Origin of the sequence: Actinoplanes awajinensis subsp. mycoplanecinus, assembly GCF_001509495.1 — a bacterium.
GTDB classification, from domain to species: Bacteria; Actinomycetota; Actinomycetes; order Mycobacteriales; family Micromonosporaceae; genus Actinoplanes; species Actinoplanes palleronii.
On the sequence record NZ_LLZH01000097.1, the window covers coordinates 205574 to 255796 of the forward strand.

40 protein-coding genes (1 of these 40 running past the window's edge) are annotated in these 50223 nt (G+C 71.5%); 10 read left to right on the top strand and 30 right to left on the bottom strand.

The window, feature by feature from the left end:
• The 12 genes from ADL15_RS14210 to ADL15_RS14265 form a co-directional block, all read right to left on the bottom strand.
• Nucleotides 1–364, bottom strand: the 5' portion of a protein-coding gene (locus ADL15_RS14210; RefSeq protein ID WP_067689613.1) for a hemolysin family protein. 908 nt of this gene lie to the left of the window's left edge; only the first 364 of its 1272 coding nucleotides appear in the window; the start codon lies at nucleotides 362–364; the stop codon falls past the left edge of the window.
• Nucleotides 365–382: 18 nt separating this feature from the next.
• Nucleotides 383–1306 carry a DNA-3-methyladenine glycosylase family protein gene (locus tag ADL15_RS14215; protein ID WP_067689616.1) on the bottom strand — a complete coding sequence of 308 codons (924 nt, stop codon included), beginning with the start codon at nucleotides 1304–1306 and terminating at the stop codon, nucleotides 383–385.
• Nucleotides 1307–1600: 294 nt separating this feature from the next.
• A complete protein-coding gene (locus tag ADL15_RS14220; protein ID WP_067689619.1) occupies nucleotides 1601–2833 on the bottom strand; it encodes a Pecanex-like protein 1 in 1233 nt (410 codons plus the stop codon).
• Between the two features lie 46 nt (nucleotides 2834–2879).
• Nucleotides 2880–3650, bottom strand: coding sequence for a DUF4142 domain-containing protein (locus ADL15_RS14225; protein WP_067689622.1), 771 nt, complete (start codon nucleotides 3648–3650; stop codon nucleotides 2880–2882).
• Nucleotides 3651–3663: 13 nt separating this feature from the next.
• Nucleotides 3664–4350 (bottom strand): COG4315 family predicted lipoprotein, encoded by a 687-nt coding sequence (locus ADL15_RS14230; RefSeq protein WP_067689625.1) that lies wholly within the window; start codon nucleotides 4348–4350, stop codon nucleotides 3664–3666.
• A 226-nt stretch (nucleotides 4351–4576) separates the two neighbouring features.
• Nucleotides 4577–5359: a zf-HC2 domain-containing protein gene (locus tag ADL15_RS14235; protein ID WP_067689628.1), complete on the bottom strand. Its 783-nt coding sequence runs from the start codon at nucleotides 5357–5359 to the stop codon at nucleotides 4577–4579.
• Nucleotides 5356–6036: a sigma-70 family RNA polymerase sigma factor gene (locus ADL15_RS14240; RefSeq protein WP_067689633.1), complete on the bottom strand. Its 681-nt coding sequence runs from the start codon at nucleotides 6034–6036 to the stop codon at nucleotides 5356–5358. The genes ADL15_RS14235 and ADL15_RS14240 overlap by 4 nt, the downstream gene beginning before the upstream one ends.
• 600 nt (nucleotides 6037–6636) lie before the next feature.
• Nucleotides 6637–7605: a hypothetical protein gene (locus ADL15_RS14245; RefSeq protein WP_067689636.1), complete on the bottom strand. Its 969-nt coding sequence runs from the start codon at nucleotides 7603–7605 to the stop codon at nucleotides 6637–6639.
• Nucleotides 7602–10109 carry an AAA family ATPase gene (locus ADL15_RS14250; RefSeq protein WP_067689640.1) on the bottom strand — a complete coding sequence of 836 codons (2508 nt, stop codon included), beginning with the start codon at nucleotides 10107–10109 and terminating at the stop codon, nucleotides 7602–7604. The genes ADL15_RS14245 and ADL15_RS14250 overlap by 4 nt, the downstream gene beginning before the upstream one ends.
• Complete coding sequence (locus ADL15_RS14255; protein WP_067689643.1) at nucleotides 10106–11257, bottom strand: exonuclease SbcCD subunit D; 1152 nt, start codon at nucleotides 11255–11257, stop codon at nucleotides 10106–10108. Before ADL15_RS14255 ends, ADL15_RS14250 begins: the two co-directional genes overlap by 4 nt.
• Before the next feature lie 22 nt (nucleotides 11258–11279).
• Complete coding sequence (locus ADL15_RS14260) at nucleotides 11280–13028, bottom strand: ATP-binding protein (RefSeq protein WP_067689646.1); 1749 nt, start codon at nucleotides 13026–13028, stop codon at nucleotides 11280–11282.
• Between the two features lie 155 nt (nucleotides 13029–13183).
• Nucleotides 13184–13882 (bottom strand): pyrimidine reductase family protein, encoded by a 699-nt coding sequence (locus ADL15_RS14265; protein WP_067689649.1) that lies wholly within the window; start codon nucleotides 13880–13882, stop codon nucleotides 13184–13186.
• Nucleotides 13883–14230: 348 nt separating this feature from the next.
• Between ADL15_RS14265 and ADL15_RS14270 the strand changes: the two genes are divergently transcribed.
• Together ADL15_RS14270 and ADL15_RS14275 are read left to right on the top strand one after the other, a co-directional pair.
• Nucleotides 14231–14941 carry an ACT domain-containing protein gene (locus ADL15_RS14270; protein WP_067689652.1) on the top strand — a complete coding sequence of 237 codons (711 nt, stop codon included), beginning with the start codon at nucleotides 14231–14233 and terminating at the stop codon, nucleotides 14939–14941.
• An 87-nt stretch (nucleotides 14942–15028) separates the two neighbouring features.
• Nucleotides 15029–16075, top strand: coding sequence for a GNAT family N-acetyltransferase (locus ADL15_RS14275; protein ID WP_067689655.1), 1047 nt, complete (start codon nucleotides 15029–15031; stop codon nucleotides 16073–16075).
• Between the two features lie 78 nt (nucleotides 16076–16153).
• Here the strand turns inward: ADL15_RS14275 and bsaP are convergent, their stop codons facing one another.
• Complete coding sequence (bsaP, locus tag ADL15_RS54150) at nucleotides 16154–16333, bottom strand: biotin synthase auxiliary protein BsaP (protein ID WP_394326935.1); 180 nt, start codon at nucleotides 16331–16333, stop codon at nucleotides 16154–16156.
• Nucleotides 16330–17325, bottom strand: coding sequence for a biotin synthase BioB (gene bioB / locus ADL15_RS14280; RefSeq protein WP_067689658.1), 996 nt, complete (start codon nucleotides 17323–17325; stop codon nucleotides 16330–16332). The genes bsaP and bioB overlap by 4 nt, the downstream gene beginning before the upstream one ends.
• A gap of 84 nt (nucleotides 17326–17409) precedes the next feature.
• Here bioB and ADL15_RS14285 point away from each other — a divergent pair, with 84 nt between their 5' ends.
• The 4 genes from ADL15_RS14285 (at nucleotide 17410) to ADL15_RS14300 (ending at nucleotide 21628) form a co-directional block, all read left to right on the top strand.
• Nucleotides 17410–18546 carry an 8-amino-7-oxononanoate synthase gene (locus ADL15_RS14285; protein ID WP_067689661.1) on the top strand — a complete coding sequence of 379 codons (1137 nt, stop codon included), beginning with the start codon at nucleotides 17410–17412 and terminating at the stop codon, nucleotides 18544–18546.
• A 467-nt stretch (nucleotides 18547–19013) separates the two neighbouring features.
• Entirely contained in the window at nucleotides 19014–19772 is a 759-nt protein-coding gene (gene bioD / locus ADL15_RS14290; RefSeq protein ID WP_067689664.1) for a dethiobiotin synthase, read from the top strand.
• A 378-nt stretch (nucleotides 19773–20150) separates the two neighbouring features.
• Nucleotides 20151–20903 carry an ROK family protein gene (locus tag ADL15_RS14295; RefSeq protein WP_067689667.1) on the top strand — a complete coding sequence of 251 codons (753 nt, stop codon included), beginning with the start codon at nucleotides 20151–20153 and terminating at the stop codon, nucleotides 20901–20903.
• On the top strand, nucleotides 20900–21628 hold the full coding sequence (locus ADL15_RS14300) for an HAD family hydrolase (RefSeq protein ID WP_083971231.1): 729 nt from the start codon (nucleotides 20900–20902) through the stop codon (nucleotides 21626–21628). Before ADL15_RS14295 ends, ADL15_RS14300 begins: the two co-directional genes overlap by 4 nt.
• Before the next feature lie 10 nt (nucleotides 21629–21638).
• On the opposite strand, the gene ADL15_RS14305 is transcribed toward ADL15_RS14300, so the two are convergent.
• The 5 genes from ADL15_RS14305 to ADL15_RS14325 all read right to left on the bottom strand — a co-directional run bounded on the left by ADL15_RS14305 (nucleotide 21639) and on the right by ADL15_RS14325 (nucleotide 26229).
• The gene (locus ADL15_RS14305) at nucleotides 21639–22355 is read right to left on the bottom strand and encodes a hypothetical protein (protein ID WP_067689673.1); all 717 of its coding nucleotides are present in this window, start codon (nucleotides 22353–22355) and stop codon (nucleotides 21639–21641) included.
• 12 nt (nucleotides 22356–22367) lie between these two features.
• Nucleotides 22368–23381, bottom strand: coding sequence for a hypothetical protein (locus ADL15_RS14310; protein ID WP_067689676.1), 1014 nt, complete (start codon nucleotides 23379–23381; stop codon nucleotides 22368–22370).
• 14 nt (nucleotides 23382–23395) lie between these two features.
• Nucleotides 23396–24385, bottom strand: a complete 990-nt coding sequence (locus ADL15_RS14315; protein ID WP_067689679.1) for a zinc metalloprotease — start codon at nucleotides 24383–24385, stop codon at nucleotides 23396–23398.
• Nucleotides 24386–24631: 246 nt separating this feature from the next.
• Nucleotides 24632–25522: a LysR family transcriptional regulator gene (locus ADL15_RS14320; protein WP_083971233.1), complete on the bottom strand. Its 891-nt coding sequence runs from the start codon at nucleotides 25520–25522 to the stop codon at nucleotides 24632–24634.
• Nucleotides 25523–25602: 80 nt separating this feature from the next.
• The gene (locus ADL15_RS14325; RefSeq protein WP_067689685.1) at nucleotides 25603–26229 is read right to left on the bottom strand and encodes a class I SAM-dependent methyltransferase; all 627 of its coding nucleotides are present in this window, start codon (nucleotides 26227–26229) and stop codon (nucleotides 25603–25605) included.
• Nucleotides 26230–26314: 85 nt separating this feature from the next.
• On the opposite strand from ADL15_RS14325, the gene ADL15_RS14330 reads away from it, so the two are divergent.
• Nucleotides 26315–29344 carry a putative bifunctional diguanylate cyclase/phosphodiesterase gene (locus tag ADL15_RS14330; RefSeq protein ID WP_067689688.1) on the top strand — a complete coding sequence of 1010 codons (3030 nt, stop codon included), beginning with the start codon at nucleotides 26315–26317 and terminating at the stop codon, nucleotides 29342–29344.
• A 142-nt stretch (nucleotides 29345–29486) separates the two neighbouring features.
• Here ADL15_RS14330 and ADL15_RS14335 read toward each other — a convergent pair whose 3' ends face one another.
• The 10 genes from ADL15_RS14335 to ADL15_RS14375 form a co-directional block, all read right to left on the bottom strand.
• The gene (locus tag ADL15_RS14335) at nucleotides 29487–30530 is read right to left on the bottom strand and encodes an NAD-dependent epimerase/dehydratase family protein (RefSeq protein ID WP_067689691.1); all 1044 of its coding nucleotides are present in this window, start codon (nucleotides 30528–30530) and stop codon (nucleotides 29487–29489) included.
• Between the two features lie 113 nt (nucleotides 30531–30643).
• Nucleotides 30644–30844 carry a hypothetical protein gene (locus tag ADL15_RS52905; RefSeq protein WP_157441354.1) on the bottom strand — a complete coding sequence of 67 codons (201 nt, stop codon included), beginning with the start codon at nucleotides 30842–30844 and terminating at the stop codon, nucleotides 30644–30646.
• A gap of 360 nt (nucleotides 30845–31204) precedes the next feature.
• Nucleotides 31205–31552: a histone-like nucleoid-structuring protein Lsr2 gene (locus ADL15_RS14340; protein WP_067689694.1), complete on the bottom strand. Its 348-nt coding sequence runs from the start codon at nucleotides 31550–31552 to the stop codon at nucleotides 31205–31207.
• Nucleotides 31553–32083: 531 nt separating this feature from the next.
• Entirely contained in the window at nucleotides 32084–32803 is a 720-nt protein-coding gene (locus ADL15_RS14345; RefSeq protein WP_067689699.1) for an SDR family oxidoreductase, read from the bottom strand.
• Between the two features lie 28 nt (nucleotides 32804–32831).
• Nucleotides 32832–34466: a GMC oxidoreductase gene (locus ADL15_RS14350; RefSeq protein ID WP_067689702.1), complete on the bottom strand. Its 1635-nt coding sequence runs from the start codon at nucleotides 34464–34466 to the stop codon at nucleotides 32832–32834.
• A 46-nt stretch (nucleotides 34467–34512) separates the two neighbouring features.
• On the bottom strand, nucleotides 34513–36195 hold the full coding sequence (locus tag ADL15_RS14355) for a phospholipid carrier-dependent glycosyltransferase (RefSeq protein ID WP_067689705.1): 1683 nt from the start codon (nucleotides 36193–36195) through the stop codon (nucleotides 34513–34515).
• Between the two features lie 21 nt (nucleotides 36196–36216).
• Nucleotides 36217–37896 carry an AMP-binding protein gene (locus tag ADL15_RS14360; protein ID WP_067689711.1) on the bottom strand — a complete coding sequence of 560 codons (1680 nt, stop codon included), beginning with the start codon at nucleotides 37894–37896 and terminating at the stop codon, nucleotides 36217–36219.
• 87 nt (nucleotides 37897–37983) lie between these two features.
• On the bottom strand, nucleotides 37984–38883 hold the full coding sequence (locus tag ADL15_RS14365; RefSeq protein ID WP_067689716.1) for a CDP-alcohol phosphatidyltransferase family protein: 900 nt from the start codon (nucleotides 38881–38883) through the stop codon (nucleotides 37984–37986).
• Between the two features lie 197 nt (nucleotides 38884–39080).
• A complete protein-coding gene (locus tag ADL15_RS14370) occupies nucleotides 39081–41330 on the bottom strand; it encodes an MMPL family transporter (RefSeq protein ID WP_067689719.1) in 2250 nt (749 codons plus the stop codon).
• Between the two features lie 16 nt (nucleotides 41331–41346).
• Nucleotides 41347–45975 (bottom strand): type I polyketide synthase, encoded by a 4629-nt coding sequence (locus ADL15_RS14375; protein WP_067689722.1) that lies wholly within the window; start codon nucleotides 45973–45975, stop codon nucleotides 41347–41349.
• A gap of 367 nt (nucleotides 45976–46342) precedes the next feature.
• Here ADL15_RS14375 and ADL15_RS14380 point away from each other — a divergent pair, with 367 nt between their 5' ends.
• Nucleotides 46343–46759: a hypothetical protein gene (locus ADL15_RS14380; protein ID WP_067689725.1), complete on the top strand. Its 417-nt coding sequence runs from the start codon at nucleotides 46343–46345 to the stop codon at nucleotides 46757–46759.
• A gap of 103 nt (nucleotides 46760–46862) precedes the next feature.
• Here the strand turns inward: ADL15_RS14380 and ADL15_RS14385 are convergent, their stop codons facing one another.
• Nucleotides 46863–47864, bottom strand: coding sequence for a fatty acid desaturase family protein (locus ADL15_RS14385; RefSeq protein ID WP_067689729.1), 1002 nt, complete (start codon nucleotides 47862–47864; stop codon nucleotides 46863–46865).
• A 108-nt stretch (nucleotides 47865–47972) separates the two neighbouring features.
• Between ADL15_RS14385 and ADL15_RS14390 the strand changes: the two genes are divergently transcribed.
• Nucleotides 47973–49256 (top strand): sensor histidine kinase, encoded by a 1284-nt coding sequence (locus tag ADL15_RS14390; protein WP_067689732.1) that lies wholly within the window; start codon nucleotides 47973–47975, stop codon nucleotides 49254–49256.
• A complete protein-coding gene (locus ADL15_RS14395; RefSeq protein ID WP_067689735.1) occupies nucleotides 49208–49846 on the top strand; it encodes a response regulator in 639 nt (212 codons plus the stop codon). The genes ADL15_RS14390 and ADL15_RS14395 overlap by 49 nt, the downstream gene beginning before the upstream one ends.
• Nucleotides 49847–50223: the final 377 nt, after the last annotated feature.

Here is a 50223-nt window from a genome sequence, read left to right on the forward strand (position 1 = left end):
TCGGCGCCAGCTCGCCGAGGACCAGCGTGGCGAACGCCAGCGCCACGGTGACCAGCATGACCGCGACCGGACGGGCGGCCGGGCCGAGGAGGCCGAGCGGCTCGATCAGCGGCGCGGAGAGCGCCACCGCGGCGGTCGCCGAGGCCAGGAACCCGGCCAGGGTGATGCCGATCTGGATGGTGCCGAGGAACCGGTTCGGGTCACGGGCGAGCCGGGCCAGTACCCGGCCGCGGCGGGTCTGCCGCTCCAACCGCTGCACCTGGCTGTCCCGCAGCGAGACCAGGGCCATCTCGCTGCCCGAGAACACGGCGTTGATCAGCACCAGAATCAGGACGAGAAGGATTTCACCGCCCGTACCATCCACCCGGACACGGTAGCGGTTTCAGAAGCGGGCGAAGGACCGCACGGGCATCCGGGGACCGTATTTGGGCGCGGTCAGCCCGCCCATGGCGAGCAGGTCACAGACCCGGCCGCGGTGCCCCGGGAACGGCGCGAGCAGGGTGAGCATCCGCTCGTCGGTGCCGCGGGGCTCGCCGGCCAGGGCGTACGCCACGGTGTTGGGAATGTGAAAATCGCCGACACTCACCGCGTCGGCGTCGCCGTAGGCGACCCGGACCACCTCGGCCGCGGTCCACGGTCCGATCCCGGGCAGCGCGGTCATCCGCCGGACCGCCTCGGCCGAGCCGGCGCACCGCTCCAGACGGGCGGCCACCTGTGCGGCGCGCACCAGGGTCTGGGTGCGGCGCTGCTCCACGCCGAACGGATGGAACTCCCAGTAGGGAGTGGCCGCCACGGCGTCCGGGTCGGGCGGCAGGACCAGACCGGCAGGTCCGGGCGCCGGCTCGCCGAAACGGCGGCAGATCTCCCGGTACGACCGGTGCGCTTCCTTCCCGGTCACCTTCTGCTCGAGGATCGCCCGCAGCAGGCGCGGGAAGACCTGCCCGGTGGCCGGCATCCGCACCCCGGCGAACGTCCTGGCCAGCCGGGCGACCACCGGATGCCCCGCGGCCAGCTCGGCGAACGCGGTGAGGTCGTCGCGGAGCCCGGCGATCGCGTCCGCCCGCTCGGCGACCCAGGCCGCCCCGGGCCCGTGACCGGTGGCCAGCAGCTCCCCGCCGGAGCGGGCCAGATGCAGGGTCGCAGGACCCTCCGGGGTACGCAGGGCCAGCCACAGTTCGTCGTCCCGGAAGTGCCCGCAGGGATCGTGCCCGGGGACCAGCAACGGTCGCACCGAGGCGCCGAACTGATACCGCTCGGGCGGCGTCAGCAGGCGTCTCACCTCGGCAGTCGCCGGTGAAGCGGTCACCGGTGGAACTGTGCCACCTGAACAGGGCGGGGACAAGCCGATGGCCCTGTCCCCGGTGCTGGGGTCAGGGCCATCGGGCGGTGATCGAACACCCGAGAAGGCTCGATCACCCGGGTGCGGAGCAGGTGCCCCGGGTGGAGGCCGGGCAGCCGCGGTTCGCGTCCGGCAGGGGGAAGGACGGACGGCGGGCCCGAAGGGGGGTCCCGGTGAGCTTGCGGCTCTCCGGTTCGGGCCCGCCGAGCGGCTGTGCTCCGCGAGCAGTAGTACTCAGCGCCGTAGGGGCGGTGCTGTCTTTCAGCGCACCCGAATCTTGACCACGTCGAACGCCGGGGTCTGGTTGGCGCGCTCCATCATCGGGATGCGGTGCGAGCCGTCACCGGCCCACGAGGCGCACTGTGCGGTGCCGGCCTGCGGCAGACCCGGCACCTGGATGGCGACGGTGTCCGGGGTGGCGCCGCCCTTGCTGTCCTCGGTCGCCACGAAGAACGCCGGCACCGGCTCCGGGGCCGGAGCCTCGTTGAGGTTGGCGAGCATCCGGCAGGCGGTGTGGAAGTGCCCGCGGACCAGGCCGTTCTGCAGGACGCTGGACTCGACGTAGTACCCGCCCTGGCCGGCCGCGAGGAAGCGGTCCCGGATCAGGTTGCGGGTGCTGATCTGCAGCGTGAACGCCTGGTTCCGGTTGACCTGCCGCGGCGCCGCGGTGATCAGCAGCGACGGGTTGTTGGCGGCCGAACCGACCTCACCGAACTCGGTGGAGACGCAGCGGTCACCCTTCTGGAAGCCGTCGTGCGCCTCCAGGTTGGAGGTGTCGCAGCTGTTCGTCAGGATGCCGAGGCCGGCGCCGGGCGGCGGGGTGGCCGGCGCCGTGGTGGCACCGCCGTTGTCGCCGCCGTTGTTGTTACCGCCGTTGTTGTTGCCACCGTTGTTGTTGCCGCCGCCGTTGTTCTGGTCGTCGGCCGGCGCGCTGGTCTGCTCCTCGGCGGGGGCGCTGCTCTGGTCGCCGGCCGGAGCACTGCTCTGGTCGCCGGACGGAGCGGCGGTCGGCGCGCTGCTCGCGGCACCGCCGTTGTTCCCACCGTTGTTGCCGCCGTTGTTGTTACCGCCGTTGTTGTTGCCACCGTTGTTGTTGCCACCGTTGTTGTTGCCGTTGCCACGGCGACGGGTGGTCTGCGCGTTGGTGGCCGCGACGTTGTTCATCACCCAGTCCCGGCAGCGGGCCCGGACCTGTTCGGTGGTCGCCACTTCCGCCGAACCGTCGTCCGGGTGCTGGGTGACCTGGCCGTTGTTCGTGGTGTACGTGGTGCGCCGGGTGTTCGTGGAGAGCTTGGTCTGCCCGCCGGACTTCAGGTTGTCGCACGCGGCCAGCGCCGACTTGGTGTTGTCGTTGGTGCTGGCGCTCGAGATCTGCGTGACCGTCACGATGCCGCCGAACGCAGCCAGAGTGGCGGCGACAGCGATGATGCGGCGACGCCCGCTGAACCACGGGGAGGTGGAGGTACTAGCGCGCCGGTACTTGGACCTTCGCATTTGGGTGACACCTTTCTTCGTCGCCGTCGGGGCGAGTTCTCTCGGGCTACCGCGCTCGGAAGATGCGCATGGTCGTGATGACACCGACCACCAGCGCGGCGGCAAGGACGAGCAGGATTACGGTGTTGCTGAGTCCCGGGATCCCGCCACCGGTGGACGCGGCGGCAAGCATCTGGTTGTCGATCGGGACGGGGCCCTTCTGACCGGTCGCCGGGGCGGCCGCGGTGGGCAGCGCGGCGTAGTCGACGATCCCGCTGCTCTCCAGCAGCGTCATGTGGGTCATGACGAACTGGTTGGCCTGCTGGGCCAGCTTCCGGACCGTGTCGTTCCGGGTCGTCGCCCGGATCGTGGCGATGGCCGGGAAGATCTTGCCGTGCGCGGCACGGAGCCGGTCGATGAAGATCTGGTCGAACTGGGCGCCCTTGGCGTTCTCCATCTCGTTCAGCCAGCCCTGCTGATCATCATTGGGCTTGGCCGGGAGATCGATACCGAGCTTCTTGGCCGCCGCACGGTCCAGGTTGTCGAGCGCCACGTGCTGCGCCGCGATCGACTTGCCGATCTTGACGACGTTCGGGTCGTCCGACTTCTCCTGGGCCATGTTGCCGGCCGGGATCTCCCAGAGGCCGGCCAGTCGTACCTTGATCACGAAGTCTTGGTCAGCGGCGCTGACCGAGCCCTTCGCGGAGTCGGAGAGCCCGGTGTTCGGGGGTACCGGAACCGCGTCGTCAGCTCGGGCGGCCGAGGCCGGCGTCAGCATGAAGGCCAACGTCACGGCCGCGGCACCCATCAGCCAGCGGGGGATAGGGGCGGACTTCATCTCTACTCCAACCTCAGTAGCTGTAGTCGCTGCCGGAGTCGCCACCGGCGTCGCCGCCGGTCGCGTCCGCGGGCGGAGCCACCGGCTTCGAGATCTTGGGGAGGCAGGTGAGGTTCTTGGTGCCGGTCGGCGTGATCACGAACCACTTGCCGTTGACGTTCTGGCCCTTCCACTGCCCCGGCTTCTTGTCGCCGACGTAGCGGTAGAGCGGCCAGCCCTTGAGGGTGAGCTGCTTCGTGCCGTCCGCGCGGGTGACCGTGCCGACCAGGCTGGCGCTGACGCCCTTGAGGGTCGGCTCGCCGTCGTTCGTGGTCGCGGGCGGCCAGATCTTCGCGCACTCGCCGTTGCAGTTGGACTTCGACGGGTCGTCGCCGTCGCTGTCGAACCGGTAGAGCACGAAGCCGTCCTGGTCCTCGACGACCTTGCCCATCTTCGCCACCGACGTGCCGGTGAGTGACTTGGTCACCAGGTCGTCGCTGACCTCGGCGGCGTTGGCGTCACCCGCCTCGGCCGGGCCGGTGGCCTCGGTGGTCGGTGCGACGTTCGGGTCGACCGCACCGTCGGTCGCTTCCGCACCCGGGGTGGCGGCGACGTCGGCCGCGGCAGGTTCAGCGGCGTTGCCGTAGTCAGCCGGGTCGTATCCGGCGGGAGCGCAGCCGGGCAGTGCAAACACTGCCGCCAGCGCTGCGCTGACGACCATCAACTTACGCTTCTCCGGAACCACGTGGCCCCTCCAGCTGATCGAAACCCTCTGCCATTTCCGCGCAGTAGTACGGGACCCGTGCGGTGGCGGATGAATATTCGGCTCGATCAAATTGGGGAATTTTTGTTTGAACCCTGCGCCCGGCCGCGTACGTATGGGAAAGGCTCACACGGCGAAAAAGGGTCCAGCCGATACCGGCTGGACCCTTTTAGTGTTCGTACGATTACGGAACGCTGATAAGCGTCTCGCCGGTCCCGTTGGCGGTGAGTTCCTGGACCTGCACGTGGGCGATGTCCTCCCGTGCCGTGCCGGTCACCGCCTGCAGCATCAGCGGGGCCGGGTTGGCCGCGGTGCCCCAGCCCTTGTCACCGATCGTCCAGGTGGCCACCCGCTCGGACGTGCCGTCGGTGCGCACCAGGACCAGACCGCAGGTCTTCGGTCCCTTGAGGTTGGAGACCGCGAAGGAGATCTGGGTGCCCCAGTCCTTCTTCTCCAGGCCCACGGCGGCGCTCACTCCGGTCCGGGAGTCGGTGCCGTCGTAGTTCTGGCCGGGCAGCTGGGTGCCGCCGATGCCGACGCCGTCGCTGTCCGGCAGCGGGTCGAGCTGGCGGCTGTCCCGCTGGGCGACCTGGTTGCCGGTGCCCGGAGTGGTGGCGTCGGTGCCGAGCCACTTGCCGCCGGCGAAGAGCGCGCCGATCGACAGCATGGCGAAGACGACCACCGCGGCGGCGAGCGAGTACAGCCGGCGGCTGTTCGCCTTGCGCCGGTCGGTGCGCACCTCGCGGATCATCTTGTTCAGCAGCGCGCCGTCCTGCTCCGCCTTCTCCGCGGCCAGCAGGGCTTCCGCGTCGACGTCGGCGAGGACGTCCGCCACCTGTACGAAGGACTCCAGCTCGAAGGCGCACTGCGGGCACTCGATCAGGTGGTCCTCGAAGCGTGACGCGTCGTGGTCGCCGAGCACGCCCAGCGCGTACGACGCGACGTCGTAGTGATCTTCCTGGGTCATGATGTCACCCCCCGCTGCTGCAGAGCGGTACGCAGCGCACGCAGAGCGTAATACACCCGGGACTTCGCGGTACCCAACGGAAGGTTGAGCTGCTCGGCCGCCTCGGGCACGGTACGGCCCCGGAAGTACGTCTCGATCAGGATCTCCCGGTGGGAATGACTCAGCTGGCGGAGCGCATCCGACACCGTCATGGACTGCAGCACGCGATCGGTGTCGTCCGCGGTGCTGGGGAAGCTCTCCAGCTCGCGGTCGTACGTCTCGGCCGGTCGGGCGTTGGCGCTGCGGTGCTCGTCGATGGCGATCCGCCGGGCCACCGTGACCAGCCACGGGCGCAGCGACTGCTGGCCCTGTGCGCCGAGCCGGTGGGCGTTGCGCCAGGCCCGCAGCAGGGTCTCCTGCACGATGTCCTCGGCCCGCTGGCGGTCACCGCCGGTCAGCCGGAGGACGAACATCAGCAGAGGGCCGGCGTGCTCCTCGTACAGCAGCTTGACGAGAGTGTCCTCGTGGCTCGCACCGGTCTTCGGCGCTTCGTGCCGAGCCGACTGTCGGGGGATCACCGAACCGTCATCCTGGGCATCACCACGGCCTCCGTCGAGTGCTTGCCACCTACTTCCGGAGTGTCGCGCCATCACACGCACCCTCTCCGGCGTGAGCCGCTTCTCGGCCACCGCATGCATCGATACCTCCACCCGGACACTTCCCCGTCGCCTGAGATACGGCTGGGATGCCCGGCTGGGATCAAAGCTGGCTCGAGATTTTCCGGGACACTCGGTCTCAAGGGTCCTCCGCAGGTGGTGACGATCGAGGGCGTGCCGGGCTGCGGATCATGGGGGGATTGATCTACGCCGATTCGGACGCCAGGTAAGGCGGAATGATACTCAGTGACATCGGGCCCGAGACATGCCTCTGGAAATAATTCTCGGGGTCCGGGAGAGCGTGATCTCGCTCCGTGAACAACCGATTCCGCTGGGTGTGCACGGATGAGTAATGTGTGGTGAATGACGGGGTCCGCGGGCCGTTCGGAGGATGCCCGGTTATCTCTTGGACCCTTTCGGGCGACACCCGGTGGGGAGCGCTCCCATTTTCTGATCCCGCTGCTCGCGCGCCTACAGATCTTGTAAGCGGCTGTTTACCTGTTCGCCCGCTGTGTGGTCATTCGAGAAAGACCCGATCGAGTGACCGAAGAATTCGATCAAATTCGCACAACCGGGTCACTTGTTCCGGTATACGGGCACCCGTCCCGATAAGTGAGATGGGTGCCCGCATGCCGGAAAGAGTCAGCGTGTGCGGGCGGTCGCCAGAGCGAGCGCGCGGTGCAGCACCCGCGCGTCACCGAGCATTCCGCGCAACCGGCGCTCCAGGCCGGCGATCGGCACCAGGTTCTGCGGCGCCCGCGGATCCTTGTACGACGCCGACGCGAATCTCGGCAGCGTCGCCGACGACAACCCGGCCAGCTCGACCGCCTGGTCCACGGTCAGATCCGGCGAGCACTCCACCCGGACGATCCCGGACCACGGCGCCCCGGTCGCCCCGGGCAGTCGCAGGTACCACGACCAGCCGCCCCAGACCGTGCCGAGGTGGAAGACCGGGGTCCGCTGGCCGGGCTTCAACGTGGTCACCACAGTGGTCAGCGCGGCCGGCAGGTACTGCTTCTGCTGGGTCTTGATGTACCCGATGGTGCGGGGCAGCTGCCGCCGGTTGCGCAGCGGACCGTCCACGATCAACAGGTCCGCGCCGTCCGAGCCGCCGTCCCGGGCCGCGCTCGAGATGTCGATCTCCAGCGCGGTGAGCGGCGCCTGCACGGCGGGCGGCAGCTTGCTCGCCTCGCCGGTCCCGCTGATCCGGTGGACCTGGTAGCGGACCGTGCCGGCCTGCAGGTCACCGGCGCTCGGGCTGGCGGTGAACAGGCCCCGGCCGACCCGGGCGCCGACCAGCTCGGCGGCGCCCCGGGCCAGGTCGCAGCGGACCACCCCGGCGGCGTACGACGCGGCCAGCCCGGGATAGGAGGTGCCGTCCTCCTCGGCCGTCCACAGTCCGGCGTCGTTGCGCCGCACCCCGTCGACCAGGAACACCACGTCCGGCGGGCGGGCGCCGGGCGGCACCCCGATCGGCGCCCACTCGGCGGCCGGCACCTCGACATCCGTGTCCACCTGGGCGCTCGACGGCGAGGCCGGCCCCTCCGGGTCACCACCCTCGAACGACGTCCCGTAGGAGGGGTCCCACGCGTCGACGAACATCCGTGTCACAAGCCGACCCTCTCCACGTACGCGGTTCGCGCGTCCTTGTGCACCTCGAAGCGGACCGGCACCCGTTCGGCCAGCGCGTGCACGTGGGTGACCAGACCGACCATCCGGTCGCCGCGGGCCGCCAGGTTCTCCAGCGTCGCCGCGACCACGTCGAGCGTCGCCGCGTCCAGGGTGCCGAAGCCCTCGTCCAGCACGATCGACTCCAGGCTGGCCGCGGTGGTGCTCATCCCGGCGAGCTGCTCGGAGAGGGCCAGCGCGAGGGCCAGGGACGCCTGGAACGTCTCGCCGCCGGAGAGCGTGCGCACGCCCCGGCGCAGGCCCGCGTCGTGGTGGTCGACCACGAAGAACTCGCCCTTGTCGTGCATCAGCTCGTACTGCCCGCCGGTGAGCTCGCGCAGGATCCCGGACGCGCCGTCGACCAGCAGGTCCAGGGCCTCCTCGAGCAGCCAGCGCTCGAAGTTGTTGGCCCGCAGGTGCCCGGCGAGCGACTTCGCCACCCGGCTCTCCTGCTGCAAGACCATCCGCTGGTCCTGCTGCTCGCGGGCCTGCTCGAACCGCTCGGTCATCCGCTGCCAGGCGGCCTCGGCGCGTTCCGCGGTGACCGCGGCCGCCCGGATCAGGGTGGCCTCGGCGTCGGCGGTGACCGTCGGTGGCGTGGCCGGCGGCTGCACCTCGGCCGCGGTGAACAGCGCCACGATCGCGGCGTGCGCCCCGGCGGTGGCCTGGTGCGCCGCGGTCACCGAGCCCTCGGCCGCCGCCCGCGCGGTGGCCCGGGAGGCGTGCTCGGCCCGGGCCCAGTCGACCAGGGACGCCCACGCGCCGGCCAGGTCGTCCCGGTCGGCCGGCGGCGGCACGAACCGGGCCAGCCCGTCGCGTACCGCGTCGAACGTGCGCCACGCGGTGCGCTGCTGCTCCTCGGCGGTGCGGACCCCGGTCTGTGCGGCGCGCAGCCGGTCGCGGGCCGAGCGGACCGCGGCGGTGGCGTCCTCCAGCCGGCCCTGCAGCCGGGTGAACTCGGCGAGCCGCTGCTGGATCGCCTCCACCCCGGGCAGCCCCTGCACGGCCTTGCGCACCTCGGCGAGCCGGGTCAGGTGGTGCTCGTACTGGCCGCGTTTGCGCTCCAGGTCGCTCTCCAGGTTGCGGGCCACCGCGTCGCGCTGCTGGAAACGCGCGGTGGCCTGCTCGGCGGCCTCACGGGCGGCGTTGCCGGCCGCCTCGGCCAGCCGCACCGACGACTCGCGCGGCACCTGCGGCACCACCGTCACCTTCTGCTCGCAGACCGGGCAGTCGTGCCCGGCGACCAGGTGCCCGCGCAGGGCGCTGGCCCGGTCCCGCTGCTGCGCGTCCCGGTAGTCCTGCCGGGCCTGCTCCAGCAGCTGCTGGGCGCCGGTGTGCTCGGACTCGGCCAGGTCGGCGGAGGCCCGCGCGTCCCGGCACTCCACCTCGGCGACCGAGACCTTGCCGGCGAACCAGCCCTCCTGCTCGGTGAGCCGGTCCAGCTCGGTGTGCCGGTCCAGGGCCAGACGCAGCGACCCGGCGTCACCGGCCGCGGTCAGCTCGCCGCGGACCTTCTCCTCGGCCTCCTCGGCCTCGTGCACCGCCTCGGCGGCCTGCTCCGCGGTGGTCCGGGCCGCGGTGATCGCACCGGTCGCTTCGGCAAGACCCTTGGGGGTACGCACGGACGACAGCAGACCGAGCTCTGCGTCGAGGGTGTCCCGGGTGCCCCGAGCGGCCTCCTCCTCGGCCCGGGCGGCCCGCAGCCCGGGCACCGCGGCCTCCACCGCTCCGGTCAGCTCGCGCATCCGGGCCAGGTGCTCGGCGGCCGACTCGACCGCCTCGTCGGTGGCGTCCTCCAGGGCGGCCAGCGACTGATCGACAACGGTCAGCTTGGCGTCGGCGGTCTTGCCGCGCTCGGCCGCCCGGACCTGCACCCGCTCGTACATCTGCAGGCCCAGCAGGTTGATCAGGATCTGCTGCCGGGTGGCCGGCTTGGCGTGCAGGAAGTCGGCGAACTGGCCCTGCGGCAAGATCACGCAGCTGGTGAACTGCTCGTACGGCAGGCCGACCGCGGCCTGCACCGCCTCGTCCATCTCGGCCGGGACGCCGGCCAGCACCTCGCCGAGGTCGGCCAGGTCCATCCCGGTGTCCAGCTTCGACACGTCGAAACCGGCCGGCATCAGCTGCAGACCGGCGCCGGACGTCTTGACGTTGCCCCGGCCGTCGCGCCGGACCACCCGGGTCGCCACGTACCGGTCGCCGGCCGACTCGAAGACCAGCCGGACCCGGGCCTCGACCGCGGACGGCGCGAGCGCGTTGACGATGCCCCGGGCGCCGCCCCAGCGCGGGACCTGGCCGTAGAGGACGAAGCAGATCGCGTCCAGCACCGTCGACTTGCCCGAGCCGGTCGGGCCGACCAGCGCGAAGTAGTCGGCGTCGGTGAAGTCCACGGTGGTCTGGTCACGGAACACCGTGAAACCGGACATGTCCAGCCTGATGGGCCTCATTGGGTGCTGCTCACCTCGTCGTACAGCGCGTCGAAGAGTTCGCGGACGCCGTCCTCGGCGTTGCCGCGGCTGTCCAGGTAGTCGCCGAAGAGCTCACGCGGGGAGCGACCGGCGCGTTCCGCCGATCGGGCACCCGAGCGCTCGGGCAGCATGTCGGGGTCGATGCGGACCTCCAGGGCGTTCGGCAGCATCTCCTGCACGTCCTCGCGCAGGCCGGGGCGGGGCGCCTCGCGCACCAGGACACGCAGCCAGGCATCCGGAAGGTTCACCGTGGCGAGCTGTTCGAGGGTGCCGCGGACCGTGCGCAGGGTCAGCGCCGAAGTGACCGGCACGTCCCGGACCTGAGCGGCCTTGTCCACCGATACGTCGACGATCGCCACCGAGCAGACGTTCTCCTCCTCGCCGAAGTCGATCGCGAGCGGGCTGCCGCTGTACCGGGTCGGGCACGGTGCGATCACCCGCTGGGCGCGGTGCAGGTGACCGAGGGCGACGTAGTGCGCGTTCGGCGGGAAGACGGTGGCCGGCACCGCGTACCCCATGATGGTGTGCGCCTCGCGCTCGCCGCCGCCGGCACTCGCGCCGACCATGGTCAGGTGGGCGGTGACCAGGTTGACCACGCCGGGCTCGGCGAACGGCTCGCTGAGCTTGGCGAGCAGCCGGGCCATCAGGTCGGCGTAGGTCTGGTGCGCCTCGGCCTCGGTCAGCTCGTACATCTCGGCGGCCCGGACCGCGAACCGCTGGGAGAGGAACGGCAACGCGACCACGCGCCAGCGTTCGCCGCCCTCGGTCATCCCCTCGATCAGGAGATCGTTGAGGTTGTCCCGGACCGAGCCGCGCAGCTCGATGCCGGCCGCGTCGGCCCACGGCCGCAGCGCGTCCAGGGCCTGGCCGTTGTCGTGGTTGCCGCCGATCGCCACCACCCGCGCGCCGGTCTGCCGGAGCGCGGACAGCGCCCGGGTGACCAGCCGGGTGGCGTCCGCGGTCGGCGCGGCGGTGTCGTAGAGGTCGCCGGCGACGATCACCAGGTCCGGTTTCTCGGCCCGGGCTATCTCGATCACCTGGGCGAGCACCCGGGTGTGCTCCTCGAAGCGGTTCCGGCCCTTGAGAACCTTTCCGACGTGCCAGTCGGAGGTGTGGAGGATGCGCATCGCGAAACCTTAGCCTCGAAGATCAGAACGGAATGTCGTCGTCGTCGCCACCGGCCCGGCCGCCGATGACGGCGAACGGATCGGCGCCCTGGACTATCGAACGCAGCGTCTCGACCGGCGGGGGACCGGACTCGGACTTGCGGGTGGCCCAGGCCGGGAACGGGAACTCGACGCAGAGCGGGACCGGGATGTCCGGCTGGTTGACGAACATCGTGCCGGGCCGGGCCAGCAGGGCGCGCTGGCGCATGGCCGGGGGCAGGAAGCCGTACTCCGGCCTCGACGCCTCGGCCGGGTCGAGCCGGCCGACCACCCGGATCGCCGAGTTCGTGACGATCCGGCGCTCCACCTCGCTGGCGGTCTGCTGCGCGCCGATCAGGATCACGCCCAGGGACCGGCCGCGCTCGGCGATGTCCAGCAGCACCTCCTTGATCGGGGAGGAGCCCTCGCGCGGTGCGTACTTGTTCAGCTCGTCGAGGACGACGAAGAGCAGCGGGCGGCCGGTGCCGGACTTCTCCTTCTCCTCGAACTCGGTCTTGAGCGTCACGCCGACCACGAACCGCTGCGCGCGGTCCGGCAGGTTGTGCAGGTCGACGACGGTCACCTGGGCGCTGTCCGCGGTCTTGATCTGGTGCGGGCGGCGCTGGGCAAGGTCACCGCGGATCAGCCGGGACAGGTCGCGCTTGCTGTTGATCATGCGGCGGGCGAACGCGTTGACGGTGCCCATGTTGACCGCGCTGCCCGCCCAGATCGACCGGGTCTCGTCGTCGGTGAGCTGGTCGACGATGTGGTCGACGAGATCGCCGTACGACCCGATCCGGCGGCCGTCGATGCTGATCCCGCCCTCGGCCGGCACCGCGAACCGGTGCAGGTGGGCGGTGACCGAGTGGACCACCATCGTGTACTGCTGGCGCTCGTCGTCGGAGTCGGCGAACACGTACGGCAGCAGCTTGCCGGAGCAGAACTCCTCGAGCGTCCAGTAGAACGCGTCGACACCGGTCAGCCGGCTGCTCACGTCGGGGGAGCCGGACGAGTCGCCGGCCCGCGGCGGCGCGTAGACGCGCACGTCGGAGAAGGGCTGGGCGGGCAGGTCGAGCAGTTTGTACGCCGCGCGGGTGTTGTCGTCGAGCTTGGTGTTCGGGTGGTCCAGGAAGAGCAGGTCCTCGCCCTTGACATTGAAGATCAGCGCGCGGGCGTTGGCGCCGTCGGCACCCAGCTGCCCGGACCGGAAGACCGAGTAGAGCAGGAACGTCGCGAAGCTGGTCTTGGTGGCCACGCCGGAGATGCCGGAGATCGAGACGTGGGCGCCCCGGGTGCCGTCGAGGAAGTCCGCGTTGAGATAGACCGGCACGCCGTCGCGGCCGGTGCCCATCGGGACCCGCCGCTCCATCCGGTCGAAGTGCAGCGCGGCGTCGCGGGCCGCGCCGGTGGCCCGGTGCACGACCGCGCCCGGGGCGGGCGGCACGTACAGCTCCGGGTCGACGCGGGTCGTGGTGATCTCGGCGGCCTCCTGGACCATGGCCGGCAGCGTGCCGTCGGCGATGGCGAACACGTCCGAGTCGAACTGGGCCCCCTCGTGCCGGGCCCGGACCTGGGTGACCACCCCGGCGATGGTGACCGGTTCGCGGTCCGGCAGGTCACGCTTGGTCACCACGACGTCGTCGAGTTGCAGGTAACTGCCCGGGGCGACAGCCGTCCAGAACTGGAGCGGGGTCGCGTCGGCAGTGCCTAGCACCCGCCCGACAGGGGAAGTTTCGTCAGACACGCCGATCATGGTGCCTCAGAGGTACGACAAAATGCCCGTCGGATCTCCACCCGTTCGGGTTTTCCACAAGTTCTGGTGTTCATCCACAGAGTTATGCACAAGATCTTGATCGAGTCGGACAGGCGCGCCCCCGCGGCCGATCGATTGGCAGAGACCGGCCGGGGCTACCGCCCGTACCGAAGGAAAAGCATGTCGTCCCGGGTCAGTGCGTGCCGCAGCGACATCGGGCGTGGCGGCGTCGGCGGCCCCGCGGAGATCCGGCCGGCCCGGCCGCCGACCAGCAGCGGCGCGACGGTGAGGCACAGCTCGTCGACCAGATCCGCGGCGATCATCGAGCCGAGCAGTGCCGGGCCGCCCTCGCAGAGCAGCTGGGTCGCGCCCCGCTCGTGCAGCAGCCGCACCCCGGCGGCCAGGTCGACCGCGCGGTCGCCCACCGGGATCACCTCGGCCACCCCGGCGATCGGCGAGGCCGGCGCCGCGTGGTGGGTGAGCACGATCGGGCGGATCGGCGCGTCCGAGAAGATCAGTTGGGCCGGGTCCAGCGCGAGCGAGCCGGAGACGATCACCATGAGCGGGAACTCGGGCAGCCCGTGGGCCACCCGCCAGGCGCGGGCACCGGGAGTCAGGCGCAACGCGTCGTAGCGCTCGGCGCGGACCGTGCCGGCCGCGACGATCAGGCCGTCGCAGACCATCCGGAGGGTGTCGAAGACCTCCTTGTCACCCGGGCCCTGCAACCCGGCGGACAGGCCCTCGACCGCGACCGCGCCGTCGGCGCTGGCGATGAAGTTCACCCGCAGGGTCGGGCCCGGGGTGCGCGGATAGCGCTCGACCAGGCCCGTCAGGGTGTCCGGGAGGGTGCTCACTCGCCGGGCGGACCGGTCACCGGCGGGGTCGGCTCGGGGTCGCGGTGCTGGCAGTCGCACCACGACCCGCCCTTGCACTCCCCGTGCTGGTGCTCCCGGCAAGGCTCGCAAATCATGCCTTCGACTCTAGGGGGCCGCTCGGAGGGACGTACCCGGAAAACGGGCTGTCCGACACCCGACAGCGAATCGCCGGGGCGAACCCCAGACTGCTTACTCTGAGTTGTGAAATCTGGCATATCCGGCCCGGCTTGACGGCCGGGACACGGCCGTGCAATCGGTCGGAAACGCCGGATGGGCAGGGTGTCCAGCAGGGCGGCGTCACCGGCCGTCCGCGACGGGAGGAGTTTCATGTTGCTGCGGGTTCGAGTCACCCTGCCGGACCGTCCCGGCGCCCTCGGCCAGGTCGCGCGCACCCTGGGTGTGGCCGGCGCGGACATCGTCCAGGTCGTGGTGCTGGAACGACTCGGCGGCCGGGCCATCGACGACTTCACCGTCGTCTGGCCAGGTGCGGCCCGTGTGGAACGCCTCCTCGCCGGGCTGGCCGCGATCCCCGGGGTCCAGGTCGACGGCGTGTGGAAGGCGATCGGCGCCCCGATCAACGGCGGTCACGACGCCGAGCTGCTCGCCCAGGTGGCGGCGAACCCGGCCGACGGCCTGGCCACCCTGGTCGACGCGATGCCCGGGTTGCTCGCCGCGGACTGGGCCGCCGCCGCGGTGGTCCCGGCCGACTGGGCCTCCCGCAACGGCGCCAACGGCGTGGGCAACGAGCCCGCCGTGGCGTACGCGAGCTGGCGCGCCCCGTCCCCGCTGCACCTGCCGGAGGTCACCCCGCTCCGGGCCCGTCCGATGATCGAGCCGGGTGGCCCGCGGTACGCGGTCGCCCCGTTCGGCCGCGGCGGCCTGGTCCTGGTGGTCGCCCGCACCGACGAGGACGACCTGCAGGCGGCCGCGTTCCACGTCACCGAGGTCGACCGGGTGGCTCAGCTGGTGCGTGCCGCGGCGGTGATCCTCGGCGACCGGCTGGACGCCGTGACGCCCGCCACCGCGTCCCAGGTGTGATCGTCGCAACGACAGAAAGCCCAGCTCAGGCAATATCAACGCAACAACGCTGGGGCACTCTTGAGGTAGAGGAAAGGAGTGCCCCGCATGGCGTTGTGGCGGATCCGGGCGACGGTTGACGACCGTCCCGGCTACCTGTCCGTGCTGACCGCGAGTCTCGCCCTGAAATCAGTCAACATCCTCGCCGTCCAGGTGCACACCACCGAGGGCGGCGCGGTCGACGACTTCCTGGTCGACACTCCGGACACGATGACCGAGTCCGATCTGCTGGCCGCGGTCTACAAGGGCCGCGGCCGGGACGCGTTCGTGGCTCGCGCCGAGGCGCAGGGCCTGGCCGATCAGCCGACCCGCGCGCTGGCCCTGGCCGGTCGGCTGGTGCACGAGCCGGAAGCGCTGGGCGAGACCCTGCGGGCCCTGCTCGACGCGACCGACGTGCGCTGGCGCCCGCGGCCCTCGGTCGACCAGCCCGGTGTGCACGGCGGCCGGATGACCCTGGCCGACCCGGCCGGCGGTTCCTACGAGGTGCTCCGCGCCCTGCCCGCGTTCACTCCCGCGGAGTACGCCCGGGCGCAGGCCCTCGTCGAGCTGGCCGCCTCGGTCACCCGCCACCAGCGGGAGAACGTGGCCCTGATGCTGCCGGACGGCGCCGAGGTGACCGTCCGCCCGGCCGGGGCCGAGGACCTGGCCGGCGTCCGTGAGCTGCACGGGAACTGCTCCGCGTTGACCCTGCGCCGGCGCTACCTCAGCGGCGGGCAGCCCGGCGAGACCCGGCTGCGCCGCCTGCTCGAACCGGCCGGCGGGGTGACCCTGCTCGCGGTCGCGCCGAACGGCCGGGTGGTGGCGATGGCCAGCCTGCTCGCCGAGGGCGACCTCGGCGAGGTGGCGGTGCTGGTCGAGGACGTCTGGCAGCGCCGTGGCCTGGGCACCGCACTGCTGCGCCGGCTGCGCGCGCACGCCGAGCGGGGTGGGTTCGCCGCGCTGGTGGCACACACCGGCGCGGACAACGTGGCGATGCTGCGCACCCTGCGCCGGCTCGGCCACGGCCCGATGGACCGGGACGGCGCGCTGGTCAGCGTGACCCTGCCGGCCGCCGGTCAGCCGGTGAGCGACGAGACTCCCGCAACCTCCGGGTAGCGGGTGATCGGGTGGCGGCGGGTACTGGTTCAGGCCCGCCGTCACCCAGAAGAACTCAGCCCGCCGTCGCCCGGAAACTCAGCCCTTACGGGTGCCGTGCTCGACGCACGACGCCGTCCAGCCGGTCGGCACGACCTGCACCTTCATCCGGCGCCGGCAGTCCGGGCAGTACCGCGGCGGCTCCAGCTCGCGCGCCGCGGCACACGCCGCGTGAGCACCCTCGGCGGCGGGGAGCCCGCACCGATCGCAGAACATCAGAACGTCGCCGACAGGGACTTGACCGGCATCTTCAGGTCCTGCAGCAGCTCCAGGTCGGCGGTCGCCGGGCGGCCCAGCGTGGTCAGGTAATTGCCGACGATCACCGCGTTGATGCCGCCGAGCAGGCCCTCCCGCGTACCCAGGTCGCCGAGCGTGATCTCGCGCCCACCGGCGTACCGAAGAATGGTCTTGGGCATCGCCAGCCGGAAGGCGGCGATCGCGCGCAGCGCGTCCTTGCCCTCCACCACCGGCTGGTCACCGAGCGGCGTGCCGGGCCGGGGGTTGAGGAAGTTCAGCGGGACCTCGTGCGGGTCGAGCTCGGCCAGCTGCGCGGCGAACTCGGCGCGCTGCTCGATCGACTCGCCCAGGCCGAGGATGCCGCCGCAGCAGACCTCCATGCCGGACTCGCGGACCATCTTCAGCGTGGACCAGCGCTCCTCCCACGAATGGGTGGTCACCACGTTCGGGAAGTGCGACTGGCAGGTCTCCAGGTTGTGGTTGTACCGGTGCACGCCCATCTCGACGAGCTCGTCCACCTGCTCCTGGGTGAGCATGCCGAGGCTCGCGGCGACCTGGATGTCGACCGCTTCCTTGATCGCCTTCACCCCGGCGCGCATCTGCTCCATCAGCCGCTTGTCCGGCCCGCGCACCGCGGCCACGATGCAGAACTCGGTGGCGCCGGTCGCCGCGGTCTGTTTCGCGGCCTCCACCAGGGACGGGATGTCCAGCCAGATGGCACGCACCGGTGACGAGAACAGGCCGGACTGCGAGCAGAAGTGGCAGTCCTCCGGGCATCCGCCGGTCTTCAGCGAGATGATCCCCTCGACCTCGACCTCCGGGCCGCACCACTTGATCCGCACGTCGTGGGCCAGCTGCAAGAGCTCGGGGAGGGCCTCGTCGGGAAGACGCAGGATCTCCAGGATCTCGGCCTGGTCTAGGCCGACGCCGTCGGCGAGGACCCGGGCACGGGCCCGGTCGAGGATCTGAGACATGTCCGTACCCTACAGAGTTCCCGGCCCGGCAGAACTGTCGGTGGGGAGTGGTAGTTTCCGGTTCTCGTGATCTCTGGGGGCGTTTTGGCGGACTGGTTGGGGTCGCTCGATCGCCTGGCCCGTGAGCGGGCCAAGGCGGGGCTCACCCGTCAGTTGCGGCCGCGACCGGCCGGCGACCAGGTCGTCGACCTGGCCGGAAACGACTACCTGGGGCTTGCTGATCATCCTGCGGTGGTCGCCGCGGCCAGGCAGGCCCTTGACGCGTACGGGCTGGGAGCCACCGGATCGCGCCTGGTCCGCGGCAGCACCGACGCGCACGCCGCGCTGGAGTCCGCACTGGCCGGTTGGCTCGGCGCGGCCGGCGCCCTGGTCTTCTCCTCGGGCTACCTGGCCAACCTGGCCGTGCTCCGGGCCGCCGCCGCGGTCTGCGACCTGGTGGTGTCCGACGCGTTCAACCACGCGTCGCTGATCGACGGCTGCAAACTCGCCGGCTTGCCGGTGGTGGTCGCCCCGCACAACGACCCGGCCGCCGTCGCCGCCATCCTCGACGCGCATCCGGGCCGGACCGCCGCCGTGGTCACCGAGTCGGTCTTCTCCGTCGACGGCGACCTGGCCCCGCTCGCCGAGCTGCACGCGGTCACCTCGGCCCGCGGCGCGCTGCTGATCGTCGACGACGCGCACGCGCTCGGCCTGCTCGGCCCGTCCGGCGCCGGGGGCGTCGTGGCGGCCGGCCTGGCCGGGCAGCCCGACGTGCTGGTCACCGCGACGCTCTCCAAATCGCTGGGCGGCGCCGGGGGGGTGGTCGCCGGCGCCCAGCCGGTGATCCGGCACCTGATCGACACCGGTCGCACCTTCATCTACGACACCGCCCCGCCGCCGTCCGTGGTGGCCGGGGTGCACGCCGCGATCGGGGTCGCCCGGGCAGCCGGCGACCGCCGGGCGATCCTGTTCGAGCGCGGCGCCCGGATCGCCACCCGTCTGCGCGCGGCCGGCTTCGTGGTCACCGGCCCGGCCGCCGGGGTGCTCTCGGTGCCGGCGCCCGGCCCGGAGGCCGCGCTCGCCTGGGCCGCGGACTGCCGGGACCGGGGCGTGGCGGTCGGCTGCTTCCGCCCGCCGTCGACCCCGGACGGCAGCTCCCGCCTGCGGCTGACCGTCAACGCGGGTGTGCCCGAGGCGGACTTCGCCCGGGCTCTGAACGTGATCGTGGAGTGCGCCCCGTGAACGCCCAACAGCCCCGGACCGTCCCCTCCTACTCGGGTGTGGCGGTGACCCCGCTGCCACGGGGCTGGCGCAGCGGCGGGCACGGGCTGCCCGGCACACCACCGGCGCGAGAGCTCGACCCGGACGACCCGCTGTACGCGCACGGGGGTGGACACCTCGGGGACGCGGGGCGGGGTGTTGGCGTACCGTCGCAGGGTGTGACCGCGCCGCCCGCCGACCCTGAGCCCGCCCCGGCCGACCCCTCCGCCGCCTCCGGTTCGCCGGATTCCGCGGGGTCTGCGCCAGGGGCCGCTGGTTCCGCCGGCACCGCGCCGCCCGCCGCCGGGTCCGACCCGCCGTCCGACTCGCCGGGTGCGGGGTCCGATTCCCCCGGCGCCGAGACTGCCTCGCCGGGTGCCGGGTCTGATTCCCCCGGCGCCGAGCCTGCCTCGCCGGGTGCCGAGCCCGCGGCGGTCGAAGAGTCCCCGATGGAGGGGCCGGCTCCGCGCCGGATCGCCGACCCGATCGAGTGGCACGGGATCGTCCTGGTGACCGGCACCGACACCGAGGTCGGCAAGACCATCACCACTGCCGCGGTGGCCTCCGTGGCACAGTCCGCCGGTCTGCGCGTCGCGGTGATCAAACCCGGTCAGACCGGCACGATCACCGGTGCACCGACCGACGCCGAGGTGATCACCCGGTTGGCCGGCCCGGACACCGTCCGCACCCTTGCCGAATACCCCGAGCCCCTCGCCCCGCTGGCCGCCGCCCGGGTCGCCGAGCTGCCGCCGCTGGAGCTCTACGACGTGGTCGACGCGATCCGTGCCGAAGCCGACAAGCACGACCTGGTCCTGGTCGAGGGCGCGGGCGGCCTGCTGGTGCCGATGGGTCTCCGCCCGTCCGGCGACGCCTGGACCTTCGCCGACCTGGCCACCGCGCTGGGCGCGAACGTCCTGGTGGTCGCCCGGGCCGGCCTCGGCACGCTGAACCACACCGCGCTCACCCTGGAGGCCCTGGCCCGCCGTGGCGTCTCCGCCAAGGTGATCCTCGGCGCCTGGCCCGCCGACCCCGAACTCGTCCACTGGGCCAACCTCAGCGACCTGGTCCCGCACCTGGTCGGCGCCCTGCCGTCCGGCGCCGGAACGATGGACCCGGGCGTCTTCCGCCGCTCCGCCCCGGGCTGGCTCACCCCGGCCCTGCACGGCGTCCTCGACAACTGGCGAGTCTGGGCCGAAGAGTCCAACTGACCCTCCGCCGTAGCGACCCCGCGTGGGGACTTTGGGTGCGCAGCGCACCGCAACTCCCCACGCAAGGCTGCGGCGGTTCGGGCGTGGGGACTTTGGGTGCGGAGCGCACCGCAACTCCCCACGCAAGGCTGCGGCGGTTCGGGCGTGGGGATTTTGGGTGCGGAGCGCACCGCAACTCCCCACGCAAGGGCTGCGGCGGGTCGGGAGGCGCGTGGCGGTCGGGGGTGGCTGCGGTCTCGCGGCGGCCTCACGGGCGGGACTCGGCTTGTAGCCTGCGGACGGGCGCTCCGTATTCGTACGAAAAAATGAAAGGCCGAAGGCGGGTGTGTCCCGGCACAATTGCGGTGCGGGGAGGTGGTTCGCGTGCAGACTGGCCGGGTGGCTTTCACGCTGACGATCGACTGCGGCGGCGGCGGGATCAAGGGTTCGGTGCTGGATGAGGCGGGCACCATGCGGGCCCACCCGATCCGGGTGCCCACGCCCTATCCTCTGCCGCCTGACCTGTTCGTGAAGACGCTCGTCGCGCTCGCCGAGCAGCTGCCGAACGCGGATCGGGTCACGGTCGGGATGCCCGGCATGATCCGGCACGGGGTGGTGGTGGCGACGCCGCACTACGTGACCAGGAGCGGGCCACGCACCAAGGTGGACCCGGAGCTGCTCGAGGCGTGGCGCGGGTTCGACGCGCGGACCGCGCTGGCCGAGGAGTTCGGGCTGCCCACGCTGGTGCTCAACGACGCCGAGGTGCACGGCGCCGGTGTGGTCGCCGGCACCGGCTGCGAGCTGGTGCTGACCCTCGGGACCGGGCTGGGCTGTGCGCTCTTCGACGGCGGCGAGCTGGCCCCGCACCTGGAGATGTCCCAGGCCCCGGTGCGCTGGGGGATGTCCTACGACACCTACATCGGTGAGCACGAGCGCCGCCGGCTCGGTGACGCGCTCTGGTCCCGCCGGGTCCGCAACGTGATCGAGGGGTTCCGGCCGGTCTTCCTCTGGGACCGGGTCTATCTGGGCGGCGGCAACTCCCGGCTGATCACCGCGGCGCAGCTCGCCCGGATGGGTGACGACGTGGTGGTGGTGCCGAACACGGCCGGCATCGTCGGCGGGGTGCGCGCCTGGACGCTGGGGCAGCGGTGATCCCGGCCGCGCTGCTGCTGGACTTCGGCGGGGTGCTCGCGGATGCCCGCGACTCCCGGCGGATCGCCCCGCCCGAGCTGGTGCTGCGGATCTTCAACCTGGTCCGGGGCGCGCTGCAGCCGGGCGAGATCCAGCGGGGCCTCACCGACGGGGCCGAGGCCTACTCCCGGTGGCGGGACGAGGACTGGCCGGACGAGTTGCCGCAGGCCGAGGTCTGGGAACGGTTCGTGATCCGGGGCTGGCCGCCGGCCGCGCAGGTGCCGGTCCGGGGCGCGGTGGCCAAGCTCAGCTACGACTGGGCCTGGCGCGACGACTGGGAGCTGCGGCCGGGCATCCCGGAGGCGCTGGCGGCGTACACCGCGGCCGGGGTTCCGCTGGCCGTGGTCAGCAACACGCTGTGCGGGGCCGCGCACCGGGACTTCCTGGCGAAGGCCGGGGTCGGGCACCTGTTCGCGGTGCAGGTCTACAGCGACGAGGCCGGTGTCCGCAAACCCAACCCGCAGATGATCTGGAACGCCACCGACGCGCTCGGTGTGCCGCCGTCCGGGTGCTGGTTCGTCGGGGACAGCCGGCGCCGGGACGTGGCCTGCGCCCGGCGCGCCGACGTGGGCCGGGCCGTCCTGATGCCGTCCGGCCGGGTCGACCCGGACGACCCGGTGCTCAGCCCGGAACCGGACGTGACCGTCGAGGACGGCCACGCCCTGGCCCAGTTGATCTTGCAATAGGCGGGCGGGTCTAGATGACCGCCACCGACGCGTCGAACCGGCCCGCCAGCTTCTTGTCGATCGCGGCACGCACCTTGCCGAACGTCTGTTCGTTCAACGTGGACGCGGTGTACGACACCTGGATCTTGGCTTGTTCCCCGAAGTCGTGCGTCACCAGGCGCGCGACGTACTCCGGGGTCTCGAAGGTCACGCCCAGCACCTGCAGGCCGACGGTGCCGTTCTCCGCCTCGTCGGCCAGCGCGACCTGGAGGTTGCCGATCCCGCCGGAGTGACTCGGGCACTCGAACACCAGGTTCGCGGCCAGCCCCGGGTTCGCGGCGAAGGACTGGAACGCCCCGGCGACCGCGGCCGTCTCACCCGGCTCGTTGCGTTCCTTGAACGAGTCGGCGGCCACGTCGCCGATGGTGAAGTGCGCGGTGGACGCCCGGAACCGGCTGGACCGGCTGCTCGCCGACACCACCCAGCCGACCTGCTCCAGGGTCTTCTGATACGTGCCGTACCAGGTGGTGGCGTCCCGGTGCCGGTCGGCCTTGGCGTTCGCGGCCAGCTGCGCGAGCAGCAGGCACTGCAGCACGTCCCGCTTGTGCGCGGTGGAGGTGGCGGCGGAGAACACCGCCACGCACCCGGAGACCACCGCGGCCGAAGCCGCGGGGCCGTCCAGGTCGACCGACCCGTCCAGGACCGGGCCGATGTCGAGGTCACGGACGAAGGAGCGCAGGTCGGACATGGGTACGCCGCCTCAGACGTCGGACAGCTCGAGGCCGCCGATGAAGTTCAGGCCGCGGTTGCCGAGCTTGTCGAGGATGGACTGCCGGAGCCGGTCGTACACCTGGTCGTTGAGCACCAGGGTGGTCCGGGTCGCCTGCAACGTGGTGCTGGCGCTGCGGAACTTGAACCAGAGCACGTCGGTGACCTGCTCGTCGGTCTTGAAGAAGAACGCGTTCAGCTTCAGCGACACGATCCCCGCGGAGCTCTCGCCGACCGAGCTGATCTGGAAGTTGCCGGACCGGTTGTCGCTGGAGTTGCGGCGGAAGATCTGCAGCCGCCGGTCGTCCGAGCGCAGGCTCTGCAGGGCGTCGAAGGACGCCTTGGCGAGCTCGACCTGGGTCGGTGTCAGGATCGCCGCGATCACCTTGAGTACGGCCTGGTCCATGCTGAACCGCGCGTCCTTCGAGCGCAGCCCGAAGAACGAGAACTCCGGTACGACGAAGCCGACGTTCTCCAGCACCTTCCCGTAGAACCGGGTCCAGTTGATCGGGTCCTGCTCCCGGTCGAACTTCGCGTTCGCCGCGAGTTGGGCGAGCAGGGTGGCGTTCAGGATGTCGAACAGGTGCTGGCCCCTGATGCCCTCGACGAAGGTGGGCACGCTGTTGCCGTCCACGGCGCCGACCGGTTCGGTGGTCGGCTCGTCGATCTCGATCTCCTCCAGGGGGTCCTCGCCCTCGGTGAGCCCGGCCAGGCCGTACTCGCGGGCCACGTTCACCGGCACCATCCGGTATCCGGGTACGGACATGTCGCCGTAGCTGGGGATCCGCAGGCCGTCGACGTACTGCAGGCCCATGTCGGTGCGCATGTCCAGGTAGCGCTGGTCGTCGAGCTGTTCGCGCAGGGTCGCCTCGGGGTCGGTCACCGGGCGGCGGTCGGTCGACTTGGCCGGCAGGTAGCTGCGGCGCTGGGCCGGGGCGGCCGAGGTTGGCGCCGAGGTCTGGCTGTCGGTGGTCGCCGGAGTGCTGGTCTCGCTGATGGTGGTCATCTCTGATCAACCTTTCAGGGCTTCAGGAGCTGGAAGCGGTTGAGGGGCGGGCCGTAGAGGAACTGCGAACCGGCGCGGTCCACCTCGGTGATCGCCAGGGCCCGCGAGCCGACACCGCCGCAGAAGTAGTGCATGACCGAGTGCGGGTCGTACGCGGTCAGGTCGAACGTGCCGGTCATGTCCTCGTCCGGGCAGACCTGCGGCGCGCCGGACCGGGTGTGCTCGTGCCGGAAGCCGAGCACGTGGCCCAGCTCGTGCCGCAGCACGCCGACGCGGTTGTACCCGGTGGTGCTGAAGTAGGAGGGGTCGATCAGGACCCGGCGCCGGCTGACCGGGTCGTTGGGGAAGAACGCCGCGGCGATGAACGTCCCGCCGGTGTCGATGTGCCGGACCGGGAAGACCACACCCGGCGGGCGCAGGCTGTCGCTGTCGTCGGCCTTCTTCACGTACTCGAAGTCCACCCCGCAGACCGCGGCCCAGTCCTCGGTGGCCCGGAGCATGTTCTCGACGATCTCGGTGTACCACTCGTGCTCGGGGAACGTCTGGCGCAGCACGCAGTAGCGCAGGACCGTGCCGGGCGCCCAGCGCACCAGCTTGCCGCCGTCCACGATGCCGACCAGCGCGCTGGTCGCGGCACCGTACTGGTGGACCTGAGCGGTCTGCAGCCCGGCCTTCTCGAACAGCAGGGTGGTCTCCCGGTGCCCCTGCAGGACCCGCTGCGCCTCCCGGTAGATGTGGAACTGGTCCTCGTCGAGCAGGATGTCGCCCTCGACCCGGTGGAACGCCTCGCCGTCGACCCAGACCGATGGCGGTCCGCTGGTGGCCTTCTGGCGCGCGGGACGCTTGCTCGCCGGTTCCGGAACCGGCATGTCCCGCGGTTTGGTCACCACCGGGGTTTCGAGATCGTCCAGGTCGAAGACCTGGATGTCCTCGCCGGCCGGCTCCGGCTCCGGGGCCTTCCGGGGCGGTCGTTTACCGCCCTTCCCGCTCGGTGTCTTCGGCATGGTGGAGCCTCCTGAACAGATCTGTCATCTGAGCGTGGTCCCGGAGTTGGTCGCCCCCGACGACCCAGAGCGGTTCACCGTCCACGCGGACGGTGCGGAACCGCGCGATCCAGGCCTGGAATCCGGGAGTCGCCTCCACCGGTTCGCCTTCTGGCCGGCTGGGCACCGGTCCAGTTAACGAAAGGGTGCGGCGGCCGGAAAGTGCCGATTCCCGCACGGCTCATCAGCGGTCGTGATAACCGCAGGTCACAGCCACCCGCGGTCGCGCGACAGGGCCCGGGCGCAGGCCAGCACCGAGCCGACCATCGGCGACGGGTCGCCCTCGCGCCAGAGCACCGACCACGGGTACGGCGCGGCCGGCGCCGAGAGCGGCCGCCAGGCCAGCCCGGACGGCTCCGGCAGGCACGAGGCCGGCGCGCAGAGCAGGCAGCGGCCCCGGCGGACCAGGTCGGCGCCGGCGTTCACGCTCTCCACGGTCCCGCGGTAGAACGTCGGCGGGAACCCCACCGACCGGCACAGGTCGGTGATGAAACGGCGCAGGTCGGCGGTCCGGCGTCGTTCCGCCATCAGCAGCGGCTCTCCTTCGAGCCGGCCGACCGGCACCGCGGGCATCTCGGCGAACCGGTGCCCGGGCAGCATCAGCACGCCCATCGGGTCGAGGCGCAGCAGCTCGGCGGCGATGCCGACCGGCGCCATCGTGGCCCGGCCCACCGCCACGTCCAGCACCCCGTCCAGGAGCAGGTCGAACTGTTCCCAGGCGCCCGCCTCGACGGTGTGCACCTCGAGGTCCGGGTGCTGCTCCTCGAGCCGGCGCAGGATGCACGGCATCGACTCGTAGCTGGCGTCGACGATCCCGGCGCGCAGCCGGCGCACCGGCCGGGCGGCCCGTTGCGCGGCGGCCGTGGCCCGGTCGAGGTGCAGCAGGACGCGGCGGGTCTCGGCCAGGAACGCCCGGCCGGCCGGGGTCAGATGCACGTGGTGGGTGTCCCGCTCGATCAGGACGACGTCCAGCTCGCGTTCCAGCCGTTTCAGGCTCTGACTCAGCCCGGACTGGGCGACCCGTTCCCGGGCGGCGGCCCGGCCGAAATGCAATTCCTCCGCGAGGGCGGCGAACATTCTGAGCTGGCGCAGTTCCATGGCGGTACCCCGGGTCCAGCCAAAGCGACGGGGCACCGGGGCGCTGTCGGGAATCCGACAGGCGAAATGCCAGCAAAAGGTCAGACAACCTGCCAAACGGTGGTCCGGCGGACGTCGACGCTCTCCAGCGCCTTCGAGACCGGTACGTCGTATGTGGCCCGCTTCAGCAGCCCCATCGGCAGATAGGCCCGGCCCGGGTCACCGACCAGCACCAGCGAGCCCCGGCCGGCTGCCCGGCGCAGGTACGGCAGCACCCGCCCGGCCATCTCCCGGCTGTAGAAGACGTCACCGGCCAGGATCACCCCGTACCGGTCGTCGGTGTCCAGCAGGTCGGCCTCGACGGTGCGCACCTCGACCCGGTTGTCCTCGGCGTTGGCCGCGGCGGCCGCCAGCGACAGCGGGTCGATGTCGTTCGCGGTCACCGGCCGGGCACCGGCCTTCGCCGCGGCGACCGCCACCAGGCCGGAGCCGGTGGCCAGGTCGAGCACGCTGCGCCCGGCGACCAGCTCCGGGTCGTCCAGGATGTGCCGGGCCAGCGCCTGCCCGCCGGCCCAGGCGAACGCCCAGAACGGCGGTGGCTGCTCAGGACCGGCCGCCTCGGTGGCCTCCCAGAGCGCGATCGGCTCCTCGGCCTGCCGGAGGTTGATCTCCGGGACGAACGGGACCGGTGCGAGCACGGTGTGGGCGCGTACGAACTCGAGGAGCACCAGACGATTGTGCCCTTTCGCTCAGATCCGTGATCCTGGGGCCGATCAGTACGTCGCAGCGGATCGAGGTCGGGGAGGCAGCGGGATGCCCACGCGGTGGCCGGCCGCCCTCTTCGGCGCCTGGATCGTGGTCCTCGGCGTGGTGTATGGCCTGGAACCCGCCCTGCACGGCTGGCTCTGCCTGATCGGCGGCCTGTCCGCGTCCGGCGCCGTGCTGCTCGGCACGTACCGCAGCCAGCCGGACGACCGGGTGCCGTGGTGGCTGCTCTCCGGCGCGGCCCTGCTCTCCGGGCTCGGTGGCGCGCTCGCCTCGGCGCCCGCGTTCCTCACCCAGTGGCTGGGCTGGCTGGACTCGGCCGGCGTCGCGCTGCTGCTGATCTCCTACCCGGTGCTGGCGTTCGCGCTGGCCGGGTTCGTGGCCCGGCGCACCGGCGCGTCCCGGGACGTGCCCGGTCTGCTCGACGCGCTGATCGTCACGTCCGGGGTGGCGCTGCTGATCTGGACGTTCGTGGTCGGCCCGCAGCTGGACGGCGACTTCAGCGTTGGCCCGGAACTCGCCATGCCGGTCGGTGACCTGCTCTGCCTGGGACTGCTGATCCGGCTGGCCACGGTGCCCGGCCGGCTGGTCGCCTCCGGGTACTGGCTGGGCGCCGGCACCGGCGTGATGCTGATCGCCGACGTGGCCCGGGAGTCCGCGTACGGGCAGCTCGCGCTGTACGCCACCGCCGGGATGGCCGCGCTGATCCCGTCGATGGCCGAGCTGACCCGCCCGTCGGTGGTGCCGGCCGCCGAGACCAGCCGGGGGCGGCTCGCCCTGCTCGCGGTCGCCGCGCTGGCCGCGCCGGCCGTACTGATGGTCAAGCTCTTCCAGGACAGTCAGGTGGCCGGGTTGTTCCTGGTCGCCGCGCTGAGCCTGCTGATGGTGATGCTGGTGCTGGCCCGGATGTCCGGGATCATGACGAGTCACGGGCAGGCGTTGGCCCGGGAGCGGGCGCTGCGCGAGGCCTCCGCGGCGCTGGTCTCGGCGGCCGACGCCGAGGCGGTCGGGCTCGCGGTCCGGACCACGGTGGCCCAGCTGCTGCCCGGCGACGTGCCGCACGGCGTGGTGCTGGCGATCAGCATCGCGCAGCCCGAGCAGCCGGCCCCGGAGGCCGCCGCGCAGGCCGCGGTGGACCGGGCCACCGGCACCTCGGGCCGGGTGGTGCAGACCCGCGACGTGGACTGGGCGGTCTCGGTCCGGCTCACCCAGTTCGCCGAGACGCTGCGCTGCCCGATGGTGCTGCCGGACCGGCCGACCGGCGACCCGCTCGTCGGTGTGCTGCACGTGGGCGCGCCGAGCTGGGCGCTGCGCGAGCTGCAGCGGTCGGTGGAGGTGCTGGCCGGGCAGGTGGCGCTGGCCCTGGAGCGGGTCGCGCTGAGTCACGAGGTGGCCCAGCGCAACAGCGAGATGTACTTCCGGACGCTGATCCTGAACACCGCCGACGTGATCACCATCGTCGATCACGACGACCGGATCCGGTACGCCAGCCCGTCCGCGCTCGGCGTCTTCGGGGCCGACCCGACCGGGGTGCGGGTCACCGACGTGATGCACGAGGGTGACCGGGACCGGCTGGCCGGGGTGCTGGACGCGGCCCGGGCCGGCGAGTTCGACCAGCAGCAGTTCGACTTCCGGGCGGTGGGCGTCCGGCGTACCGAATTGCTCCTCGAACTGCACTGCCGTGACCTGCGCGCGGACCCCAGCGTGGCCGGACTGGTGATCACCATGCGGGACGTCACCGAGCAGCGCAAACTCGAGCGCGAGCTCACCCACCAGGCGTTCCACGACGCGATGACCGGCCTGGCCAACCGGGTGCTCTTCCACGACCGGCTCCAGCACGCCCTGGCCCGCAGCGCCCGGGACGGCTCGGTGGTCGGCGTGCTCTTCATCGACCTGGACGACTTCAAGATCGTCAACGACACGCTCGGCCACGCGATCGGCGACCAGCTGCTGATCGAGGTGGCGCACCGGCTGGCCGCCTCGCTGCGCGCCGACGACACCGCGGCCCGGCTCGGCGGCGACGAGTTCGCCGCGCTGATCGAGAACGCCGACGACCCGGGCGCGGTGGAGGAGACCGCGAACCGGATCCTGGCCGCGCTCGGCACGCCGATCGACACCGACGCCAAGCCGCTGTACGCGATGACCAGCATCGGCATCACCACCACGCTCGAGGCGACCGACTCGGCCGAGCTGCTGCGCCAGGCCGACCTGGCGCTCTACGTGGCCAAGGGCGCCGGCAAGAACCAGTGGCGGCGCTACCAGCGGCACCTGCACGACGAGATGGTGGAGCGCCTGGAGCTGCGCTCGGCGCTGGACCACGCGGTCAACGAGGGCCACTTCCTGCTGCACTACCAGCCGATCGTGGACCTGCCCACCGGCGCGGCGGTCGGCTTCGAGGCACTGGTCCGCTGGCACCACCCGACCCGTGGCGTGATCACCCCGGACCAGTTCATCGAGGTGGCCGAGGAGAGCGGGCTGATCGTGCCGATGGGCCGCTGGGTGCTGGAGGAGGCGCTGCGCACGGTCGCCGACTGGCGGCGGATCCTGGCGCCCGCACCCGCCCCGTACATGAGCGTGAACGTCTCGGTCCGCCAGTTCCGCGAGCCCGGCTTCGTCGACCAGGTGCGTGCCGCGCTGCACCACACCGGTGTGCCGCCGGAGTCGCTGATGCTGGAGATCACCGAGACGCTGCTGATGAAGGACGACGAGCAGCAGGTCTGGGCCGACCTCGGCACGCTGCGCGAGATGGGCATCCGGATCGCCATCGACGACTTCGGCACCGGCTACTCCTCGCTCGGCTACCTGCGCCAGCGCCCGATCGACGTCGTGAAGATCGACAAGACGTTCATCGACGACATCGTGGTCAGCGCGCAGCCGCTCGCCCTGGTCGGCGGGATCATCAGCCTGGCCCGGTCCCTGCAGATGACGATCGTGGCCGAGGGGATCGAGGACGTGGCCCACCGGGACGTGCTGCTGCAACTGGGCTGTCCGCTCGGCCAGGGTTTCCTGTTCTCCAGTCCGCTCGGCCCCACCGAGGTCCTCGCCTGGATGCGCGCCAGCACGTCGGTCGCCGTCTGACCGCTTCGTTTTTTTACGGTACGAACAATCGAGCGCCCGTCCGTAGGCTACGAGCCGAGTCCCGCCCGTGAGGCGACGCGACACCCGCGCCGCACCGGACCGCGGCGCGTCTCCCGGTCGTCGGCTGGCTCTGCGGGGTGCCTCAGACCTTTCGTGACACCCCTGACAACCAGCCGGGCCCACCCGCCGGCCGCCCGGCCCGCCTGGCCTGCCCGGCCCGCCCGGCCCGCTCGGTCAGCCCCGCGACCGCCTCGTGCAGGGCGCTCACCGCGTTCGTCCGGGGCCGCCAGCCGAGCTGCTCGGCGGCGCGGTCACAGCACATCAACGGCGCCTTCAAGGCCAGCCGGACCCATCCGCGATCGACAGGTTGCAGACGCAGCAGCCAGCTCAGCGCGGCCGCGCCCTCCAGGGCGAACCCGGGAACCGGCACCGCCACCCCGTGGAACGCCCGGGCCAGCGCCGCCGGATCGAGCACCGGCCCGGCCGCGATGTTGAACGCGCCGCGCACGTCGGCGCGCAGCACCCGCAGGTAGGCGTCGGCCAGGTCGTCCGCGTGCACCGCCTGCAGCCGCAGCCCGGGGTGGGCCGGCAGCACCGGCACCCGGCCGTACCGCAGCAGCCGGGCGGGCACCAGCGGGCCGGTCTCGGTCCCGGCGTCCCGCTGAAAGATCAGTCCCGGTCGCAGCCGGACCACGCGCAGCGTCGGGTGATCCGACTCGATCTCGTCGAGCATCCGTTCGACGAGCGCCTTGTGCCGGCTGTAGGACGACTCCGGGATGCCGGTCCGCAGCCAGGTCTCCTTCACGTACGCCCATTTCGGCCCGGGCGCGTACACCCCGACCGAGGACGCCTGCACCAGCGTGCCGACCCCGGCGCGCAGCGCGGCCCGGAACACCGTGCGGCTGCCCAGCACGTTCGTCCGGTACAGCTGCCGGGCGTCGTGGCTCGGCTGGATCTGCCAGGCCAGGTTCACCACCGCGTCCACGCCGGCGAAGATCTGGGTGAGCCGGGCCTGCGCGTCGTCCCGGCCGATGTCCACCGAGTGCCACTCCAGGCCGGCGTGCGGGCTGCCGTCCTCCGGGAGGCGCCGGGCGACCCCGATCACCTCGACGCCGGGTTCGTTGCGGAGACGGCGCAGCAGCGCGGTACCGGCGTTACCGGTCGCGCCCACGATGACGACACGCATGCTGGACGGCGTACCCGCACCGGCCGCGTCGAATCGGTTTCCCGCCGCCATTCCGGTGTTTCACCGGCTGCGCCGGTCCGGTGGCGACAGGTCGGCCCGGTACCGGCCCGGCGTCACGATTTCCGGTTCGCCTTTAAAATTTCCGGTACGACCCGGGCTACGCCTTCGATCGTCCCGCCTCCACCGGCGGTGATCCGCTCGGTGGCAGTGCCCGGATGCCGCCGGCGGCCACTTCTCCCGGTCATTCCGGTTCGCCCGGCGAATTGCCGCCCCGGCACCGATCCCCGCGCTCCCGCCCCGATCTTGGAGATCATGGGGGATCCTTGTTCCGGCAATGATCGGCGGAATCGGCCCGGATCGGCGGCGCCGGCGAGCGCGGATTGACGCCGATCATCCGCGTCCATCTCGTGGGCGAGCGTGCTCGGCGTTCTCCGGCGTCAGGATCGTGACCTGCCCTTTCCCCGTCGCCGTTCCGCGCGGGGCGGTGCTTTCCGCCGGTCGCCGTTCCGTGCGCTTTCCCGGGCGTCCCGTTCCGTACCGGGCCACGCCTCGCCGGCTCCCGTTCCGGCCGCCACGATCGTGAGCAGGGCTTTCACTCCGCCGTGGCCTGCTCTTTCACGCGAAACGGCGCCGCCGGGGAGACCCGGTGGCGCCGTTTCACAGCATGCGGTCAATCAGCGCTTGGCGTGGTACGCCTCGACGACGTTGCTCGGGATCCGGCCACGCTCGGAAACGGGGTAGCCGTTCTTGTTGGCCCACTCGCGAATGGCCTGATTCTGGTCACGGCTGGTCCGGCTGGAGGCGGCCGGCGCGGTCCGGCGGGCAACCGTCGGAGTGACGCCGGAACGGCCCAGCCGGGTGGCCGCGGAGAGGAACGGTTCCAGGGCCTTACGCAGCTTGCCGGCGTTCTTCTCGGACAGGTCGATCGTGTAGTTCACGCCGTCGAGTCCGAATTCGACGGTGCGGTCGGCCTCCCCGCCGTCGAGGTCGTCGGTCAGAAGGGTAATTATCTGCTTGGCCATGTTGTGTTCGCTCCTACAGCGATGTCATTCGGGTGACGGCTGTACGCGAGCGAGGGGCATGCCGCGATTAGTCGTCGTCACATTCATTGTGTCGCGCACATGGCACGCATTGCAAATTGCCTCTCTTGGCATGTCGCAATTCCTCTGCGCATCCGTCCGGGAGCGGAGGGTGGTCGGCGCTGCTCGTAATGGGTCGCCGCAGACCCTTTTCGAACTCGTGAATGTGCGGTAACGTCGCAGCTGGGAGCGCTCCCAGGCCTTCAGGAGACTCGATGAGACGCGCTGTCCGGGTTCTTGCACTGTCTACCCTGGTGGCGTTCGTGATCGCCACCGCGGTGGCGACCGTGCGCCCCGTCCCGCCGGGCACCGCCCCGGCGCCCACTCAGCCCGCGGCTGAGGGTACCCGCACCGGCCCCTGATCCGGTGCCCCTGAATTCGAGCCGCCTCGTCGCCGATTCTCCGGTGCCGGGGCGGCTCGCCCCAACTCCTCGCCCCGCGGGCCCCGCGCCGGATCTGGAGACCGGGCCCGGGTCAGATCAGGAGGCCGCCGGTGGCGCGGATGTTCTGGCCGGTGATCCAGCCGGAGTCCGGACCGGCCAGGAAGGCGACCACCGCCGCCACGTCCTCCGGCTGACCGAGCCGGCCGAGCGCAGTGAAGTCCGCGGTCGCCGCGATAGCCTCCGGTGAGTTCACGCCGCGGAGCATGTCGGTGTCGGTGGCGCCCGGTGAGACCGTGTTCGCGGTGATGCCGCGCGGGCCGAACTCCTTCGCCGCCACCGCGGTGACCTGCTCCAATGCCGCTTTGCTGGCGCAGTAGAGGACCATCCCGGGCCCGGCGACCACGGTGTTCAGCGTGGACACGTTGACGATGCGCCCGCCGTCGCGCAGCAGCGGGCCGGCGGCCTGGACCGCGAGCAGCGGGAACTTCGCGTTGATCGTCATCACCCGGTCGAAGGCCGCCGGGGTGACCTCGGCGATCGTGGTGTGGTCGGCGACCCCGGCGTTGTTGACCAGAATGTCCAGCCCGTCCCGGACCGGTTCGAGGATCGCCGGGAGGGTGGCCGGGTCGGCCTGGTCGCAGCGGACCGCGACGGCGTCGTCGAGTTCGGCGACCAGGCTGTCCGCGGCATCCCGGTCGGAGTGGTAGGTGAAGACGACCCGGGCGCCGTCCGCGGCCAGGCGGCGGACGATGGCCCGCCCGATGCCGCGCGAGCCTCCGGTCACCAGTGCGGTCTTTCCGGTGAGAGTCATAGCGAGGACGCTAGCCGCGCGGCGAGGGTCAGTGGGGGCGGAGAGCGGCCGGGGCGTGTGCCGGCACCGCGGGGGAGTGCGGCGGGATCGGTGCCACCCGCTGGTACGCGGCGCCCAGCGCGGGCCGCACGTCCGGCTCGCCCTTGTTCGGCCACAGCGCGATGGCCCGCTCCGCGAGTGCCGTGATCGTCAGTGACGGGTTCACCCCGAGGTTGGCCGGGACCGCGGACCCGTCCACCACGTGCAGGCCGGGGTAGCCGAACACCCGGTGGTACCCGTCCACCACGCCACTTGCCGCGGACTCGCCGATCGTCGCGCCGCCCAGGATGTGCGCGGTCATCGGGATGTTGAAGATGTCCCCGACGGTGCCGCCCGGGAAGCCGTCGATCCGGTCGGCGATCCGGCGCACCGCGTCGTGACCGGCCGGGATCCAGGTCGGGTTCGGGTCACCGTGGCCGGGGCGGGTGGTCAGCCGGCCGCGCCTGGTCCGTCGTACCGTCAAGGAATTGTCCAAAGTCTGCATGACCAGCGCGATGATGGTCCGTTCACTCCACCGGCGCACCGAGATCGAGTAGGCCAGCACCATCGGGTGACGCACGCAGTTCCAGAGGAATCGGAGCGGGCGCGGCATCCGGCCGCCGCCGTCCACCAGCAGCGTGGAGAGCAGACCCATGGCATTGCTGCCCGGACCGTAGCGGACCGGCTCGATGTGGGTGGTGGGGTCCGGGTGGAACGACGAGGTGATCGCGACCCCGGTGGAGAACGGCTGGGCCGGCACCTTCTTGGTCTCCGCGCCGAGCAGCGCCTCCGAGTTGGTCCGGGTGAGCGAACCCAGCCGATCGGAGAGGTGGGGCAGCACGCCGGTGTCCCGCATCGCGTGCAGTAGCCGCTGGGTGCCGAGCGCGCCGGCCGAGAGGATCACCTGATCGGCGGTGAACGTGCCGGTACGTGTCTCGATCCGCCAGCCGTCGCCGGCCGGCCGCAGCGCGGTGACCTCGGTGTCCGGGTGCACGGTGGCGCCCTTGCTCTCGGCGAGGTAGAGGTAGTTGACGTCGAGCCGGTTCTTCGCGCCGACCCGGCACCCGATCATGCAGTTGCCGCACTCGGTGCAGCCGGTCCGGTCCGGGCCGGCCCCGCCGAAATACGGGTCCGGCACGGTTTTCCCCGGCTCACCGAAGAAAACCCCCACCGGGGTACGCCGGAACGTGTCCCCGACGCCCATGTCCTCGGCCACCTGCTTGATCACCACGTCGGAGGGCGTCATCGTCGGTTGTTCGGTCACGCCGAGCATCCGGGACGCCTGGTCGTAGTGCGGGGCCAGCTCCTGCGCCCAGTCGGTGATCCCGGCCCAGTGCGGGTCGGCGAAGAACGGGGCGGGCGGCTGGTAGAGCGTGTTGGCGTACACCAACGAACCGCCGCCGACCCCGGCCGCGGACAGCACCATGATGTCCTTGAGCAGGGTGATCCGCTGGATCCCGCGCAGACCGAACTTCGGCGCCCAGAGGAAACTCCGCAGGTCCCATGACGTCTTCGGCAGCGTGTCGGGGGTGAAGCGGCGACCGGCCTCGAGCACACCGACCCGGTAGCCCTTCTCGGTCAGGCGCAACGCGCTGACACTGCCGCCGAAGCCGCTGCCCACGATCACGATGTCGTAATGCGTCATCGCTTCACCTAAGCATTACCGGCCGGTAACCACCAGGGGCGGTTTTCTACCGCCGGTAGATCGTCATCGAGTACCCGACCTGGTCGATCGGCGTGCTGCTGTCCAGCAACGGCTTGAGCCGGGGGCTGGCGAGCGCGACCCGGGAGTCGGAGACCACCAGGATGCCGTGCACCTGCTCGAACGGGACCGCGTAGGGGTTCGCGGCGTTGATGCCGTAATAGGCCGGTACCCCGCTGCCCTTGTAGATCAGCCAGATCTTCTCGCCGGCGTAGTCGGTCTTGAGCTTCTGCGACAGCCGGGCCAGGTCCTGACCCCAGTCGACGTTGGAGTCGTGCAGGTTGAGATGGGTGTTCGCGGTCCCGCCGAAGGCCTCGTTCGAGTACGGCAGGTAGTACGGGAACGTCCGCAGCGAGCTGACCGCGACGGTCAGCGCCAGGACCGCGGCGACCGGGAGCACCCAGCGGATTCTGATCAGGGTGACGGAGGCCGCCGCGACGGACAGGAAGAGCGGCAGGAAGATCGCGTAGCGGGTGCCGTAGTCCCGGGAGCCGGTCATCGCGACGAGCAGCAGCAGCGCCGAGACCGGCAGCAGGTAGACCGCGGCCGCCCGGACCCGGGGGACGAACAGCATGGTGACCGCGCCGGCCGCCCAGAGCACGAGCATCCCCAGCGGCGTCTTGATCAGCAGCGCGACCGGCAGGTAGTACCAGAGGTTGCCCCGGTAGGCCTCGCCGAGCAGGAAGCCGTTGAAGGTCTGCCGCTCGAACTTGAACTGGATCAGCATGCCGTCCCGGTAGGCCTGCGGGAACGGCAGCCAGTCGACGGCCAGGCCCTTCAGCCCGTCCGGGTGCGGCAGGCGCGGCGGGGTGGTCCAGCGCAGGTGCGGATCGACGACCAGGTAGACGACCCAGACCACGGCGACCGCGATCAGTCCGGTTCCGATCAGCGCCCCGGCACTGAACAGCAGCCGCCGCGTGACCGTTTTCGCCGGGGGCGCGGCCGCTGCTTCCGGATCGGGCGCCGCTTCCGCGTCGGCCGCTTCGAGCCCGGTTGCGGCAGGCTGCGCACGTTGCGCATGCCACATGGACCAGGCCGCCACAAGGACCAGCAGGGGTACGGCCACGAGCGTGTTCGCCCGGGTCGCCAGGGCCGCACCGAGTGCCACCCCGGCCAGCGGCAGGTAGCGCCACGGCCGCTCCCGTCCCCGCCAGGCCAGCCAGAACGCGGTCAGCAGCATCCCGGCGGCCGGCACGTCCAGCGTGGCCAGCGACCCGTGCGCGATCACATCCGGTGAGAACGCGTACAGCGCCAGCGCCACCAGCCCGCCGGCCGGCCCGGTCAGGTCCCGGGCGAAGACCAGCACCACCAGCCCGAACAGCAGCGTGAGCAGAATGATCGGCAGCCGGGCGGCGAACAGCAGCCGGAACGGGTTGTTGCCGCTCTCGTAGAGCAGGTGCCGCCCGAGCGCGCTCTGACTGCCCGGGTACGCCGGATCCAGCTCGTTCGTGCCGCTGAACAGCAGCCCGGTCGCCATGATCAGCTTGCCGAGCGGCGGGTGCTCCGGGTTGTACCGCAGGCTGTGCTGCTGGGTGTAGACGGCGGCGGTGGCCACGTAGACCGGCTCGTCGATGGTCGGCGTCTGCTGCCGTGCCGTGGTCACCATGGCGAACGCCATCTGCCCGAGCATCGCGAACACGGCGAGCAGATAGAACAGGCGGCGGCGCGGCATCGGGCAAAGATAGCCGGGCGATCAGCCGCTGAACTCGCCCGGTGGGGTGGCAGTGACGTCGGCGTGCTTGGCCACCTCGGCGGCGCGCAACTCCACCCGCCGGATCTTGCCGGAGATCGTCTTGGGCAGCTCGGCGAACTCCAGCCGGCGGATCCGCGCGTACGGCGGCATGTGCTCCCGGGCGTGCGCGAAGATCGCCGCCGCGGTCGTCTCGTCCGCCGCCCATCCGTCGGCGAGCAGCACGTACGCCTTCGGCACGGCCAGCCGCACCGGGTCGGGCGACGGCACCACGGCGGCCTCCACCACGGCCTCGTGCTCGATCAGCACGCTCTCCAGCTCGAACGGCGAGATCCGGTAGTCGGACGCCTTGAACACGTCGTCGGTGCGGCCCACGTACGTGATGTAGCCGTCGTCGTCCCGGGAGGCGACGTCACCGGTGTGGTAGTAACCGTCGACCATCCGCTGGGCGGTCAGCTCCGGGTCACCGTGGTAGCCGACCATCAGCCCGACCGGCCGCGGCTCCACGGCCACGCAGATCTCGCCCTCGGTCGCCTCGGCGCCGGTGACCGGGTCGAGCAGCGCGATCCGGAAGCCCGGCACCGGCCGTCCCATCGAACCGGGCTTCACCGGCTGGCCGGGACTGTTGGCGATCTGCACGGACGTCTCGGTCTGCCCGAAGCCGTCCCGGATCGTCACGCCCCACTTCGCCGCGACCTGTTCGATCACCTCGGGGTTGAGCGGTTCGCCGGCGCCGACCGCGACCCGGGGCGGCGTCTTCAGCTCGGTCAGGTCGGCCTGGATCAGCATCCGCCAGACGGTCGGTGGCGCGCAGAAGCTGGTCACCCCGCAGCGCTGCATCTCGGCCATCAGCCGGCCCGGCTCGAACCGGGTGTAGTTGTAGATGAACACGCAGGCCTGCGCGTTCCACGGGGCGAAGACGTTGCTCCAGGCGTGCTTGGCCCAGCCCGGTGACGAGATGTTCAGGTGCACGTCGCCGGGGCGCAACCCGATCCAGTACATCGTCGAGAGGTGCCCCACCGGGTACGACACGTGGGTGTGCTCGACCAGCTTGGGCTGTGCCGTGGTGCCGGAGGTGAAGTAGAGCAGCAGCGTGTCCCCGGCCTCGGTGACGTCGTCCGGGGTGAAGTGCGGGCTCGACGCGTAGGCCGTACGAAAATCGCGCCAGCCATCGGCCGCGCCCACCGCGATCCTGGTGATGTCCGCATCCACCTGGTCGAACTTGTCGGTCGCGCCGGCCATCGCGATCACGTGCCGGGCGCCGCCCCGGGCCACCCGGGCGGCGGCGTCGGCCGGCCCGAGCAGCGGAGTGGCCGGGATCAGCACCGCGCCCAGCTTGATCCCGGCGAGCACGGTCTCCCAGAGCTCGACCTGGTTGCCGAGCATCACCACGATCCGGTCGCCGCGGCGCACGCCCTGGTCACGCAGCCAGCCGGCCACCCGGCTGGACCGCTCGGACATCGCGGCGAACGAGACGCGCTGTTCGGTCCCGTCCTCCTCGACGATCCAGAGCGCGGGGGCGTCGTTGTCCCGGGCGATCACGTCGAACCAGTCGAGGGCCCAGTTGAACCGCTCGAGCCGGGGCCAGGCGAAGTCCCGGTAGGCGGTGTCGTAGTCGTCGCGATGGTCGAGCAGGAAGTCCCGTGCCTGGCGGAAAACGGTGTGCGCCTCGGTCTCGACCATGTCTGCCATTCTGCGCCGCACCGGGGAACGAGGGAACGCCCCGGCGGAAAACCGCCGGGGCGCTCGGGGAACGGGTGGGGTGACGCGTCAGAGCGCGGTGGGGACCTGGCCCTGCTGGTACGCGTCGTACTTCTCCTGGGCGGCCGCGAGCTTCGCCGGGTACGCCGTGGTGGTCCGGTACAGCTTGTAGATCAGGAAGAACTCGAAGGCGAGCATGGCCGCGCCGGCGAAGACCGTGATCGAGAAGATCAGGCCGGTCAGCGGGGCCAGGATGTAGACGAACATCTCGTACTCGATGCCGCTGAACAGGTGGGTCCGGATCCGGTTGCGCTTGAGGTAAGCGCCGACCCGGCTCTTCAGCGACTTCGGCCGCGCCGCCGCGATGGTGGCGGCCACGTTGGTGTCGGTGGTCTCCTCGGCCGCCTCGTCACCGGGCTCGGACATGTCCTGTGCCGGCTCCGGGCTCAGCTCGACCGGGTACTTCAGCGAGTTGAGCTTGTCGGTCATGCCCCGGCGGACCTTGGAGACCTGGCTGCCGTTCAGGTACCGGATCAGGTCCAGGAAGATGGCCACGGACATCAGCCAGAGGTACTTCACGTCGTGGTGCTGGGCGTACTGGCCACCGAACAGCGTGATCGCGCAGAAGAAGACCCGCACCCGGTCGAGCACGAAGTCCAGCCACTGCCCGAAGACGGTGCCGGTGCCGTTCAACCGGGCGATCTTGCCGTCCATACAGTCGACCACGAAGCTCAGGTGGAACAGCACCGCACCGACGATCAGCCACTGCTGGTCACCCTGTGCAAAGCTGACCATGGAGCCGGCGCCGATGATGGTCGCGATCAGAGTCAGAACGTTCGGTGTGATCCACCGATATGGCGCCACGAGCAGCACCAGCCGGGACGCCAGCGGGTCGACCAGAAGCACGGTCCACCACGCGTCGATCGGCTTGTAGGTGCGCTCCCGGATTTCCTGCAAGGTCACCTTCACGCGCGGCACTCTAAACCTTAATCCTAAGAGAACGCCATGTGACCCCCAGGTGTTCCGAAACGCCTACTACCTGGGGTAACACGTCGGGCGTAGATCAGTAATCGATTGTTTCAACAGGATACCGACATGGTTGCGAACCTGCCCGGTCGGCGCGGCGTACGGACTTCGCCGCACGCCGCGGATAAGGATTTTTCGCCTCAGCCGTGCTCGCGCAGACCCAGCCGGGCGTGCAGGGCCTTGAGCGGTCGCGGCGCCCACCAGTTCCACTGCCCGGCCAGCCGCATGAACGCCGGCACCAGCACCGGGCGGACCAGCAGCGCGTCCAGGATGATCGCCAGCGCGGCGCAGAGGCCGAAGAACTGGATCAGGGAAACCCCGGACGAGACCATCGCCAGGAACGACACCGACAGGATGCCGGCCGCGGCGCTGATCACCCGGACGCTGCTGGACATCCCCTCGACCACCGCGGTGTGCAGGTCGGCGCCCTGCTCGTGCCGCTCGATCACCCGGGACAGCACGAACACCTCGTAGTCCATCGACAGCCCGAACGCCACGCAGAACAGCAGCACCGGGATGGCCACCGCGAGCGGCGCCCCGGTCTGCCCGAGCACGTCGGAGAAGTGGCCGTCCTGGAAGATCCAGACCGCCACCCCGAACACCGCGCTCATCGTCAGGGTGTTCAGCAGCAGCGCCTTGATCGGCAGCAGCACGCTGCCGGTCAGCAGGAAGAGCAGCAGGAACGTGCTGACCGCGATCAGCACCGCGGCGATCGGCAGGCGGGACCCGATCGAGCCGGTGATGTCCACCAGTTGCGCGGCCGGGCCGGTGACCAGCACCGGGACCCGGTTCGGCACCGGTACCGCGCGGATCGCCCGGGCCAGGCCGGCGCCGGCGTCCGAATACGGCTCCACCTCGCTGAGCACCGAGAACCAGGTCGCGTCGCCGGCCACGAAACGCGAGTCCGGACGGCCGGCGGCGACCACGATCGAGCCGCGCTGGTACGTGCCGACCATGCTGTCCACCCGGGTCACACCGGGCACGCCGGAGAGCCGGGCGGCGTAGTCGGCGACCCGGGTCCGTGCGTCGGTGGCGCCGCCCCAGTGCTCGGCGACCACCACGGTGGCCCCGCTGCCGGTGTCGGCGAACTGCGTGCGTACCGCGTCCGCCACGATCCGGCTCTCCGCCGTCCGGGGCAGCACCCGGTCGTCGGCCACGCCGAAGCGCACGTGCCCGAACGGCAGCGCCAGGAACGCCAGGACCAGGATCACCGGCGCCGCGGTGAGCACCGGCCGGCGCAGCACGAACGCGGCGAACCGGCCCCAGAACGCCGGCTTCTCCGGGCGGGGCCGCCACAGCGCCCACTTGTCGATCCGGTGCCCGAGCAGGGCGAGCAGGGCCGGCAGCACCAGCAGCGCGGCGCCGACCGTTGTCACCACCACGGCGATGCCGGCGTACGCGAACGACCGCAGGAAGTACTGCGGGAAGACCAGCAGGCTGCACAGCGCGACCGCGACCGTGGCGGCGCTGAAGACGATCGTCCGCCCGGCCGTCCGCATGGTGCCGGCCAGTGCCGTCTCGGTGTCGGTGCCGGTGGCCCGCTGCTCGCGGTACCGGGAGACGAACAGCAGGCTGTAGTCGACCGCCAGGCCCAGCCCCAGCGCGGTGGCCATGTTGACCGAGAACACCGACACGTCGGTGATCGCCGCCAGCAGCCGCAGTGTGCCGAGCGTGCTGACGATCGAGAAGATGCCGATCAGCAGCGGCGCCCCGGCCGCGCCGACCGTGCCGAAGACCAGCAGCAGGAGCACCAGGGTGATCGGGATGGCGATCGTCTCGGCGGTGGCCAGGTCCGCGGTGACCTGCTCGTTGATGTCGTTGTTGATCTGGGTGAAGCCGCCGAACGAGACCCGGACCGGGCCGTCGTCGCGGGCCAGCTCGTCGTGCAGCACGGCGACCCGGTCCGCGCTGCGGTCCTCGTCGCCGTCCACGTGGACCAGCAGCATGCCCTGGTCGCGGGCCCGGCTGGCGAGCTGCGGCAACCGGTTGACCCAGTACGACCCGGCCACTGTCACCCCGTCGGTGCCGGCCAGCCGCCGGGTGACCCGGTTCGCGACGGTCCGGACATCCGGGTCGTCGACGCTCCCGCCGGGTTTGGCGATGAGCACCACCAGGTTCGGGTCCGCGGCACGGAAGTGCTCGGCGAGCACCTGCCGGCCGCGTACCGAGTCCGAGGCCGGATCGTCGAAGCCGCCGGTCTTCAGCGCACCGACCACGTCGGTGCTGAACGCCACCGCCACGCAGGCCAGCAACAGTGCGATGAGCAGGACGAACGTGGGATGGCGGGCGACGAGCCGGACGACCGGACCGGCCGCAGAGCCGGGCCCCGGACCGGGAACGACCGGATGGTCGTCCCCGGCCCGGAGCGGCTGTCGTGTCACAGAGGTCATGTCAGGTTGAACGCTCTCAGGCCGGTTGCGGCACGCGGGTGGGGTCGAGGTGCCGGGCCAGCAGATCCACCGTCGTCTCGATCTCCTCGTCGGTGTGCTCGGCGGTGATGAAGAACCGCAGCCGGGCCAGCCGCTCCTTCACCGCCGGATACATGATCGGGTTCACACTGACGCCGTTCTTGAACAGCGTGTCGGCCAGGCGCAGTGCCAGCATCGAGTCGCCGGTGATGGCCGGGATGACCGGCGTGCCGTCACTCGGTCCGGTGTCGATCCCGGCCCGCTTGGCCAGCCGCAGGAAGGTGGCCGACCGGTCCTTCAGGACGGTCAGCCGCTGCGGCTCCTCGCGCAGGATGTGCAGGGCGGCGAGCGCGGCGGCCGCGTTCGCCGGGCTCATCCCGGCGCTGAAGATGAACCCCGGCAGGGTGTACCGCAGGTATTCGATCAGCTCGTGCCGGCCGGCGATGTAGCCGCCGCAGCTGGCCAGGGACTTGGACAGGGTGCCCATCCAGATGTCCACGTCGCCGCGGTCCACGCCGAAGTGCTCGCCGACACCGCCGCCGCGGGCGCCGAGCACGCCGATGCTGTGCGCCTCGTCCACCATCAGCAGCGCGCCGTGCTTCTTCTTCAGCGCGATCAGCGCGGGCAGGTCGCAGATGTCGCCGTCCATGCTGTAGACGCCCTCGACGATGATCAGCACCCGGCGGTACCGGTCGCGGATCCGGGTCAGCAGCGCGTCCAGGGCGGCGAGGTCCTGGTGCGGGAACGGCTGGCGGTTGGCGCCGGAGAGCCGGCAGCCCTGCAGGATGCTGTCGTGCGCGAGCGCGTCGTGCACGATCAGGTCCTCCGGGCCGACCATGTGCCCGATGATGCCGACGTTCGTGGAGTGCCCGCCGAGCAGCGAGATCGCGTCCTCGGCGCCGACCAGGGCGGCCAGTCCGCGGTCGAGTTCGTCGTGCAGCGCCCGGTTGCCGGACAGGATACGGGCGGCGGAGACCGAGGAGCCGTACCGCTCGACCGCCTCGGTCACCGCGTAGTTGACCATCGGGTGCCCGGACAGGCCCAGGTAGTTGTAGCTGGAGAAGGAGATCAGCTGGCGGCCCTGGACCGAGGTCCGGTTGTTGATCACGCTGTCGTGCTGGATGTAGTACGGGTTGGCGACACCGACCCGCTCCAGGATCGCGCCGCGCGACTCGAACTGCACCACCTCGGGCAGCTTGGTCACGTCGGCCACCTCGGCCCGGCGGGAGTCCGCCCGGTGGACCAGGGCCTGGGGTTCCGGCACCGGTTCCGCCGCGGGCGCCGCCGCCGGGACGGCGGGGACGCCGCCACCCAGGGCCTGGGCGAGCAGCTGGGTGAGCTCGCCCACCGTGGCGATCCCGAACACCTGCTCGGGGGCCAGGTCCAGGTCGGTCCAGCGCCGCTTGGCCGCGGCGATCAGCTCGGCCGTCATGATCGAGTCGAAACCCAGGTCGGTGGCGAACGTCTGCTCCGGCCGGACCATGTCCGCCGGATACGCGCTGATCTTGCCGACCATCGCGGCGACCTCAGCGAACACCTGCTTGTCGGCGATCTTCGGGGCCGGCTTCTGCGGCGGGACCGCGGGCCGGGCGACCGGCGCCGGTGCGGGTGGTGCCACCGGCGTGTCCCGCACCGCCGGTGCGGCGGGAAGGGCCGGACGGCTCGGCGCCGCCGGGGCGGCCAGCAGGACGGACGGCTCGGCGCCGATGTCGCGCAGGACAGCGAGCTGCTCCCGCAGCAGGGAGATGACGTCGTTCACGGGAATCTGCTCTCCGTTCCGGGTAACGGCGGCCGGCGACGCTTCGCGTGCCGGAATTTCAGCGCGTTCTTCTTGGCTACCGACAAATCGGGCCGGTGGGTTCTTCGGCGCGGCCGTACGCCGGATCGAGTAGTGCTGAGTGGCCAGCGGCGAGGGCGGCAGCGTGACCAGCGGTACGCCCAGGCCCTCGAACAGCGGCGTGAGGTCCACCGGCACACCGGCCACGGCGAGCCGGCCCAGGCCCTCGAGCAGGGCGTAGCCGTCGTCCGGCTCGGCCGGCATCAGCGCGATCGAGTCCAGCCCGCGTGCCGACGGGGTCTGCGCGGCCATCCCGAGCAGCGCGTCCCCGGCCGAGACCTGCACCAGGATCTTCGCGCCGGACTGGATCGCCACGTCGACGGCGTCCCGGAACAGCACCGGCGCCGAACCCTGCCGGCTCCACAGCGCCCGCAACGTCTCCGGGTCGGCCTGGGCCGCCGGGTCCACGCTGGAGATCAGCGTCCGGATCGGCTTGCGCACCGGCAACTGCGCCACGTGCTCGGCCACCCGGGTGTCGACCTCGGACATCAGCGGCGAGTGGAACGCGTGCGACACCCGCAGCGGTGCCACCGGGACGTCCCGGGACCGGCACCGCTGGACCAGCTTGTCGACCGAGGCCTGGTGCCCACTGGCGACGATCTGGGTCGGATGGTTGTAACAGCCCGCCCAGACCCCCTCGATCCCGGTGCGCAGCTGCTCGAAGCCGGCCGCGTCGATCCGGACCGCGGCCATCGTGCCCTTCGCGGGCTCCTTGCCGGTGGTCACCGCGGCGCCCCGCTCGATCAGGAACTCGATGCCGTCGTCCGGGGTCAGCGCCCCGGCCGCGACCGCCGCGGCCATCTCGCCCACGCTGTGCCCGAGGGTCACCTGCGGGGTCACCCCGAGGTCGGCGAGCAGCTGGGTCATCCCGATCCCGGCCACACCGAGCCCGGGCTGGGAGATCCGGGTCGCGGTGACCTGCTCCTCGGCGCCCGGACCGGGCGTGTCGCAGAGCAGATCGGTGACCGGTGCGCCGGTGCGCTCGTCGACCCGGTCGGCGAGCGGCCGGACGTGCTCGGCCAGCGCCGGGAACCGGGCGACCAGGTCACGCAGCACCCCGGGGCGCAGCGAGCCCTGACCGGGGTAGAGGAACGCCAGCGAGCGCTGCTCGGGGGCGAGCGGGGTGAGGCTCGCGTACAGGCCCGCGGCGAGCCGGCCGATCGCGCCGGCGATCAGCTCCCGGGCCGCGGTGGCGAGCCGTTCGGACAGCTCGGCCCGGGTGCGGCACATCACCGCGATCCGGGCGGGCAGCATCGTACGGCTGGCCATGGTCCGGGCGACCGCGGCCGGGGTCATCCCCGGGTCCGCGGCGACCAGGCCGGCCAGCCGTTGCGCGTGCGAGGCGAGCAGCTCGCCGTTGTCCGCGGAGAGCAGCACCACCCACGGGCGGTTGCCGTCGGCGTCGTCGCCGTCGTCCTCCGGCCCCGGTGCCTCGCTCAGCACCGCGTGCACGTTGGTGCCGCCGAACCCGAACGAACTGACCCCGGCCCGTCGCCGGTCGTCGGCCGGCTGCGGCCACGCGGTCGGCTCGCCGGCGATCGTCAGGCCCGCCTCGGCCAGCGGCAGATCGGTGTTCGTCTCGATGGCCGGCTGCGGCGGGACGGTGCGGTGGTGCAGCGCGAGCGCGGTCCGCAGCACACCGGCGGCGCCGGCGGCGGGCAGCGTGTGCCCGATGGTCGCCTTGCCGGAGGAGAGGTAGCAGGGCCGGTCCGCGGACTTGACCCGCAGCCGGCGGATCGCCTCCAGCTCGACCTTGTCACCGACCGTGGTGCCGGTGCCGTGCGCCTCCAGGAAGTCGATCGCACCCGGTTCCACCCGCGCGTCCCGGTAGGCCGCCCGCATCGCGGCCTCCTGACCCTCCGCCCGCGGCGTCATCGGCCCGGCGCCCTTGCCGTCGTTGGCGGTGCCGATGCCGTTGATGACCGCGTAGATCCGGTCGCCCGCCTCCAGGGCGTCGTCCAGCGGCCGCAGCACGGCGAGCGAGCCGCCCTCGCCGAGCACGAAGCCGTCGGCCCGCGCGTCGAACGGCCGGCACACCCCGGACGGCGACAGCGCGCCCACCCGGGAGAAGCCGACGAGTCCGTTCGGGGTGAGGTTGAGGAACACCCCGCCGACCAGCGCGGCACTGCACGACCCGGTCCGCAGGTGGTTGATCGCCTCGTGCAGTGCGACGAGTGCCGACGAGCATGCGGCGTCCACCGAGAACGACGGGCCGCCCAGGTCGAGCAGCTCGCTGACGGTGGCCGGCGCCATGTTGAGCAGCGAACCGGCCATCGAGAACGACTGCGGCGGATCGATCGCCGCGGCCGCCGCCTCGGCGATCGCGGCGAGCAGCCCGGGGTCCTTGGCGTGCTCGGACAGCGAGCCGTCGGCCAGCATGCTCGCGGTGAGCCGGGCCCCGGTCATGTCCTTGTAGTCGGCGGTGCTCAGCCCGACGAAGACACCGGTGGTGGCCCGGTCGAACGGCCGGCGCTCCCAGCCCGCGTCCTGAACCGCCTCGCGGGCGAGGTCGACGAGGAGCCGGTGTTGCGGGTCCATGGCCTTGGCACGCCGCGGTGGGATGCGGTGGTGCAGGGCCGCGAACTTCTCGACCTCGTCGAGGAAAGCTACCCGGTCGGTGTACGTGGAATGGGTGTCACGGAAATTCGTGGAATAGAATGTCTCGTGATTCCAACGAGTCGACGGTACGGGCCGAAATTGATGAGCGGCGGCCAGCGAGTTCGACCAGAACTCGACCACGTCGCGCGCCCCCGGAAAACGGCAGGATAGGCCGACGATGGCAATGTCCAATGAAGTTCCCCATGCTTGCGTGCCAGATGGTCCGCCGGGTGGTGGCGGGGAAAGCGCGGAACATACCGATGGAAGATCGTCGGCTGGTGCGCTTTGTGAGCAGAGGCTAACGCACGATGGGCGTTTTGCGCGGAAGCCGCGACGGCGTTTTCACGAGACCTGTCGAGACTTTCCTAGAATAGATCATGACGGCGCGAAACCGTGTGATCTTCCCCTCCGGATCACCCTTTCGGGGCGACCGCGTGTCGCGATCTCCGATTTATTTCGTTGAGTAAACCGCAGGTCGGAGCGTGGTCCGGGTAGATCTTGTCACCCGGAGGTGTGTCGCTTTTGGGAAAAACCTACCTTTCGCCTAGCTTTGTGCCCCATGAAGCTCATGACCGTGCGACGGCTGGCTGCGGCCGTAACACTGGCCGGCATTGCCGCCGCCAGCCCCGCTCAGGCGGCACCCGCCCCGAAGACCTCTCCGATCCGGATGAACGCGACCGCGTACTACGGCACGCTCGATGTGATCGCGCGTGAGACCCTCGGCCTGAAGGCCCACTTCACCACCTGGGACGGCCGCCCGGTGGCCAACCTGCCGATCCAGTTCACCACCACCGGTGAGCGCTTCCCGCTGTGCGAGGCGACCACCGACTTCGGTGGCTGGGCCGAGTGCAAGAACGGGCCGGTCCCGCCGCCCGTCTCGCTGGCGAACCTGCTGGTCAACGGCTACGACGCCGTCTGGCTGGGCAACCGCCGGTTCGCTCCGGTGAGCGCGCACAACAACATCGGTATCGGCTGACACTGACGTTCTAGACCGGCCGGGCGCTCCCACCGCGTACCGGAAGGGTTGGGGCTGCGGCCGTGGGGTGCGCGACAAGCGCGCCCCCGGCCGCCCTGATTTTCTAGGACCGCAGGTCCGCGCCGACCTCGTGCAGGTGGCGCAGTGCCTGCCGATACGACTCGATCAAACCGGTCTCCTGGTAGGACACCCCGATCTCGGCGCAGTAGTCGCGCACGATCGGCTGTGCCTTCCGCAGGTTGGGCGTCGGCATCGCCGGGAACAGGTGATGCTCGATCTGATAGTTCAGGCCGCCCAGCGCCGCGTCCACGAAGCGCCCACCGCGCACGTTCCGCGACGTCAGCACCTGCTTGCGCAGGAAGTCCTCGTCACCGGCCGGATGCGGCATGCCCTTGTGGTTGGGCGCGAACGTCATGCCCAGGTAGACCCCGAACAGCGCCTGGTGCACCACCAGGAACGCGAGCGCCTGCAGCGGGCTGAGCACCAGCAGCAGCGCCGCGGCGTACCCGATCAGGTGCGTGCCGAGCAGCGCCCACTCCGTGCCGCGCCGTTTGACGGTGCCGTCGAGCAGCGCCCGGACACTGTCGCGTTTCAGCGAGATCCCGAGCAGGGTGAGCAGCGGGAAGAAGAACCAGGCCTGGTGCTTGACCAGGAAACCCTTGCCGCGGGCCGCCTCGCGGGACCAGACCAGCACCCCCGGCCCGACATCCGGATCCAGGTCGTCGTGGTTCGGGTTGGCGTGGTGCTTGGTGTGCTTGTCCATCCAGTACCCGTAGGACATCCCGATCGCCAGGTTGCCGGCGAGCCGGCCGGCCCGGGCGCTGGGCTGGTTGGTGCGGAACACCTGCCGGTGCGCGAGATCGTGGGCGACCAGCGCCATCTGGGTGTGTGCCACGGCCAGGAAGACCGCCACGGCCAGGGTCCACCAGGACGCGCCGACCAGGAAGAACGCCGTCCACCCGGCGATCAGGGCGAGGGTGACCAGGCTCAGGCGCACCGCGTAGTAGCCCGGGCGTCTGCGCAGGAGTCCGGCCGCGTTGATCCGGCGGTTGAGCTCCGCGAAATCACTTCCGGCCGTGCGCGGCCGTTCGGCAGTCGTCGTCATCGCACCAGCCAACCGGTCCGGGCGGCTCCGGTCAGCAGTGCTGGCCTCCTATTCGGGGGTAGTGCCAGCACTACCGACAAGCGTGCGCGGAGTGGGCAGGATGGAGTCATGGACTCGCGTGACTGGATCCGCGACGGGCTCCGGGCCGTGCTCGGCGGGTTGATCGCCATCCCGCTGGCGGTCCTGAACCTGCCGCTCTTCGTGCTCTCCCTGGTCACCCTGCTGCTCAGCGTGGTGCCCGGGCTCGGGATGGTGCTGTTCCCGCTGGTCACCAAGCTGGTCCGGCTGCGCGCCGACCTGGCCCGCCGGATCGCGGCCGGGTCCGGCGTGGTGATCACCCGGCCCTATCGCCCGCGCCCGGTGGCTGTGCTCGGCGGCTGGCGGCACTTCCGGTGGCTGCTCACCGACCCGGCCACCTGGCGCGACCTCGCCTGGCTGGTGCCCGGCGCGCTGACCGGCGTGGTGCTCGGCGTGCTCACCCTGGCCATCCCGCTCTACGGCCTGGAGGGCGTGCTGCTGATCCCACTGTGGATCTGGCTCGGCACCGGGTGGTATGGCTACGGTGCGATCTGGCCGTTCGACACCGTCGGCGACGCGTTCCTCTCCCTGCCGCAGGGCGCGCTGTTCCTCTCCGTCGGCCTGGCCGGCGCGCCGTGGCTGCGCTGGTTCGACGCCCGCTTCGCCCACCTGTTCCTCGGGCCGACCCGCAACGCCGAGCTGCGCCTGCGGGTCAGCCAGCTCACCGTCACCCGGGCCGACACGGTCGACGCGCAGGCCGCCGAGCTGCGCCGGATCGAGCGCGACCTGCACGACGGCGCCCAGGTGCGGCTGGTCTCGCTCGGCATGACGATCGGCCTGGCCGAGGAGATGGTCGAGACCGATCCGGCCGGCGCCCGCAAACTGCTCACCGAGGCCCGGGAGACCAGCACCGCCGCGCTGGCCGACCTGCGGCACGTGGTCCGCGGCATCCACCCGCCGGTGCTCGCCGAGCGCGGTCTGGACGGCGCGGTCCGCGCCCTGGTGATGGCCCTGCCGATCTCGGCCACCGTGGAGACCGCGCTGCCCGGCCGCCTGGAGACGCCGGTGGAGTCCGCGGCGTATTTCGCGGTCGCCGAGGCGCTGGCCAACACCACCCGGCACAGTGCCGCGCAGAACGCCCAGGTCGAGCTGTGGCACACCGGATCGACGCTGGTCATGCGGATCAGCGACGACGGCCGAGGTGGTGCCGACCCGGCCACCGGCACCGGCCTGCGAGGTATAGAGCGCCGTCTTGCCGCGTTCGATGGCACGATGAGCCTGTCCAGCCCGCGGGGCGGACCGACCGTCGTGACCATGGAGGTGCCTTGCGCGTCGTCCTCGCCGAAGACCACGCCCTCCTCCGGGACGGCCTGACCCGACTGCTGACCGCGCACGGCTGCCAGGTGGTGGCGGCCGTCGACAACGGACCCGCGCTGCTGCCCGCCCTCGTCGAGCACCGCCCGGACGTGGCCGTCGTCGACGTCCGGCTGCCACCGACCTTCACCGACGAGGGCTTGCAGGCCGCGATCGCCGCCCGGGTCGAGATCCCCGGGATGCCGGTGCTGGTGCTCAGCCAGCACGTCGAACCGCTCTACGCCCGCGAGTTGCTCTCCGACCGCACCGGCGGCGTCGGCTATCTGCTGAAGGACCGGGTCTCGCACGTCGCCCAGTTCGTCGACGCGGTCCGCCGCGTGGCCGGCGGCGGCACCGCCATGGACCCCGAGGTGGTCTACCAGCTGCTGGCCCGCCGCCAGTCCCCGCTCTCCGCGCTCACCGCCCGCGAACGCGAGGTGCTCACCCTGATGGCCGAGGGCCGCTCCAACGGCGCGATCGCCGCCAAACTCTTCGTCGGTGAGAAAGCCGTCAGCAAACACATCAACAGCATCTTCACCAAACTCGACCTCCCCCCGTCCGACGACGACAACCGCCGCGTCCTGGCCGTCCTCACCTACCTGAACGCCTGACCCCGCGCCACTTCCGGCAGGCGGTCCGGTCCCGCTTCACCCTTTTCCGGTACGACCAATCCCCGCCACAAACGCAACCACCCCTCCCGTGGCCGACCCCGCGAGGCCCAGCCCACTCCCGACCGCCAGGCGACCGCCGGGATGTATCCGGGGAGACGCCAGCGTCATCCAGGTCTGTCCGGGTTGATCCCGCCCCCGAGGCTGCTGGTCCCTGCGGCGGCTCCGCACCCGCCATCAACGGCCGCAAGAACCAGCCGAGCGGGCCCAGCCGGCTGTAACGGCCGTTGTGGGTGTGCGATAGGGGCCGTGAGGGCCAGCTGGGGGTGTCGGGCTGGTTGTGGCGGCCGTTGTGGGTGTGCGATAGGGGCCGTGAGGGC

Bases quoted from the DNA above. Each gene is read 5' to 3' on its own strand.
- ADL15_RS14230 (WP_067689625.1), bottom strand. From the start codon at position 4,350: ATGGTCGTCAGCGCAGCGCTGGCGGCAGTGTTTGCACTGCCCGGCTGC.
- ADL15_RS14260 (WP_067689646.1), bottom strand. From the start codon at position 13,028: ATGATCGGCGTGTCTGACGAAACTTCCCCTGTCGGGCGGGTGCTAGGC.
- ADL15_RS14220 (WP_067689619.1), bottom strand. From the start codon at position 2,833: ATGCGAAGGTCCAAGTACCGGCGCGCTAGTACCTCCACCTCCCCGTGG.
- ADL15_RS14330 (WP_067689688.1), top strand. From the start codon at position 26,315: ATGCCCACGCGGTGGCCGGCCGCCCTCTTCGGCGCCTGGATCGTGGTC.
- ADL15_RS14315 (WP_067689679.1), bottom strand. From the start codon at position 24,385: ATGCCGAAGACACCGAGCGGGAAGGGCGGTAAACGACCGCCCCGGAAG.
- ADL15_RS14390 (WP_067689732.1), top strand. From the start codon at position 47,973: ATGGACTCGCGTGACTGGATCCGCGACGGGCTCCGGGCCGTGCTCGGC.
- ADL15_RS52905 (WP_157441354.1), bottom strand. From the start codon at position 30,844: ATGATCTCCAAGATCGGGGCGGGAGCGCGGGGATCGGTGCCGGGGCGG.
- ADL15_RS14255 (WP_067689643.1), bottom strand. From the start codon at position 11,257: ATGCGCATCCTCCACACCTCCGACTGGCACGTCGGAAAGGTTCTCAAG.
- ADL15_RS14360 (WP_067689711.1), bottom strand. From the start codon at position 37,896: ATGGTCGAGACCGAGGCGCACACCGTTTTCCGCCAGGCACGGGACTTC.
- bioD (WP_067689664.1), top strand. From the start codon at position 19,014: ATGGAGGGGCCGGCTCCGCGCCGGATCGCCGACCCGATCGAGTGGCAC.
- ADL15_RS14250 (WP_067689640.1), bottom strand. From the start codon at position 10,109: ATGAGGCCCATCAGGCTGGACATGTCCGGTTTCACGGTGTTCCGTGAC.
- ADL15_RS14310 (WP_067689676.1), bottom strand. From the start codon at position 23,381: ATGACCACCATCAGCGAGACCAGCACTCCGGCGACCACCGACAGCCAG.
- ADL15_RS14385 (WP_067689729.1), bottom strand. From the start codon at position 47,864: ATGACGACGACTGCCGAACGGCCGCGCACGGCCGGAAGTGATTTCGCG.
- ADL15_RS14275 (WP_067689655.1), top strand. From the start codon at position 15,029: ATGGCGTTGTGGCGGATCCGGGCGACGGTTGACGACCGTCCCGGCTAC.
- ADL15_RS14305 (WP_067689673.1), bottom strand. From the start codon at position 22,355: ATGTCCGACCTGCGCTCCTTCGTCCGTGACCTCGACATCGGCCCGGTC.
- ADL15_RS14320 (WP_083971233.1), bottom strand. From the start codon at position 25,522: ATGGAACTGCGCCAGCTCAGAATGTTCGCCGCCCTCGCGGAGGAATTG.
- ADL15_RS14370 (WP_067689719.1), bottom strand. From the start codon at position 41,330: ATGACCTCTGTGACACGACAGCCGCTCCGGGCCGGGGACGACCATCCG.
- bioB (WP_067689658.1), bottom strand. From the start codon at position 17,325: ATGTCTCAGATCCTCGACCGGGCCCGTGCCCGGGTCCTCGCCGACGGC.
- ADL15_RS14340 (WP_067689694.1), bottom strand. From the start codon at position 31,552: ATGGCCAAGCAGATAATTACCCTTCTGACCGACGACCTCGACGGCGGG.
- ADL15_RS14225 (WP_067689622.1), bottom strand. From the start codon at position 3,650: ATGAAGTCCGCCCCTATCCCCCGCTGGCTGATGGGTGCCGCGGCCGTG.
- ADL15_RS14380 (WP_067689725.1), top strand. From the start codon at position 46,343: ATGAAGCTCATGACCGTGCGACGGCTGGCTGCGGCCGTAACACTGGCC.
- ADL15_RS14335 (WP_067689691.1), bottom strand. From the start codon at position 30,530: ATGCGTGTCGTCATCGTGGGCGCGACCGGTAACGCCGGTACCGCGCTG.
- ADL15_RS14350 (WP_067689702.1), bottom strand. From the start codon at position 34,466: ATGACGCATTACGACATCGTGATCGTGGGCAGCGGCTTCGGCGGCAGT.
- ADL15_RS14355 (WP_067689705.1), bottom strand. From the start codon at position 36,195: ATGCCGCGCCGCCGCCTGTTCTATCTGCTCGCCGTGTTCGCGATGCTC.
- ADL15_RS14235 (WP_067689628.1), bottom strand. From the start codon at position 5,359: ATGACCCAGGAAGATCACTACGACGTCGCGTCGTACGCGCTGGGCGTG.
- ADL15_RS14270 (WP_067689652.1), top strand. From the start codon at position 14,231: ATGTTGCTGCGGGTTCGAGTCACCCTGCCGGACCGTCCCGGCGCCCTC.
- ADL15_RS14240 (WP_067689633.1), bottom strand. From the start codon at position 6,036: ATGCATGCGGTGGCCGAGAAGCGGCTCACGCCGGAGAGGGTGCGTGTG.
- ADL15_RS14345 (WP_067689699.1), bottom strand. From the start codon at position 32,803: ATGACTCTCACCGGAAAGACCGCACTGGTGACCGGAGGCTCGCGCGGC.